General features: G+C 73.2%; 47 protein-coding genes (2 of these 47 only partly in view). 21 read left to right on the top strand and 26 right to left on the bottom strand.

Translation table 11 applies throughout. From position 1 onward, the window contains the following. Nucleotides 1-968, bottom strand: the 5' portion of a protein-coding gene (locus AB0K12_RS38040) for an acetate/propionate family kinase (protein ID WP_364572214.1). The gene continues 301 nt to the left of window position 1, outside the view; 968 of the gene's 1269 nt are visible here — the first part of the coding sequence; it begins with the start codon at nucleotides 966-968; the stop codon falls past the left edge of the window. 116 nt (nucleotides 969-1084) lie between these two features. On the opposite strand from AB0K12_RS38040, the gene AB0K12_RS38045 reads away from it, so the two are divergent. The 4 genes from AB0K12_RS38045 to AB0K12_RS38060 are packed head-to-tail and all read left to right on the top strand — an operon-like array spanning nucleotide 1085 to nucleotide 5144. Then, a complete protein-coding gene (locus tag AB0K12_RS38045; protein WP_364572216.1) occupies nucleotides 1085-1573 on the top strand; it encodes a 2Fe-2S iron-sulfur cluster-binding protein in 489 nt (162 codons plus the stop codon). After that, the gene (locus AB0K12_RS38050; RefSeq protein ID WP_364572218.1) at nucleotides 1570-2538 is read left to right on the top strand and encodes a xanthine dehydrogenase family protein subunit M; all 969 of its coding nucleotides are present in this window, start codon (nucleotides 1570-1572) and stop codon (nucleotides 2536-2538) included. The genes AB0K12_RS38045 and AB0K12_RS38050 overlap by 4 nt, the downstream gene beginning before the upstream one ends. Next, nucleotides 2535-4568, top strand: coding sequence for a xanthine dehydrogenase family protein molybdopterin-binding subunit (locus AB0K12_RS38055; RefSeq protein ID WP_364572220.1), 2034 nt, complete (start codon nucleotides 2535-2537; stop codon nucleotides 4566-4568). The genes AB0K12_RS38050 and AB0K12_RS38055 overlap by 4 nt, the downstream gene beginning before the upstream one ends. Nucleotides 4569-4619: 51 nt before the next feature. Further along, a complete protein-coding gene (locus AB0K12_RS38060) occupies nucleotides 4620-5144 on the top strand; it encodes a DUF6328 family protein (protein ID WP_364572222.1) in 525 nt (174 codons plus the stop codon). On the opposite strand, the gene AB0K12_RS38065 is transcribed toward AB0K12_RS38060, so the two are convergent. The 7 genes from AB0K12_RS38065 to AB0K12_RS38095 all read right to left on the bottom strand — a co-directional run bounded on the left by AB0K12_RS38065 (nucleotide 5102) and on the right by AB0K12_RS38095 (nucleotide 12798). Then, entirely contained in the window at nucleotides 5102-5419 is a 318-nt protein-coding gene (locus tag AB0K12_RS38065) for a monovalent cation/H(+) antiporter subunit G (protein WP_345402712.1), read from the bottom strand. The two genes, AB0K12_RS38060 and AB0K12_RS38065, sit on opposite strands and share 43 nt — an antisense overlap. Next, a complete protein-coding gene (locus AB0K12_RS38070) occupies nucleotides 5416-5688 on the bottom strand; it encodes a monovalent cation/H+ antiporter complex subunit F (RefSeq protein WP_364572225.1) in 273 nt (90 codons plus the stop codon). Before AB0K12_RS38070 ends, AB0K12_RS38065 begins: the two co-directional genes overlap by 4 nt. Next, nucleotides 5685-6218: a Na+/H+ antiporter subunit E gene (locus tag AB0K12_RS38075; protein ID WP_364572227.1), complete on the bottom strand. Its 534-nt coding sequence runs from the start codon at nucleotides 6216-6218 to the stop codon at nucleotides 5685-5687. The genes AB0K12_RS38070 and AB0K12_RS38075 overlap by 4 nt, the downstream gene beginning before the upstream one ends. Nucleotides 6219-6240: 22 nt before the next feature. After that, nucleotides 6241-7809, bottom strand: a complete 1569-nt coding sequence (locus tag AB0K12_RS38080) for a Na+/H+ antiporter subunit D (protein WP_364572229.1) — start codon at nucleotides 7807-7809, stop codon at nucleotides 6241-6243. A 17-nt stretch (nucleotides 7810-7826) separates the two neighbouring features. After that, nucleotides 7827-8639, bottom strand: a complete 813-nt coding sequence (locus tag AB0K12_RS38085) for a Na(+)/H(+) antiporter subunit C (RefSeq protein ID WP_364572231.1) — start codon at nucleotides 8637-8639, stop codon at nucleotides 7827-7829. Beyond that, nucleotides 8636-11404, bottom strand: coding sequence for a Na+/H+ antiporter subunit A (locus tag AB0K12_RS38090; RefSeq protein WP_364572233.1), 2769 nt, complete (start codon nucleotides 11402-11404; stop codon nucleotides 8636-8638). Before AB0K12_RS38090 ends, AB0K12_RS38085 begins: the two co-directional genes overlap by 4 nt. 125 nt (nucleotides 11405-11529) lie before the next feature. Beyond that, complete coding sequence (locus tag AB0K12_RS38095) at nucleotides 11530-12798, bottom strand: alpha/beta hydrolase (protein WP_364572235.1); 1269 nt, start codon at nucleotides 12796-12798, stop codon at nucleotides 11530-11532. 12 nt (nucleotides 12799-12810) lie between these two features. On the opposite strand from AB0K12_RS38095, the gene AB0K12_RS38100 reads away from it, so the two are divergent. Beyond that, nucleotides 12811-12951: a hypothetical protein gene (locus tag AB0K12_RS38100; protein WP_364572237.1), complete on the top strand. Its 141-nt coding sequence runs from the start codon at nucleotides 12811-12813 to the stop codon at nucleotides 12949-12951. Nucleotides 12952-13129: 178 nt separating this feature from the next. Here AB0K12_RS38100 and AB0K12_RS38105 read toward each other — a convergent pair whose 3' ends face one another. Next, on the bottom strand, nucleotides 13130-13549 hold the full coding sequence (locus tag AB0K12_RS38105) for an SRPBCC family protein (protein WP_364572239.1): 420 nt from the start codon (nucleotides 13547-13549) through the stop codon (nucleotides 13130-13132). Between the two features lie 132 nt (nucleotides 13550-13681). Here AB0K12_RS38105 and AB0K12_RS38110 point away from each other — a divergent pair, with 132 nt between their 5' ends. The 7 genes from AB0K12_RS38110 (at nucleotide 13682) to rhaS (ending at nucleotide 25823) form a co-directional block, all read left to right on the top strand. After that, nucleotides 13682-15370 carry a TIGR02677 family protein gene (locus tag AB0K12_RS38110; RefSeq protein WP_364572241.1) on the top strand — a complete coding sequence of 563 codons (1689 nt, stop codon included), beginning with the start codon at nucleotides 13682-13684 and terminating at the stop codon, nucleotides 15368-15370. Between the two features lie 67 nt (nucleotides 15371-15437). Next, nucleotides 15438-16784 (top strand): TIGR02678 family protein, encoded by a 1347-nt coding sequence (locus AB0K12_RS38115; protein ID WP_364572243.1) that lies wholly within the window; start codon nucleotides 15438-15440, stop codon nucleotides 16782-16784. Next, nucleotides 16784-20953 carry a TIGR02680 family protein gene (locus AB0K12_RS38120; protein ID WP_364572245.1) on the top strand — a complete coding sequence of 1390 codons (4170 nt, stop codon included), beginning with the start codon at nucleotides 16784-16786 and terminating at the stop codon, nucleotides 20951-20953. The genes AB0K12_RS38115 and AB0K12_RS38120 overlap by 1 nt, the downstream gene beginning before the upstream one ends. A gap of 203 nt (nucleotides 20954-21156) precedes the next feature. Next, entirely contained in the window at nucleotides 21157-22662 is a 1506-nt protein-coding gene (locus AB0K12_RS38125) for a sugar ABC transporter ATP-binding protein (RefSeq protein WP_364572247.1), read from the top strand. After that, nucleotides 22659-23666, top strand: coding sequence for an ABC transporter permease (locus tag AB0K12_RS38130; RefSeq protein WP_364572249.1), 1008 nt, complete (start codon nucleotides 22659-22661; stop codon nucleotides 23664-23666). Before AB0K12_RS38125 ends, AB0K12_RS38130 begins: the two co-directional genes overlap by 4 nt. After that, nucleotides 23659-24720, top strand: coding sequence for an ABC transporter permease (locus AB0K12_RS38135; RefSeq protein ID WP_364572251.1), 1062 nt, complete (start codon nucleotides 23659-23661; stop codon nucleotides 24718-24720). Before AB0K12_RS38130 ends, AB0K12_RS38135 begins: the two co-directional genes overlap by 8 nt. A 32-nt stretch (nucleotides 24721-24752) precedes the next feature. Further along, entirely contained in the window at nucleotides 24753-25823 is a 1071-nt protein-coding gene (gene rhaS / locus AB0K12_RS38140; RefSeq protein WP_364572253.1) for a rhamnose ABC transporter substrate-binding protein, read from the top strand. Nucleotides 25824-25835: 12 nt separating this feature from the next. Here the strand turns inward: rhaS and AB0K12_RS38145 are convergent, their stop codons facing one another. Continuing rightward, nucleotides 25836-26759, bottom strand: a complete 924-nt coding sequence (locus tag AB0K12_RS38145) for a carbohydrate kinase (RefSeq protein ID WP_364572255.1) — start codon at nucleotides 26757-26759, stop codon at nucleotides 25836-25838. Nucleotides 26760-26957: 198 nt separating this feature from the next. After that, on the bottom strand, nucleotides 26958-30389 hold the full coding sequence (locus tag AB0K12_RS38150; RefSeq protein WP_364572257.1) for a S8 family serine peptidase: 3432 nt from the start codon (nucleotides 30387-30389) through the stop codon (nucleotides 26958-26960). A gap of 131 nt (nucleotides 30390-30520) precedes the next feature. On the opposite strand from AB0K12_RS38150, the gene AB0K12_RS38155 reads away from it, so the two are divergent. Beyond that, nucleotides 30521-31495 (top strand): helix-turn-helix domain-containing protein, encoded by a 975-nt coding sequence (locus tag AB0K12_RS38155; protein ID WP_364572259.1) that lies wholly within the window; start codon nucleotides 30521-30523, stop codon nucleotides 31493-31495. Nucleotides 31496-31548: 53 nt separating this feature from the next. Here AB0K12_RS38155 and AB0K12_RS38160 read toward each other — a convergent pair whose 3' ends face one another. The 6 genes from AB0K12_RS38160 to AB0K12_RS38185 form a co-directional block, all read right to left on the bottom strand. Next, nucleotides 31549-32925 (bottom strand): PQQ-dependent sugar dehydrogenase, encoded by a 1377-nt coding sequence (locus tag AB0K12_RS38160; protein ID WP_364572261.1) that lies wholly within the window; start codon nucleotides 32923-32925, stop codon nucleotides 31549-31551. A gap of 157 nt (nucleotides 32926-33082) precedes the next feature. Next, complete coding sequence (locus AB0K12_RS38165; RefSeq protein WP_355427582.1) at nucleotides 33083-33907, bottom strand: PIG-L family deacetylase; 825 nt, start codon at nucleotides 33905-33907, stop codon at nucleotides 33083-33085. Between the two features lie 10 nt (nucleotides 33908-33917). Continuing rightward, nucleotides 33918-35339, bottom strand: coding sequence for a tetratricopeptide repeat protein (locus AB0K12_RS38170; protein WP_364572264.1), 1422 nt, complete (start codon nucleotides 35337-35339; stop codon nucleotides 33918-33920). Between the two features lie 104 nt (nucleotides 35340-35443). Beyond that, nucleotides 35444-37030 carry a GMC oxidoreductase gene (locus AB0K12_RS38175; RefSeq protein WP_364572266.1) on the bottom strand — a complete coding sequence of 529 codons (1587 nt, stop codon included), beginning with the start codon at nucleotides 37028-37030 and terminating at the stop codon, nucleotides 35444-35446. Continuing rightward, entirely contained in the window at nucleotides 37027-37545 is a 519-nt protein-coding gene (locus AB0K12_RS38180) for a carboxymuconolactone decarboxylase family protein (RefSeq protein WP_364377026.1), read from the bottom strand. The genes AB0K12_RS38175 and AB0K12_RS38180 overlap by 4 nt, the downstream gene beginning before the upstream one ends. Next, nucleotides 37542-38618, bottom strand: coding sequence for a dihydrodipicolinate reductase (locus tag AB0K12_RS38185; RefSeq protein ID WP_364572269.1), 1077 nt, complete (start codon nucleotides 38616-38618; stop codon nucleotides 37542-37544). Before AB0K12_RS38185 ends, AB0K12_RS38180 begins: the two co-directional genes overlap by 4 nt. A gap of 325 nt (nucleotides 38619-38943) precedes the next feature. Here AB0K12_RS38185 and AB0K12_RS38190 point away from each other — a divergent pair, with 325 nt between their 5' ends. Beyond that, complete coding sequence (locus AB0K12_RS38190) at nucleotides 38944-41040, top strand: ATPase (protein WP_364572271.1); 2097 nt, start codon at nucleotides 38944-38946, stop codon at nucleotides 41038-41040. An 11-nt stretch (nucleotides 41041-41051) separates the two neighbouring features. On the opposite strand, the gene AB0K12_RS38195 is transcribed toward AB0K12_RS38190, so the two are convergent. The 7 genes from AB0K12_RS38195 to AB0K12_RS38225 all read right to left on the bottom strand — a co-directional run bounded on the left by AB0K12_RS38195 (nucleotide 41052) and on the right by AB0K12_RS38225 (nucleotide 47177). After that, nucleotides 41052-42368 carry an amidase gene (locus tag AB0K12_RS38195; protein WP_364572273.1) on the bottom strand — a complete coding sequence of 439 codons (1317 nt, stop codon included), beginning with the start codon at nucleotides 42366-42368 and terminating at the stop codon, nucleotides 41052-41054. A 139-nt stretch (nucleotides 42369-42507) separates the two neighbouring features. Beyond that, entirely contained in the window at nucleotides 42508-43317 is an 810-nt protein-coding gene (locus AB0K12_RS38200) for an amino acid ABC transporter permease (protein ID WP_364572275.1), read from the bottom strand. Then, nucleotides 43314-43982 (bottom strand): amino acid ABC transporter permease, encoded by a 669-nt coding sequence (locus AB0K12_RS38205; RefSeq protein WP_364572277.1) that lies wholly within the window; start codon nucleotides 43980-43982, stop codon nucleotides 43314-43316. The genes AB0K12_RS38200 and AB0K12_RS38205 overlap by 4 nt, the downstream gene beginning before the upstream one ends. A 6-nt stretch (nucleotides 43983-43988) precedes the next feature. Beyond that, nucleotides 43989-44828, bottom strand: a complete 840-nt coding sequence (locus AB0K12_RS38210) for a glutamate ABC transporter substrate-binding protein (protein ID WP_355427552.1) — start codon at nucleotides 44826-44828, stop codon at nucleotides 43989-43991. A 9-nt stretch (nucleotides 44829-44837) separates the two neighbouring features. Further along, nucleotides 44838-45581 (bottom strand): amino acid ABC transporter ATP-binding protein, encoded by a 744-nt coding sequence (locus AB0K12_RS38215; RefSeq protein ID WP_355427549.1) that lies wholly within the window; start codon nucleotides 45579-45581, stop codon nucleotides 44838-44840. An 82-nt stretch (nucleotides 45582-45663) separates the two neighbouring features. Beyond that, a complete protein-coding gene (locus AB0K12_RS38220; RefSeq protein ID WP_364572280.1) occupies nucleotides 45664-46494 on the bottom strand; it encodes a glutamate ABC transporter substrate-binding protein in 831 nt (276 codons plus the stop codon). Further along, nucleotides 46491-47177, bottom strand: a complete 687-nt coding sequence (locus AB0K12_RS38225) for a response regulator (RefSeq protein WP_345402842.1) — start codon at nucleotides 47175-47177, stop codon at nucleotides 46491-46493. The genes AB0K12_RS38220 and AB0K12_RS38225 overlap by 4 nt, the downstream gene beginning before the upstream one ends. A 155-nt stretch (nucleotides 47178-47332) precedes the next feature. Here AB0K12_RS38225 and AB0K12_RS38230 point away from each other — a divergent pair, with 155 nt between their 5' ends. The 6 genes from AB0K12_RS38230 to AB0K12_RS38255 all read left to right on the top strand — a co-directional run bounded on the left by AB0K12_RS38230 (nucleotide 47333) and on the right by AB0K12_RS38255 (nucleotide 54726). After that, nucleotides 47333-50215: a response regulator gene (locus tag AB0K12_RS38230; protein WP_364572283.1), complete on the top strand. Its 2883-nt coding sequence runs from the start codon at nucleotides 47333-47335 to the stop codon at nucleotides 50213-50215. 82 nt (nucleotides 50216-50297) lie between these two features. Further along, nucleotides 50298-51203: an ATP-binding cassette domain-containing protein gene (locus AB0K12_RS38235; RefSeq protein ID WP_364572285.1), complete on the top strand. Its 906-nt coding sequence runs from the start codon at nucleotides 50298-50300 to the stop codon at nucleotides 51201-51203. Beyond that, nucleotides 51200-52051 carry an ABC transporter permease gene (locus AB0K12_RS38240; protein WP_364572288.1) on the top strand — a complete coding sequence of 284 codons (852 nt, stop codon included), beginning with the start codon at nucleotides 51200-51202 and terminating at the stop codon, nucleotides 52049-52051. The genes AB0K12_RS38235 and AB0K12_RS38240 overlap by 4 nt, the downstream gene beginning before the upstream one ends. Nucleotides 52052-52086: 35 nt before the next feature. Beyond that, nucleotides 52087-53238, top strand: coding sequence for a histidine kinase (locus tag AB0K12_RS38245; protein ID WP_364572290.1), 1152 nt, complete (start codon nucleotides 52087-52089; stop codon nucleotides 53236-53238). Further along, the gene (locus tag AB0K12_RS38250; RefSeq protein WP_364572292.1) at nucleotides 53229-53873 is read left to right on the top strand and encodes a response regulator transcription factor; all 645 of its coding nucleotides are present in this window, start codon (nucleotides 53229-53231) and stop codon (nucleotides 53871-53873) included. The genes AB0K12_RS38245 and AB0K12_RS38250 overlap by 10 nt, the downstream gene beginning before the upstream one ends. 64 nt (nucleotides 53874-53937) lie before the next feature. After that, nucleotides 53938-54726 carry an aldo/keto reductase gene (locus AB0K12_RS38255; RefSeq protein WP_364572294.1) on the top strand — a complete coding sequence of 263 codons (789 nt, stop codon included), beginning with the start codon at nucleotides 53938-53940 and terminating at the stop codon, nucleotides 54724-54726. A 6-nt stretch (nucleotides 54727-54732) separates the two neighbouring features. Here AB0K12_RS38255 and AB0K12_RS38260 read toward each other — a convergent pair whose 3' ends face one another. Next, nucleotides 54733-55482 carry a maleylpyruvate isomerase family mycothiol-dependent enzyme gene (locus AB0K12_RS38260; protein ID WP_364572296.1) on the bottom strand — a complete coding sequence of 250 codons (750 nt, stop codon included), beginning with the start codon at nucleotides 55480-55482 and terminating at the stop codon, nucleotides 54733-54735. A 71-nt stretch (nucleotides 55483-55553) separates the two neighbouring features. Here AB0K12_RS38260 and AB0K12_RS38265 point away from each other — a divergent pair, with 71 nt between their 5' ends. Beyond that, entirely contained in the window at nucleotides 55554-56468 is a 915-nt protein-coding gene (locus AB0K12_RS38265; RefSeq protein WP_364572298.1) for a MerR family transcriptional regulator, read from the top strand. Nucleotides 56469-56531: 63 nt separating this feature from the next. Here AB0K12_RS38265 and AB0K12_RS38270 read toward each other — a convergent pair whose 3' ends face one another. Continuing rightward, a protein-coding gene (locus AB0K12_RS38270) for an MFS transporter (protein ID WP_364572301.1) crosses the window boundary here: on the bottom strand, nucleotides 56532-57671 show its 3' portion. Its footprint extends 3 nt past the window's final position; 1140 of the gene's 1143 nt are visible here — the last part of the coding sequence; its start codon lies beyond the right edge, outside the window; it ends in the stop codon at nucleotides 56532-56534.

Raw genomic sequence — 57671 nt, forward strand, 5'->3', positions numbered from 1 at the left:
AACACGCGCAGCGCCAGACCGGCCGCCGCGTCGCCGTCGCGCTCGGCCGCCACCAGCTCCCGCGTGTCGCCGGACCGGCCGCCCGACAGGCCCAGCAGGCCCGAGCGGCGCTGCAGGCCGTCGCCCAGCTCCGCGACCGACAGGTGGCCCTGCGACAGCAGCCACACCAGCATCCCCGGGTCCACGCCGCCCGACCGCTTGCTCATGGGCAGGCCGTCCAGCGGCGTGAACCCCATGGACGTGTGCCGGCTGCGCCCGCCGGAGACCGCGCACACCGACGCGCCGCCGCCCAGGTGGGCCAGCACCAGCTCCAGCTCGGTCACCGGGCGTCCCAGCAGGTCGGCCACCCGGTCGACGGCCCAGGCGTAGGACAGGCCGTGGAAGCCGTAGCGGCGCAGGCCGTGCTTCTCGCGCCACTCGGGCGGCAGGGCGTAGACGGCGGCCTCGTCCGGCAGGTCGGCGTGGAAGGCCGTGTCGGGGCAGAGCACGTGCGGCACGGCCGGGAACTGCTCGCGGGCGGCGTCCAGGAGGTCGAGCGCGGGCGGCAGGTGCAGCGGGGCGAGGGCGGTCAGGCCGCGCAGCGCGGCCACGGTCTCGTCGTCGGCGACGGCGGGCGCGCGGACGACGTCGCCGCCGTGCACCAGCCGGTGCGCCACGGCCCTGATGTCCCGGTCGAAATGCCCACCCAGGAAGCCCTCCAGCGCCGCTGCCCCCGACCCGCCGTCCGCGTCCTCCCCGCCGGACGGGCGGGGGTGAACGCGGGAGGAGGGGGAGCCCGAGCCGGAGCCGGAGCCCGAGCCGGAGTCCGAGCCGGAGTCCGAGCCTCGGCCTGAGCCGGAGCCGCGTGCGGCGAGGTCGGTGTGGGCGCTGTCGATGACGCAGCCGCCCTGGACGAGGTCCAGGCGCAGGCTCGATGAGCCGGCGTTCACCGTGAGGATCGCCGCCTCCTCTTCCATGGCCCGCCTCATGCCGCCACGGCTACCCGCCACCACCCCGGCAAAACCGGACGTCCAAGGACGAAAGGGCGACGCCGCTTTACCGCCGGCAGGGGTTGTCGCTCACAACGCTCGGGTAGTCGTGCGAAATGGACATCACCCTGCAGGTGAACGGAGTGCCGCGCACGATGCACGTGGACCCGCGCACGTCGCTGCTCGACCTGCTCCGCGAACGCCTCGGCCTCATCGGCGCCAAGAAGGGCTGCGACCACGGCCAGTGCGGCGCGTGCACGGTGCTGATCGACGGCCGGCGCGCCAACGCCTGCCTGGCGCTCGCCGTCGCGGTGGAGGGCAGGGAGATCACCACCGTCGAGGGCCTGGCGAACGGTGACGAGCTGCACCCGCTGCAGGCGGCCTTCATCGAGCACGACGCCTTCCAGTGCGGCTACTGCACGCCAGGCCAGCTCTGCTCGGCGGCCGGGATGCTGGGCGAGCCGGGCCCGAGCGCCGTGACCGAGGACCTCGCCACCGACCCGGGCCTGACCCCCGAGGAGATCAGGGAACGGATGAGCGGCAACCTGTGCCGGTGCGGCGCGTACGTCAACATCGTCAGCGCCATCCGCGAGGTGACGTCGTGAAACCCTTCGAGTACGCCCGAGCCGCCACCCCGGCGGAGGCCGTGCGCGGCTTCGCCCCCGGCACCATGTACCTGGGCGGCGGCACCAACCTGGTAGACCTCATGCGCCTGGGCGTGGCCGAGCCGGACCGCCTGGTGGACGTCAGCCGGCTGCCGCTCGACGAGATCGAGCAGGTACGCGACCGCGTCCGCATCGGCGCCACCGTCCGCAACACCGACCTCGCCGTGCACCCGCTGATCCGCACCCGCTACCCCATGCTGGCCAGGGCGCTGCTGGCGGGCGCGTCGGGGCAGGTGCGCAACATCGCCACCGTGGCGGGCAACCTGCTGCAGCGCACCCGCTGCCCGTACTTCCAGGACGTCACCAGGCCGTGCAACAAGCGCAGGCCGGGCTCGGGCTGCCCGGCCATCGCCGGCGACCACTCGGGCCTCGCCGTGCTCGGCGCGTCCGGCGCGTGCGTGGCCACCCACCCCTCGGACATGGCGGTCGCGCTGGCCGCGCTGGAGGCCGAGGTGCACGTCACGGGGCCGGGAGGCGACCGCATCGTGCCCATGCCCGGCCTGCACCGGCTGCCCGGCGACGAGCCGGAGCGGGACACCGTGCTGGAGCCCGGCGACCTGATCACGGCCGTCGAGCTGCCGCCGCCGCCCACGGGCGTCCAGACCTACCGCAAGGTGCGCGAGCGGTCGTCGTTCGCGTTCGCGCTGGTGTCCATCGCCGCCGCGCTCGACGTGCGCGACGGCAGGGTGGCCGGGTGCCGCATCGCGCTCGGCTCGGTGGCCCACGTGCCGTGGCGGGCGGAGCGGGCCGAGGCGGCGCTGATCGGCGGGCCCGCGACGGGGGAGGCGTTCCTCCAGGCCGCCGAGGAAGAGCTGGAGCAGGCCAGGCCGCTGCCGCGCAACGCGTACAAGGTGCCGCTGGCCCGCAACCTGATCGTCGCCACGCTGGAGGAGCTCGCGCCGTGAACCGCATCGAGGGCCGCGTCAAGGTCACGGGACTGGCCACGTACGCGGCGGAGTACCCGGTCGAGGGCGTCACCTACGCCTACCCCGTGCAGTCCCGCATCGCCAGGGGCCGCGTCAAGCACGTGGACGCCGCGCCCGCGCTGGAGCTGCCCGGCGTGCTCGCCGTGCTGTCCTGCGAGGACCCGCCGAGCCTCGCCGAGGACGCAGACCCCGAGCTGGCCCTGTTCAGGAGCAGGGACATCGCCTACCGCGGCCAGATCATCGCCGCCGTCGTCGCCGACACCTACGACAACGCCCGCGCCGCCGCCGACGCCGTCCGGGTGGACTACGACCCCGACGACCACGACGTCACCCTGCGCATGGACCACCCCGGCCTCTACAAGCCCGACGTGGTCAACCCGGACTACCCGACCGACACCGAGCTGGGCGACGTCGAGGCCGGGCTGGCCGAGGCCGCGACCACCGTGGACGTCGTCTACGAGACGCCCGTCATGCACAACAACCCGATGGAGCCGCACGCGGCGCTGGCCTACTGGGACGAGGACGGCCGGCTCATGCTGTACGACACCGCGCAGGGCAGCTCCACCAGCCGCGACATGGTCGCGCACACGCTGGGCCTGCCGAAGGACCAGGTCAGGGTGGTGGCCAGGCACGTCGGCGGCGGGTTCGGCTCGAAGGGCACGACCAGGCCGCAGGCGGTGCTGGCCGCGCTGGCCGCCAAGGCGGTGGGCCGCCCGGTCAAGATCGCGCTGACCCGGCAGCAGATGTTCGACGTCACCGGCTACCGCACGCCCACCATCCAGCGGCTGCGCCTCGGCGCGGACGGGGAGGGCAGGCTGACGGCGCTGGAGCACGTGGCGTACGAGCAGACCTCGACGATCGCCGAGTTCGCCGAGCAGACCGCCACCGTGGCCAGGGTCATGTACGCCACCCCCGCCCTGCGCACCAGGCACCGCCTGGTCCGGCTCGACGTCGGCACCCCCTCGTGGATGCGCGCGCCCGGCGAGTGCCCCGGCATGTACGCGCTGGAGTCCGCCATGGACGAGCTGGCCTACGCCGCCGGCATCGACCCCGTCGAGCTGCGGCTGCGCAACGAGCCCGGGACCGAGCCGTACAGCGGGCTGCCGTTCAGCTCCCGCGACCTCGTGGGCTGCCTGCGCGAGGGCGCCCGCCGCTTCGGCTGGGAGCAGCGCGACCCGGCGCCCGGCGTCAGGCGCGAGGGGGAGTGGCTGATCGGCACCGGCGTGGCGTCCTCCACCTACCCGGCCAGGCGGCGGCCGTCGAAGGCGCTGGCCAAGGTGCTGGACGGCGGCGACGTGCTCGTCCAGGTGGGCGCCGCCGACATCGGCACGGGCGCGCGTACCGCGCTGACCAGGATCGCCGCCGCGACGCTGAACGTCGCGCCCGAGCGGGTGCACGTGGAGCTGGGCGACAGCGACCTGCCGGACGGGCCGGTCGCGGGCGGCTCCATGGGCACCGCGTCCTGGGGCTCCGCCGTCGTCCGCGCCTGCGAGGAGCTGGCGAAGGACGGCAAGGAGGGCCGCGCCGACACCACCGACGAGGTCGCGAAGGAGGCCGAGCTGGCCAGGCACGCGTTCGGCGCCCAGTTCGCCGAGGTGCGGGTGAGCACGGTGACCGGCGAGGTGCGGGTCTCGCGGCTGCTCGGCGTCTTCGCCGCCGGGCACATCCTGGACGCCACGCTCGCGAGGTCGCAGTTCATCGGCGGCATGACGATGGGGCTCGGCATGGCGCTGATGGAGGAGACGCTGACCGACGAGGAGTTCGGCGGGTTCCTGCACCGCGACCTCGCGCAGTACCACGTGCCGGTCTGCGCCGACATCCGCGACGTCGAGGCCGTCTGGCTGGACGAGCAGGACGACGCGCTCAACCCGATGGGCAGCAAGGGCATCGGCGAGATCGGCATCGTGGGCACCGCGGCCGCCGTCGGCAACGCCGTCTTCCACGCGACCGGCCACCGCGTGCGGGAGCTGCCGATCACTCCCGCGAAGGTGCTGGGGCACACGTTTTAACGGCGCTTCACGGAGCAGAGTAAGGCTCTCGTCCAGCGGCGGGAGGCCCCCTTGAAGAACGAGTCGCACCAGGAACGTGCGGACCGCAATTTCGTCGAACTGCTCCAGGGCGCGCGCGTGGCGGTGACCGGCGTGCAGGTGCTGTTCGCGTTCCTGCTCACCGTGCCCTTCTCCACGGGCTTCTCCCGGCTGGACCAGGCCGACCGGTGGCTCTACTTCGCGGCGCTGCTCAGCGCCGCCTTCGCGTCGATCTGCTACATCGCGCCGCCCGCGCAGCACCGCGTGCTGTTCCGCCAGGGCCGCAAGGAGACGCTGGTACGCCGCTCCAACGTCTACGGCATCCTGGGCGCGCTCGCGCTGGCGGTGTCGATGACCACGTCCACCATGTTCGTCATCGACTACCTGTTCGACGCGACGCTGGCGTGGATCGCGGCCGGCCTGCTGGCGCTGCTCGCGCTGTGGACCTGGTTCGGGCAGCCGGCGCTCGACCGCCCGGGCACGGGTTCGGACGGGGACGAGGGCTCCCCGCGTGCTCAGTCGTCGGAGGGCAGCCCGGTGTCGTCGTCGGAGGAGTGACGGGCGTTGGCCGCCCGCGCCACCATGTAGGCGGCGACCGACACCGTGATCACCTGCGAGAGCGCCACCAGCAGCAGCGGCCCCGCGTACGTCAGCGACGGCCGGTGCAGCCACATCGCCAGCAGCACCAGCAGCACGCCGAGCACCTGCGGCTTGGTGCCGGCGTGCATGCGCTGCAGCGTGGTGCGGAAGCGCACCAGCCCGATCCCGGCCGACAGCGCCAGCACCGCGCCCAGCAGCAGGCAGGCGGACGCGATCATGTCGAGCACGCTCATCGGTTCCTCCTCTCCTCCTTGCCGGAGAAGAACCGGGCCAGCGACACCGACCCGACGAACCCCAGCAGCGACAGCACCAGCAGGATCGGCAGGTCGGAGTAGTCGTCCCTGACCACCGCGTACGCCCCGGCCCCGCACATCGACAGCGAGGTGAACACGTCGAGCGCCACCGCGCGGTCCAGCATCGACGGGCCCCTGCCCACCCGGTAGAGCGTCGCCGCCGCCCCGCAGCCGAGCAGGGCCAGCGTCACCAGGTACACCGTGTTCACGCCAGCTCCTCCTGGTCCGTGGGCGTGCCGAGGGCCGCCACGATGCGCGACTCCAGTCCCGCCACGTCCCGGCGTACGGGCTCGGTGACGTCGCCGGGCCGGCCCAGCACGTGCACCAGCAGCTCGCCGGGGTAGCGCTCGACGACCAGGCTGCCCGGCACGGTGGAGATCGCCACCATGACCAGCACGGTGATCGGCTCGGACGTCGTGCGCAGCGGGACCCGGACGAACTGCGTCGGCGGGTCGCCGGGCCGCAGCACGTAATAGACCACCCGCACGGTCGAGACCACGAGGTCGAACGAGAAGTACAGCAGGAAGCGGACCAGCGGCACGGGATGCGGCCTGAGGCCCCGGCTGATGGGCGGCATCGGCAGCAGCCACGTCACCACCAGCCCGGTCGCCAGCCCGCCCAGCACGGTGCCCACGCTGAGGTCGCCCCACAACGCCACCCACACCAGCGTCAGCCAGGCCACCAGCGGCAGCGGCACCCGCCGGCCCAGCAGCCGCGGCGCCAGCGACTCCCGCCTCATCGCCACCTCCCATGGGCGCGCCTCACCGGGGACGCTCCAGCACCGCCGACACGTACGGCTCGCGCGCCAGCAGCTCGCCCGCCGCCCGCTCGGCCAGCGCCGTCAGCGGCCCCGCCAGCACCGTGAACGACAGCCCCAGCACGATCAGCGCCGCCACCGACAGCGGCAGCGGCGCGGGCAGGCTGGCCGTGGTCACGGTCGGGTCCTCGCCGGTGGCCTCCTCGCTCTCCAGCACCCGGCCCACCTGCTCGGAGCGCGGCGTCCGCCAGAACGCCTTGCCCCACGTCTTGGCCACCGCGTACAGGGTGAGCAGGCTCGTCGCCAGCCCGGCCACCACCAGCGTCACCGGCAACCAGCCGCCGGTCGCGAGCCCGGCCTGCACCAGCATCAGCTTGCCCAGGAACCCCGACATGGGCGGAATTCCCGACAGGTTCATGGCGGGCACGAAGAACAGCACCGCGATCAGCGGCGTGGCCCGCATGAGGCCGCCCAGCCGGGTCACCGACGTCGTGCCGGTGCGCCGCTCCACCATGCCCGCCACCAGGAACAGGCTGGTCTGCACGGTGATGTGGTGCACCACGTAGAACACCGCGCCGGCCAGGCCCGCCACCGTCGACAGCGCCACCCCGAACACCATGTAGCCGATGTGGCTGACCAGCGTGAAGGACAGCATCCGCTTCATGTCGGTCTGCGCCACCGCCCCCAGCACCCCGGCCACCATCGTGGCCAGCGCCACCCACATCAGCAGCGTCGAGACCGGCCCGACGGGGAACAGCAGCGCCTCCAGCCGGATGATCGAGTACACGCCGACCTTGGTCAGCAGGCCGGCGAAGACCGCCGTGGCCGGGGCGGGCGCCGTCGGGTAGGAGTCGGGCAGCCACGCCGACATCGGGAAGATCGCCGCCTTGATCGCGAAGGCCAGCAGCAGCGTCAGCTCCACCAGCAGCTGCACCTGCTCCGGCAGGGTCGCGAAGCGCTCGGCGAGCTGGGCGAGCGACAGCGTGCCGGTGGCGCCGTAGGTGACGGCCAGCGCGATCAGGAACAACATCGACGAGGCCAGCGCCATCAGCGTGTACGTCGCCCCCGCCCGGATCCTGAACTCGGTGCCGCCGAAGGTCAGCAGCACGTACGAGCCGCTCAGCAGCAGCTCGAACGCCACGAACAGGTTGAACAGGTCACCGCTCAGGAACGCGTCGGCCACCCCCGCCACCATCACCAGGAACGCCGGATGGAAGATCGCCATCGGCGCGTCGTGCTCCTGCTCGTCGTAGGCGTTGGCGACCGAGTACACCATCACGCACAGCGTCACCGCCGACGACACCACCAGCACCAGCGTGGACAGCCGGTCGGCGACCAGGGTGATGCCGATCGGCGCCGGCCAGCCGCCCAGCTCCGTCACCAGCGGCCCGTGCGTGTCGGCCGCGACCATCAGCACCACCGACACGGCCAGCGACACGCCCAGCGTGACCACGCTGATCAGCGACTGCAGCCCGCGCAGCCGCCCGCCGATCGCCAGCTTCACCCCGGCGGCGAGCAGCGGCAGCAGCACGGGCACGCAGACCAGGCTCTCCAGCCCGCTCGCGCCGATCACCGCTCACCGTCCATGGCTCAGTCGTCGCCCTCGAGCTCGGAGTCCTCCGCCAGGGCCTGCCTGGCGCGTTCCCTCCTGATGGCCGCCCGCATCTGCTTGCGCGCCTCCCGCTGGCGGGCCTTGAGCTTCTTGCGCAGCTCCCGTTCCCTCGGCTCCTGCGTCCGCCTGCGGCGCTCGTGCTCCTCGCGCAGCTGCTCGATGCGCTCGGCGTTGCTGATCGCGCCGGTGTCCTCGCGCAGGCCGACGTCCTCGAAGCGGCGCTGCAGCTCCTCCTCCGACAGGCCCTGTGCGCGCAGCAGCCGCATCCACTGCTCCAGCTCGGTGTGCACGCGGGAGATGCGCCGCTCCAGGTCGTCCTCCTCCAGCCGCTCCCGCTCGGCCCGCTCGGCCTCCAGGTTCGCGAGCTCGGCCCGCTGCTCGACGATCAGTCTCCGGTACGCGTCCCGCCTGGCCCGTACGGCGTCGCCCAGCTCGCCGCGCCGCGCGCGCAGCCGCACCCGCCGGTCCTCCGTGTCGTCCTGCACCTCGTCGGTGCCGGTGAGCTGCCACGAGCGGTGCACCATGGCCAGCAGGAACCCGGTCACGCCCAGCGTGATGACGATCGCGGTGAGCACCATGGCCTGCGGCAGCGGATCCGCCATGCCGGTCGTGCCGGTGAACGGCGGCCCTCCCGCGTCCCCGCCGGAGGTGACGATCAGCAGGTTCACGCCGTTGCCGAGGACGATGACGCCGGCCAGCACCCGCACCAGGCTCCGCTCCAGCAGCAGCGTCACGCCGGTGGTGATCAGCAGGCAGCAGGCGGCGAACGGCACCAGCGAGATGCTGTTCACGCGTTCTCCCCGGCGTCGATCTGGCGGTCCAGCTCGGCGCCCAGCGCGCGCAGCACGTCCTGCACCATGCCGATGACGGAGACGTACACGCCGAGGTCGAACACCAGGCCCGTGGTCAGATGCAGGTGGCCCACCAGCGGCAGGCTCACCTCCGTGTCCAGCATGTTCAGCGCCGCCTGCCCGAACAGCAGCCCGATCAGCGCCGTGCCGGCCGACAGCGTCAGCCCGGCGCCCATCAGCACGCCCGCGTGCACCGGAACGGCGGCGGCCAGCTCGTTCCTGCCGCCCGCCAGGTAGCGCACGGTGATCGCGAGGCCCGCCACGATGCCGCCCGCGAACCCGCCGCCGACCCCGCTGTGCCCGACGAACAGCAGGAACACCGACAGCACCAGCACCGTGTGGAAGGTCAGCCTGGCCGCCACCTCGAACGCCAGCGCCCGCTGACCGCGCGGCAGCGTCGAGGCCAGCCAGTGCGTCGGCTCCTCGGGCCGGTGCCCGTGCTCCACCCGCTCGATCGCGTACGACCTGCGCCGCAGGAACACCAGGCTGGTCACGCCCAGCGTCAGCACGATGAGCACCGCGCTCTCGCCGAGCGTGTCCCAGGCGCGGACGTCGAGGATGATGGCGCTGACCACGTTGCGCGCCCCCGCCTCCACCGCAGCCTCCGGCATCGACGCGCCCACCGGCTCGGTGCCGCGCGCCGCCATCGCCAGCATGCCGGAGCCCGTCGCCACCACGCCCACCGCGAGGCCCACCCCCAGCCGGAACGGCATCGGCAGCCGCCCCCCTGCCGGCTCCACCGGCAGCCGCCGCAACACCAGCGCGAACATCACCAGGCTCAGCGTCTCGGCGAGGAACTGGGTCAGCGCCAGGTCGGGGGAGCCGTGCACCAGGAACAGCAGCGCCGTGCCGTAACCGGTCAGGCCGATCACCAGGGCCAGCAGGATGTACGCGCGGGCGAACAGGGCCAGCGCGCCCGCCGCCGCCAGCAGCACCACGATCACCGGCTGCTCGGGCCGCTGCCAGCCGACGACCGGGACGTCCAGGTGCGGCGGGCCGCCGTACACGATCGAGAACAGGCCCACGCCGACCGTCGCGAGCAGCGTGAGCAGCAGGTAGTCGGGGACCGAGCCGCGCTGGATGAAGCCGGTGACCTGGATCGAGAACCGGTCGAGGCGGCGGATCGCCGTCCAGTAGACCTGGCCGGAGTCCATCACGTGCAGCGCCGTGCCCGCCCTGGCCATCGGGCCGCGCGCCAGGAACAGCACCAGCCCGGCCGCCAGCGCCGACGCCGACAGCAGCAGCGGCAGCGAAGGGCCGCTCCAGGGAGCCAGGTGGGCGTGCAAGCCGGGATCGGCGTACGTGCCGGTGTAGCCGGACATCGCGCCCTCGTACCAGGGGGCGAGCGGCCCGAACACCAGCCCCAGCACGGCCAGCAGCCCCGCCGGGGCGGCCATCGCCACCGGCGTCGCGTGTGCGGGGGTCGGCTCGATGCCCGGCTTGCCGGCGAACGCCCCCCACAGGAAGCGCAGCGTGTATGCCGCCGTCAGCGCCGACCCCGCCACCACCCCCGCCAGCACGGGCGGCGTGTCCAGCAGCGACTCCAGCGCCGCCTCCTTGCCCGCGAACCCCGCCAGCGGCGGCAGCCCCGCCATCGAGGCGCCCGCCAGCACCGCCGCCCCGCACGTCCACGGCATCGCCCGGCCGAGCCCGCTCAGCGCGCGCAGGTCCCGCGTGCCCGTCGCGTGGTCCACGATGCCCACCACGAGGAACAAGGCGGCCTTGAACAGCGCGTGCGCCAGCACCATCCCGGCGCCGGCCACCGCCGTGCCCTCCGTGCCCGCGCCGAACAGCAGCACCATCAGGCCGAGCTGGCTGACCGTCCCGTACGCCAGCAGCCGCTTCAGGTCCGTCTCCCGCAGCGCCCGCCAGCCGCCCAGCAGCATCGTCACCACGCCCAGCGGCACCGCCACCGACCGCCACAACGCCACGTCGCCGAACGCCGGGCCCAGCCGGGCCAGCAGGTACACCCCCGCCTTCACCATCGCCGCCGCGTGCAGGTACGCCGAGACCGGCGTCGGCGCCGCCATCGCGGCCGGCAGCCACGTGCTGAACGGGAAGATCGCCGACTTCGACAGCGCCCCTGCCAGCACCAGCACCAGCGCCACCGGCGCGACGTCAGGAGGGCGGGCGACGATCTCCGAGATCTGGTAGGTGCCCGCCGCCTGCCCCAGCAGCACGAACCCGGCCAGCATCGTCAGGCCGCCGAACGTCGTCACCGACAGCGCCTTCATCGCCGCCTGCCTGCTCGGGCGGCTGGCCGGGTCGTGGCCGATGAGCAGGTAGGAGAAGACCGTCGTCAGCTCCCAGAACACGTACAGCAGGAGCAGGTCGTCGGTCGCGACCAGGCCCAGCATCGAGCCGGCGAAGGCCACCATCACCCCGCCGTAGCGGCCGAGCCCCTCGTCGGCCGCCGAGAAGTAGCGGGCGCTGTACCCCAGCACCAGCACGCCGACCCCGGTGACCAGCGCCATCATCAGCACCGCCAGCGGGTCGGCGCGGAACGACAGCTCCAGCCCCAGCACCGGCGCCCACGGCCTGCTCTCCCGCGCCGGCAGCCCGCGCAGCGCCAGCCATCCCGTGTACGCCAGCCCGGCCGCCGGCGGCACCGCCAGCACGGCGAAGTAGGAGGCCCGGCCCAGGCGGGTCACCAGCCAGGGAGCGCAGGCCGCCGCGACCGCGTGCAGGATCAGCAGCGACTCCATGGGCTCCTCGGGCGGGAATTTCCGGCTACGTCCGCCAATCTCTCCCACGGTGGCCGCGCCATCGCGCAGGCACGGCCAGGGTTGACCCGAACGTCACCACTCCCACACCGAGGTGTGGTGTCACCTCAGGCGCCGGCTCTGGCCTGGCCCTTCGCGTCGGGGCGGCAGGTGCCGGGGCGCGGGGCCTTCGCCGTGAGCAGGTAGTCGTCCACCTTGCGGTCAAGGCAGGAGGAGCCCCTGCGGTAGCCCGTGTGGCCGTCGGCGTCGTTGGTCAGCAGCACGCCGTGCTCCAGCTGCCCGGCCAGCGCCTGCGCCTCCTTGTACGGCGTCGCCGGGTCACGCGTGGTGCCCACCACCACGATCGGCGGCGCCCCCTTGGCGCTCACCTTCTTCGGCAGGCGCGAGCCCTTGACCGGCCAGAACGGGCACGGGCTCTCCGGATGGTCGACGCAGTTGATGGCCATCAGGGCCTCGAAGCTGTTGTCGTAGCGGCCGTTGGGCCGCCGCCCGTTGCTCTCGTCGGCGAGCTGCAGCAGCTTCGTGCCGTCACCCTTGTACGCCTGCGCCAGCGCCTGCCGCAGCCGCGGCCAGGTCGCCGTCTGGTACATCGAGTACTCCACCGCGCTGCGCACGACGGCCTCGCTGACCTGGCGGGCGTCGTACTCGTTGCGCAGCGGCGACTGGTCGGCGCGGTCGTAGAGCCGGTCGAGCTTCTTCACCGCCGCCTTCACCGACAGCCCCTTGAACGGGCAGTCCTTGGCCTTGAAGCAGTCGCGCAGGAACGACTCCGTGGCCACCTCGAACCCGCGGTCCTGGTCCTCGATGAAGTCCTCGGTGTCCTGCGACGGGTCCTCGGCGCCGTCGAGCACCATCGCCCGCACCCGCGCCGGGTACATGTCGGCGTACAGCGAGCCGAGGTAGGTGCCGTACGAGAAACCGAGGTACGTCAGCCGCTCGTCACCCAGAGCGGCGCGCATCACGTCCATGTCGCGGGCGACCTCGACCGTGCCCACATGGGCGAGCAGTTTCTTTCCCGACCGCTTGGCGCACGATTTTGCAAAGGCTTTGTCCCACTTTTCCTGACGCTTTACTTCGGCGGCGGTGTCAGGAGTGGGATCGAGGGTGAAGTAAGAATCGAGGTCGAGGGATTTCATGCAGTGGATGGGCGCCGAACCGCCGACGCCGCGAGGGTCGAAGCTGACGACGTCGAAATGCTCCCTGATCGCGGGGGAGACGACGTCCTTGCTCTGCAGCAGCGTGTCGACACCGGACGCGCCGGGGCCGCCGAAGTTGAGCACGATCGACCCGATCTTGCGTCCCGTCGCAGGCAGGCGGGCCATGCTGAGGCCGATCCGGTCGCCTTCGGGGTGCTCGTAGTCGAGCGGGACCGACAACTTCCCGCATTCATGGCCGTCGCCGCAGCGAGACCAGGCAAGGCGCTGTCCGTAGAATTCGCCAAGCCGATCAGGCGCGGCGGCTCGGGCGTGGCCCGCGACACCGGTGAGGGTCAGCAGGCCGGCCAGGGCGGGCGTAATGAAACGGAATAGTCGTCGCATGTCTCAGGGGATGTAGGCAACGGATTTCCCGTTATTTATAGACGGTGCCCCAGATCGAGAGCAAGTGGGCAAAACACTCGAATTCCCGATCCGGAAAAAGATCTACTATCCGCCCGAGACCTCAAAAGCCCGTTCCCCGCCCCGGAATCCGCCCGCACGTGGCGACGGCTCAGCCGCCCCCGGAGACGCGGCGCTGCACCTCGTCGGCGAGGCTGTCGAGCGACCGGTCGAGCAGCCCGCGCACCTCGTCCGCCCGCGCCCCGGACTCAGGCTCGTCGAGCAGGCTGATGTGCACCGTCACCTCACTGGTGCCCGCCGCGGAGTCGGACACCTGCAGCCAGCCCGAATAGCCGGGGTGGTCGCGACCGCCCCACTCCACCCTCAGTTGCTCCTGGGAGACGCGGAACAACCCCTCGTGCTTGCCGGAACCGGGCACCAGGGAGCCGTCCGCCTCGAGCGTGCCGGGCCCCGCGTCGTGGACCGACAATCCCTGCGGCAGCCACCGGTCCATGAGCCGCACATCGGACGCCACCCCGAACACCACCATGCTCTCCGCCGGCATCCCCCGCGTCGCCTCGAACTCCGCCATACCGTTACCCCCGGACCCCTGGCTTCCAATGCCAGCGCCGTACCCCCGTGATGTACGGGCAAACAGCGACCCCCGCGACGGTGTGTCCCGCTACGGTTGCGTCGGGTAATCGAGCGGCGAGGGGAGCGGGTGATGGCGGGCGCGCCACAGGTGCCGCCGGAGTTGTTCCGGTTCACCACGACGGAGCGGGCTGACCTGCACACGGCGGTCCTCTTCGCGTTCGGCGAGGCCGACGAGCGGCTGGAGACGGCGCTCACCGCCGACGAGGTGCGGGAGCGGCTGCGCGCGACCGGCTGCTACGCGCCGGTCGGCGAGCAGGACCTCGCCGGCACGCTCAAGCAACTGGCCGGGTGGGGGCTGCTCGACGTGGTCTTCGACCACGCGGGCGGCTTCGCCACGGCCGAGGAGTACGAGCGCAGGAACCTCCAATACTCGCTCACCGGCCGCGGCGCGGCGGCCCTCGCCGGGATCCGGCACGCGATGGCCGCGCTCGACTCGGCGGGTGCCCTGCAGGCGGCGGTGCTGGACGCCATCGCCGCCCGCCTGGCCGAGCTGAACGAACTGCTGCACGACCCCGACCCCGGCCGCAACCGCCGCATCTTCGCCTGCCTCATGGAACTGGAGGCCCACCTCGGCGCCCTGCGCACCAACACCCGCCGCTTCAACGCCGACCTGCAGCGCCTGCTACGCGCCGAGGGCACCGACCTGGCAACGTTCCACGAGGTGAAGACCGCCACGGTCGCCTACCTCCAGCAGTTCGTCACAGACCTGGAACAACGCGCCGACACCATCACCACCCTCCTCCACCCCCTCACGCAAAGAGCCGCCGACCCCGCCCAGGGCGGCCAGCCCCGAAACGGCGGTCCCGTTGGGGATGGAGGGCGGGGTGATCTGGCCGCGTACGGCGGGCAGGGCGGGCAGGGCGGGCGAGGTGGCCTGGCTGGGCACACCGGGCGGAGCGTCGCGGTGCTGCACGCGCGGGCCCTTGATGGGGCCGATCTGCCGAGGGTGCCGGGGGCTGATCATGCGACGCCGTGGCTGGCGGCGCGGGTGGCGCAGTGGGAGGGGCTGCTGGCGTGGTTCGCGCCTGAGGACGGGAGCGTGCCGCGGGTGCGGCGGCTGCACGACGTGGCGCGGCGGGCCATCGTCGTGCTGCTGCAGGTGCTCGACCGCATCACCGACGCCCGCCGCCGCTCGTCCAGCGCCGCCGCCGACTTCCGTACGCTGGCCCGCTGGTTCGCCGCCGCGCCGGGCGAGGACGACGCGCACCGGCTGTGGGACGCCGCGTTCGGGCTCGGCTCGGCCCGCCACGCCCACCTCGGCCACGCCGACGCCGAGCTGATCCCGGCCGGGGTGCCGTGGGCGGAGGCCGAGCCGGTCGAGGTGTCGGCGCTGCTGCGCTCGCGCGGACGTACCGAACGGATGGGCCGCACCGGCAGGGTCCGCGACGTCGCCGGACTGCGCGCCGAACGGCGAGCCATGGCCGAGCGCGAGCGCGCCGAGCTGGAGGCCGCCTGGGCGGCGCTGGCCACGACGGGCCCGATCCGGCTGTCGCAGCTCGGCGAGCTCGACCACGACACCTTCGGCCGCCTGCTCGACCTGGTGGGCAGGGCGCTGGCCGAGCGCCCCGACCCGACCGGGTTCCGCCGGGCCGTCACCTCCGACGGCCGGGTGGAGATCGTCCTGCGAGCCCCCGACGACGCGCCCACCGAACGGGAGGTGGCGGTCCTGCGGACGTCCGAGGGCTGGTTCCGCAGCCCCGACTACCTCATCGACGTCCGCGCACCCGGCGCCCTGCGCGAGCGGGTGGTGGGGGCGTGAGCACGGCGGTGACTTCCATGACGGCGGCGTGGCGGTGCGGTGGTTCGCGTGAGCGGGGGGTGGGGGCGTGAGCACCCTTGCCAACCAGCTCGTACGCGCCGAGAAAGAGGAGCTGGCCCGGGCCATCAGGACCCTGCTCGGACGTCCCCTGGTCTCGGCCCACGACGACCCGGCCGCCTTCGATCTGGTCAGGAAGCGGCGCGGGCCGCTCATCCAGTGGTTCGACTACTTCTGCGGCTGGCGGCTGGTCGTGGAGCCGCGTCAGGGGTACGCCCGGCTGGTCAAGGTCAGGTCAGAGCCCGGCGCCACCCGCCCGGCCAGACGCCGCCGCACCACCAGGGCCCCGTTCGACCGCCGCCGCTACACGCTGCTGTGCCTGTGCGCGGCCGAGCTGCTCACCTCCCCCGTCACCACGATCGGCATGCTGGCCGGGCGGGTGGCGCAGGCGGCCGCGGTGGAGCCGGGCGTGCCCGCGTTCGAGCCGGTGCGGGGTGAGGAGCGCGCGGCGTTCGTGGACGCGGTCAAGCTGCTGGAGCACTATGGCGCGCTCACCGCGATGGACGGCGCCACGGACGCCTACCTCGACGACGAGGACGCCAAGGTGCTCTACCGGGTGGACACGACCCGCGTCATCCGCCTCCTCGCCGCCCCGGTCGCCCCGTCCCGGTTGGCGGACACCTGGCGGGGCGGGACGGAAGAAGAGGCGCCCGAGGCGAGCCCGGGACGTGACCCGGAGAAGGCGCCCTGGGGGCTGCGCGGGGCGGCTGAGGTGGGCTCGGGGCTGCGCGGGGCGGCCGGGGACGGCTGGGAGTGGGGCGGCGCGGTGGTGGGGGAGCGGGGCGGGCCGCCGGATGCGCTGGTCGCCGAGGCGCGGTACGGCGCCGGCGAGCCCAGCGAGACCCAGCGCGCCCTGCACGCCCGCCACACCCTCATCCGCCGCCTGCTCGACGACCCCGTCGTCTACCGCGACGAGCTGACCCCCGCCCAGGCCGCGTACGCCGCCTCGCTGACCGGCCGCAGGCTGCTGCGCCGCGCGGCGGAGGAGGCCGGGTTCGTGCTGGAGGAGCGGGCCGAGGGGTTCCTGCTGGTCGATCCCGACGGGATCGCGACCGACAGCAGGTTCCCCGACGACGGCGGGCACGCCAAGGTGGCCGCCCTGCTCATGCTCGACCTGCTCGTCACCTCGGGCCCCGTCAGCGCGGCCCGGCTCGACGAGGAGGCCGCCGAGCTGCTGCGCCGCTTCCCGCAGTGGGCCAAGGCGTACCAGTCGGACGGCGGCGGGCCGCGGCTGGCCGCCGACGCGCTTGAGGTGCTCGTCCGGTTCGGGCTGGCCCGCCGTACGGGTGACCGGGTCGCGGCCCTGCCCGCCGCGGCCCGCTACCGGGTCGATCGCGCGGCCGTACAGGAGGATTGATGACCGTTACCGAGCTCGCCCCGCAGCGCGCCGCGCAGGGGATGGACGCCCGCTGGGTTCCGGTGCGCGCCGGGATACTCAACGTCTGGCGCTACTACGACGAGGTGTTCGAGTTCCACCGGGGGCGGCTGCTGCTGCGCGGGCCCAACGGCAGCGGCAAGTCGAAGGTGCTGGAGCTGCTGCTGCCGTACCTGCTGGACGCCAGCCTGAAGCCGAGCAGGCTGTCCACGTTCGGCGGCGGCGAGCGCACCATGCACTGGAACCTCATGGGCGACGGCGCCGGCGGCGCCACCCGGGTCGGGTACGTGTGGCTGGAGTTCCGGCACGCCGACGGCCGCTGGTTCACCTGCGGGGCGCGGCTGCAGGCCACCGTCCACACCAAGAACGTCACCGCCGCCTACTTCACCACCGACGCCCGCGTGGACGCCCCCGACGGCATCAGGCTCGTCGGCGAGGGCGGCCAGCCGCTCACCAAGGCGCAGCTCATCGACGAGCTGGGCCCGTCGGGCACCGTGCACGAGAGCGCCGAGTCGTACCGCGACGTCGTGCGCAGGACCCTTTATCGCGAGCTGAACGAGCAGCGCTACGACTCCCTGCTCACCGCGCTGCGCCAGCTCCGCACCCCCAAGCTGTCCGAACGCCTCGACCCCGGGCTGCTGTCCGACCTGCTGTCCAGCGCCCTGCCGCCGCTCGGCGAGGGCGAGATCCACGAGATCGCCGAGGGGTTCGAGCGGCTCGACCGGCAGCGCGAGGAGCTGCGGCGGCTCGACCGCGACGTGGAGGAGGCCGACCGGCTGGCCGAGCGGCAGCGCGGCTACGCCCAGCGCGTGCTGCGGGCCGCCGCCGCTGCCGTCACGTCGGCGTGGGAGCGGGTGGAGTCGCTGGCCGCCGAGGTCAAGGATCGGCGCGAGGCGCTCAAGGAGGCCGAACGCGAGCTCGCGGCCACGACCGTGCGGCTGGGGGAGGAGGAGGCCCAGGAGCTGGCCCTGGCCGCCCGGATCGACGGCTTGAAGGAGAGCGAGGCGTACCGGGAGGCCGGCGACCTCCACCGCCTCCGTACCGAGGCCCAGGCAGCCCACGAGACGGCGGCCCGCCTCCGCGACCAGGCCGGCCAGGCGGCCAGGGAAGTCTCGGCGAGACAGGCCCACGCCGACCGCGCCGCCGCCGCGGCCCGCACAGCCGCCGCTTTGGCCGACCGCGCCCGCACGGAGGCCCACCACGCCGCCGCCCGCGCCGGCCTGCTGTCCGTCCACGAGGAAGCAGCCGGCCGCACGGCCCTCCTGCCCGACCAGCCCCTTGCTCGCCCCGGTCTCCCGCCGGTCCACGAAGAGGCGGCGGACAACACCGGGAGCCGTGCGGGGCTGCCGTCCGCACCCGAAGAGGATGATCGGGCCGCGGGGCGCGTTGCCCCCTTCTCCGCCGATGAGCAGGGCGACGCGGAGGCGCTTGTGCGGAGGGGGAGGGAGCTGCTGCGGGCGGCCGTCAGCAGCAGGGCCGGGCAGATCAGGGAGGTCAGGGCGGGGGCGATCGCCCACGAGGAGGCTGTGGGGCGGCGGACCACGGCTGAGCGGGATCGTGACGATGCGCGTGACGATCTGGCCGCTGCTCAGGAGGGTCGTGAGCGGGCTGAGCGGGTGCGGGACGAGCGGGCTCGGGACCTGGCCGCCGCGCTGGGCGACTGGGCCGGCGGGTGTGCGCAGCTTCAGCTTGATCCTGCCACGCTGGCCGGCCTGGCCGAGGACTTCGAGCGGGCCGATGACCTCGTGAGCACGGCGCGGACGATGGCCGCCGTCGAGCTGGCGGCTCGGGAGCAGCAGCTGACCGGTCTGCGTGACCGGCTGGCCGGTGAGCGGGCCGAGCTGGCGCAGGAGCGGGAGCGGCTCAGCGATCAGACGGCGATCGAGCCGCCCGTCTCGCCCGCCCGTACCGCCGCCGGGCGGCTGGCCCGGCCTGGGCTGCCGTTGTGGCGGGCGGTGGCGTTCAGGTCAGGGCTCGATCCGGTCGCGCAGGCGGGGGTGGAGGCGGCGCTGGAGGCGTCCGGGCTGCTCGGCCTGTGGCTGCGTCCGGACGGCGGGTTCGACGCGGGCGAGCACGACGCGTTCGCGGTCGCCGCGCTGGCCCGCCCTGCGCCCGGCTACAGCCTGGCCCACGTGCTGCTCACCGAGGCGGACTCGCCGGTCTCGGCGGACGCCGTGCTGGGCGGCATCGCGTTCGCGCCCACCGCGATCGGCGTCGACCACCCGGCCGTGATCGGCGCCGACGGCACCTGGCGGCTCGGTCCTGCGGCGGGCCGCTGGGTCAAGCCGGAGCCCGCCTACATCGGCGCGACCGCCCGGGAGCGGGCCAGGCGGCGCCGCGTCGCCGAGCTGGACGACCGGCTGGGCGAGCTGGCCGGGCGGGTCGCCGAGTGCGACCACCTGCTGGCCGTGGTGGACGCCGACCGCGACACGCTGGCCGCCGAGCTGCGGCGCAGGCCCGACAGGCGGCCGTACGCGGAGTCGGTCCAGGCGCTCGACGACGCGGAGCGCAAGGTGGCGCTGCTGGAGGACCGGCTGCGCGCGTACGAGGAGCGGCTGCACGAGCGTGAGCAGGACGTGGCGCGGTCGCTGCGCCGCCTGACCGAGCTGGCCGACCGCCACGCGCTGCCCGCGGCGCCGTCCGCGCTGGACAACCTGGAGCAGGCGCTGCGCACCGCCGAGACGACCGGCGCCGTCTGGCACGACCGCCGCGCCGACGCCCGCGCCGCCGCCGAGCACGCCAGGCTGGCCGCCGAGACCGCCGCCCAGTACGAGCGGCTCGCCCTCGACGCCGTCGAACGCGCCGAACGGGCCGCCTCCGCCGCGGTCGTGCTGGCCGAGCGGCTGGCCGCGATCGAGGGCACGGCCGGCGCCGAGCAGCACGAGGTCCTCGCCAGGCTCCAGGAGTCCCAGGCCGCCTACCAGGACTGCCGCCGCGCCATCAAGCAGATCAACGACGGCCTGGCCCGGCTCAACGCCCGCCTGGGCCGCCTCAGCGGCGAGCTGTCCACCGCCGAGGACCGGCACGCCGAGGCCGCGCAGGCGCGCGATGAGGCATCGGGCCGCTTCCGCCGCCTGGCCTCCGGTCACCTGCCGGCCGACGCGGGCGTGACACTGGAGCCGGACTCGGAGGCCGGGCCGGTGCTGGAGGCGGCGAGGGTGGTGGCGGAGCGGCTGGGGGCGGTGCCGTTCGAGGGCAAGCAGGTCAGGGAGGCTGAGGCGCGGTTGCGGGATGCGGTGCATCGTGCCAGGGAGGCGCTGGGCGGGCGGGCGGAGCTGGAGCTGACGCCCGACGACGACGTGCAGGTGCTGACCGCGACCGTCAACGGGGTGCGGGCCGGGGCGGCGGCGCTCGGGAGAGTCCTGCACCAGGAGCGGGACGCGCGGCGGCGGGACATCACCGAGGCCGAGCGGGACCTGTTCGACCGCACGCTGGCCGGCGACACGCGCCGGCATCTCGCCGACCGCATCAGGCAGGCGACGGCGCTGGTGGAGGCGATGAACCAGCGGCTCGAACGGGTCCGCACCGCGTCCAAGGTGGCGGTGCGGCTGGTGTGGCAGGTCGACCCCACGCAGTCGCCCGGCACCCGCGCCGCCCGCGACCTGCTGCTGCGCGACCCGGCCGGCCTGAGCGAGGCCGACAGGGAGGCCCTGTACGTCTTCTTCAGGGACCGCGTCGAGGAGGCCAGGGCCGACGACTCGTCGGCGAGCTGGGAGGACCAGCTCATGAAGGTGCTCGACTACACCGCCTGGCACCGCTTCGTGGTCAAGCTGGACAGGGGCGACGGCCAGGGCTGGCAGGACCTGACGCGCAAGCTGCACGGCGCCCTGTCGGGCGGGGAGAAGGCGATCGTGCTGCACCTGCCGCTGTTCGCCGCCGTGGCCGCGCACTACCTGACCGACCCGGGCTGCCCGCGCTTCATCCTGCTGGACGAGGTGTTCGTGGGGGTGGACAGGGCGAACCGCGGCCAGGTGTTCGACCTGCTGGTGAACCTGGGCCTGGACCTGGTGCTGACGTCCGACCACGAGTGGTGTGAGTACCGCGAGCTGGACGGCATCGCCATCCACCAGCTCATCACGGGGGACGGCGACGACGCGGTGACGACGGCCAGGTTCGTGTGGAACGGCTACCGGACGATCCCAGCCGAGTGACCGAGCCGAGTGAGCGCGTACGTCCCGGATGAGCGCTGGATGTCCGGAAGCGCGGGCCCCGCGCGACCGGTTGGTGTCTAAATCGTTTTAGAAATTTTATGACCGGATCCACGTCGGGTACCGGCAGTATTGACACGTAACTCCCCGCCGTTTTACGTTCTGGACACATTAAAACGTTTCGCCTGAACGGCGCCGGAGGGCGTATGAGTGAATCTCCTCCCATCCTGTCGCTCCGCGATGTCAGCAAGTCCTTCGGCGCGGTCCGTGCCCTGTCGGGCGTGCGGCTCGACCTGTACGCCGGCGAGGCGCACGGCCTGGTGGGAGAGAACGGGGCGGGAAAGTCCACGCTGGTGAAGGTCCTCGCCGGCGCCCACTCGGCCGACGCCGGCGCGCTGACCGTGGACGGGAAGGAGCTGAGGCTCTCGGGCCCCGCCGACGCCCAGGCTGCCGGAATAGCCGTGATCTATCAGGAACCGACGCTTTTCCCGGATTTGTCGGTTTCCGAGAACATCTTCATGAGCCGCCAGCCATTACGCGGCCTGCGCCGCATCGACGCCAAAGCCATGCGCGCGGCCACGTCCGAGCTGTTCGCCAGGCTCGGCGTCGGGCTCGACCCCGACCGGCCCGCTCGCGGCCTGTCCATCGCCGACCAGCAGCTCGTCGAGATCGCCAAGGCGCTCGCGTTCGACGCCCGCGTCCTCGTCATGGACGAGCCCACCGCCGCACTGTCCGGCGTCGAGGTCGAGCGGCTGTTCTCGGTCGTCGGGTCGCTGCGCGAGGCGGGCGCGGCCGTGCTGTTCATCTCCCACCGCTTCGACGAGATCTTCACCCTCTGCAAGCGGATCACGGTGATGCGCGACGGCCGCTGGGTCTCGACCGGCCCGGCATCCGGCCTCACCGTCGAGGAGCTGGTCCGCAGGATGGTCGGCCGCGAGGTGTCCGCGCTCTATCCGAAGACGGCGGCGGACGTCGGCGACCCCCGCCTGGAGGTACGCGGCCTGACCAGGCACGGCGTCTTCGAGGACGTCTCGTTCACCGTGCGCGGCGGCGAGATCGTGGCGCTGGCCGGGCTCGTCGGAGCCGGGCGCAGCGAGGTCGCGCGGGCCGTGTTCGGCGTGGACAGGCCCGACGCCGGCGAGGTGACCGTCGAGGGCAAGACGCTGCCGCCCGGCGACACCGCCGCCGCCATCGCCGCGGGGCTGGCCCTCGTCCCCGAGGACCGCCGCCAGCAGGGCCTGGTCATGGAGCTGTCGGTGGCACGCAACGCCACCCTCACCAGGCGCTGGTCGCTGAGCAGGCTCGGGCTGCTGTTCGGCGGCGCCGAGCGGGCCGCGGCCCGCATCTGGAGCGAGCGCCTCCAGGTCAAGACCGCCCGCCTCACCGACCCCGTCTCCACCCTGTCGGGCGGCAACCAGCAGAAGGTGGTGCTGGCCAAGTGGCTGTCGACCGAGCCGCGCGTGCTCATCGTGGACGAACCCACCCGCGGCATCGACGTCGGCACCAAGGCCGAGGTGCACCGGCTGCTGTCGGAGCTGGCCGGGCAGGGCGTCGCGGTGCTGATGATCTCCAGTGAGCTGCCCGAGGTGCTGGGCATGGCCGACCGCGTGCTCGTCATGCACGAGGGCAGGCTGGTGGCCGACATCCCCCGTACGCGGGCCGACGAGGAGTCGGTGATGCTGGCCGCGACAGGACAGGGCGGCACCGCATGACCGCCGTCACCGAGGGCACCCGGCTCGTGCACCGGGTGTTCGTGATCAGAGAGCTCGGCATCGCCGCCGCGCTGGTGCTGCTCGTGGCCGTGACCGTGCTGGTCAACCCGCGCTTCCTGACCGCGCAGGGCATCAAGGACCTGCTGCTCGGCTCGACCATCCTCGCCGTGCTCGCCGTCGGGCAGAGCATCGTCGTCATCACCCGCAACGTGGACCTGTCGGTCGGGTCGGTGCTGGGGCTGTCGGCGTTCGCGACGGGCAGCCTGTTCGTGGCGAACCCCGGCCTGCCCATCCCGGTCGCGCTGGCGGCCGGCGTGCTGCTCGGCGCTGCCTGCGGAGCCGTGAACGGCGCGCTCATCGCCGCCGCCCGCGTCCCCGCGCTCGTGGTGACGCTCGGCACCCTGTACGTCTTCCGCGGCGTCGACTACACCTGGGCCACCGGCCGGCAGATCAACGCCGCCGACATGCCGCCCGGCTTCCTGCGCATGGGCAGCGCGACCCTGCTGGGGGTGCCGGTGCTGGCGCTGTTCGCCGTGGTGGTGCTGGTGGCCGCCGGCTACTACCTGCGGACGTACCGCAGCGGCAGGGAGCTGTACGCCATCGGCTCCAGCCCGCCCGCCGCCCGCCTCGCGGGCATCCCGGTGGGCCGGCGGGTGTTCACCGCGTTCGTCGTCTCCGGCGCGCTCGCGGGCCTGGCCGGCGTCCTGTACGCGGCCCGCTTCGGCACTCTCGACGCCAACGCGGGCAACGGCTTCGAGCTCAACGTGGTGGCCGCCGTCGTGGTCGGCGGCGTGGCCATCTTCGGCGGCAGCGGCTCGGTCTACGGCGCCGCGCTCGGCGCGGTGCTGCTCACCACGATCAGCAGCGCGCTGCCGGTGCTCGGGGTGAGCCCGTTCTGGCAGCGGGCCGCCGTCGGCGCGCTCATCCTGGCCGCGATCGGCCTGGACCGCGCGCTGGCCGTCCGCATGGCCAGGACGTTGCGAGGAAGGAGCGGCCGTGGCTGAGGCGGTAGGAGACGGCGCGGGGAGCAGCATGGAGACGGGCACAGGGACGGGCGCGGGGAGCGGCGGCGCGATCAGGCGGGTGCGGGCGGTGGCCGGGTCCTGGGACGCCGTGCTCGTTGTGGCCCTGATCCTGGTCGTCGCGATCGGCGCGCTCAGCATCGAAGGCGTGGCCAGCCCGCGTTTCTGGCGGTTCGTCACGCTGGAGGTCATCCCGATCGCGCTCATCGCGCTCCCCATGACCCTGGTGATCATCACCGGCGAGATCGACCTGTCGGTGGCCAGCATCCTCGGCCTGACCTGCACCGTCATGGGCCAGCTCTGGCTGTGGGGCATCACCTCGCTGCCCGTGGTGATCGTGCTCTGCCTGCTGCTGGGCGCGCTGCTCGGCGCGGTCAACGGGCTGTTCGTGACCGGCTTCGGGCTGCCGTCGCTGGCGGTGACGATCGGCACGCTCGCGTTGTACCGGGGCCTGGCGTACGTCGTGCTCGGCGACCAGGCGGTGGCCGACTACCCGCCCGAATGGACGACGGGCGCGATCGCCGCCATCCCCGGGCTCACCATCCCGTGGATGATCATCGTGGTCGCCGCCCTGGCGATCGTCTTCGCGCTCGTGCTGCACGCCACCCCGATCGGCCGCGGCCTGTACGCCATCGGCAACAACGCCGAGGCCGCCCGCTTCACCGGCATCGGCGTGGCCCGCACGAAGTTCTGGCTGTTCGTCGCCACCGGCGCCATGTCGTCGCTGGCCGGCGTCTTCTGGACGCTGCGCTTCGCCAGCGCCCGCGCCGACAACGGCATGGGCCTCGAACTCGCCGTGGTGGCCGCGGTGCTGCTCGGCGGCGTGTCCATCTTCGGCGGGCGCGGCGGGCTGCTCGGCGTCATCGCCGCCGTCGTCCTGCTCGGCACGCTGCGCAACGCGCTGCAGCTCGCGTACGTGCCGGCCAACACCCTGACCATCATCACCGGATCCCTGCTCATCGTCTCCGTAGTGGGACCCAACGTCGCCGGCATGGCGCGCGAGCGGTTGCGCCGGCGACGATCCGTCACCCCCTGACCGCGATCGCGGGCCGCGAAAGGAACTCCATCATGGCAGCGAGAACTCGAGGAGGCAGGGCCGTCGCCCTGGCGGTGCTCACCGCGTTCAGCCTCGCCGTCACCGGTTGTGCGAGCCAGGAAGAGCCGGCCGGCCGGCCGGCTCCCGGCGCGTCCTCCGCCGGCACGGGGACGATCAAGGAGGGACTGAAGGTCGCCTTCCTCCCGAAGCAGGTGAACAACCCGTACTTCGACGCCTCCGACAACAAGGGCGGCAAGGTCGCGGTCGAGGAGTTCAAGGGCGTCTACAGCCAGACCGGCCCCTCGGAGGCCAGCCCGTCGGCGCAGGTCAGCTACATCAACACGCTGTCGCAGCAGGGCACCGACGTGATCGTGGTGTCCGCCAACGACAAGGACGCCATCTGCGGCGCCCTCCAGGAGGCCCGCACCGCCGGGGCGAAGGTGGTCACGTACGACTCCGACACCAACCCCTCCTGCCGGGACGTCTTCATCAACCAGGCCAGCGCGGAGGGCATCGCCGCCTCGCAGATCAAGCTCATCGGCGAGGCGGTCGGGGAGGAGGGCGGCGAGATCGCGATCCTGTCGGCGACCGCGAACGCCACCAACCAGAACGCCTGGATCGAGATGATGAAGACCGAGCTGGCCAAGCCCGAGTACGCCAAGCTCAAGCTGGTCGACACCGTCTACGGCGACGACGACGACCAGAAGTCGTTCCAGGAGACGCAGGGCCTGCTGGCCAAGCACCCGAACCTCAAGGGCATCATCTCGCCGACCACGGTCGGCGTCGCGGCGGCGGCCCGCTACCTGTCCGGCTCGGAGTACAAGGGCAAGGTGCAGCTGACCGGACTGGGCACGCCCAACCAGATGCGGGCGTACGTCAAGGACGGCACCGTCACCTCGTTCGCCCTGTGGAACCCGTCCGACCTCGGCTACCTGGCCGCCTACACCGGCGGCGCGCTGGCCTCCGGGCTGATCACCGGCAAGGAGGGCGAGACGTTCAAGGCGGGCAAGCTCGGCGACTACACCGTCGGCAAGGACGGCACGGTCCTGCTGGGCGACCCGTTCGTCTTCACCAAGGACAACATCGACGACTTCGACTTCTGAGCCGCCCGGACATCAGAGCTGGCGGGACCAGGGTGGGTCGGCGCCGGGGACCGTGCAGGTCAGCGCCGCCACCCGGGTCCCGAAGGTCGCCGCCGCGACGGCGGTGTCCAGGTCGAGCGCGTCCAGCCGCCCGCCGAGCAGCCCCTGCGCCTCCAGGTGGTGCAGCAGCCCGGCGGTGAACGCGTCGCCGGCCCCGACCGTGTCGGCCACCTCGACGCGGATCGCGGGCACGGTGGCGCGCTCGCCGTCCAGCGACACCAGCGCGCCCTCGGCGCCGAGCGTGACCACGATCAGCCGGGCGCCCGCCTCGTGCCACCGGTCGCAGGCCGCCTCCGCCGGGGTGCCCGGCAGCAGCACCGCGAGATCGTCATCGCTCAGCCGCAGCACGTCGGCGTACGCGCACCACCGCTCCACCCGGTAGTCCTCAGGCGCGGCCAGGCTGCGGCGCACGTTGGGGTCGATCGAGACCGTGACCCGCTCATGGGCGGCCCGCGCGAACTCCTCCACGGCCGCCGCGCCGGGCGGCTTGACCAGCGCGAGCGAGCCGGTGTGCAGGCAGGTCGCGTCTCCGAGCCGCTCCGGGCCCAGCTCGTGGGGCGTCCACTGCCAGTCGGCGGTGCCCTGGGCGTAGAAGGTGTACGCGGCCCGCCCGCCCGCGTCCAGCGCGGCCACCGCGAGCGTGCTCGGCTCACCGGCCGCGATCGCCGCCGACAGGTCCACGCCCGAGGCGGCCAGCCGGGTACGGAACACCTGCCCGAAGACGTCACCCGACAGCCGTCCCAGGAACCTGGCCCGCGTGCCGAGCCGCGCGAGCCCCACCGCCGTGTTCGCGGGCCCGCCTCCAGGGAACACCCGCAACCCCATGCCCGTCCCGCCCGCGGACGGTGCGGAATCGGTGAAGGCGTCGGCGACGCACTCGCCGAGCACAGCGATCATCGGGCCCGCCTCTCTCCCCGGGGACGCTGCCGTTTCCGCACGGCCGGGAGCATGGACGCTCCCCGGGACGGAGTTCATCATCGCAGCCCGTACGCCGTCATGATGAGCGCCGGGTGGCCACGCCGCCCGGATCGCGTCCCCTGGGCACGCACAAGGGGGCCGCCCCTTCCGGGACGGCCCCCCTCATGCGGTCGATCGTCAGCGCTTGACCGTGAAGTGGCCGGTCAGGGGACCGAGCGTGACGGTGTAGCCGCCCGCCTCGGAGCGGCGCAGGTCGAAGGTGACCCGGGCGTCCTTGCCGGGCTTCAGGGAAACCTCCCGCCGCTGCTCCTCGGCCCCGTTCACCCGGACCACCGCCTGGTACGAGCCGGCCTGCTCGCCCACGTTCTTCACCAGCGCCCGCACCTTCACGCGCCCTGACCTGGACGACTCGGGCGTCACCGACAGGTCACTCAGGGCGAACAGCGCCTCGGGCCCGGCCACCAGGTCGTGCACGAAGACGTCCGAGCGCTTGTTGGTGTCGCCCTCGACCAGGTTGGCCGAGGTGCTCTCGAAGGCCACGTACCGGCCGTCCGCGCTGATCGACGGCAGCGCGGCCCGGCCGTCGCCACCCGTCCCGCCGGGCGCGCCGGACAGCAGCGTGGTGGTGCCGGCCGTCACGTCCCGCAGGAAGACGTCGCTGAGGTTGTTGTCGTCGCCCTCGGCGAGCCGCCCCGAGTCGCTGTAGAAGGCGACCTTGGTGCCGTCGGCCGACAGCGAGGGGGCGAAGGTCAGGCCGCCGGCGCCGGTGCCGTCCAGGGTGACCGACACCAGCTGGGCCTTGCCGGTGGCCAGGTCGTGCACGTAGATCTCGCCGAGGCCGACGCCGTTGGAGTACGCCACGGCGGTGCCGTTCGGGCTGATCACCGGCCCGACGGTCTCGGTGGCCGGATCGGGCCCGGTCACGCGGGTGAGCGTCTTGGCCTGCCGGTCCAGCACGAAGGTGTCGATCACGCCGTTGTCGTCGCCGGGCACCAGGTCGGACGCGTCGCTCTGGAAGGCCACGTACCGGCCGTCCGCGCTGATCGTGGCCTCGCGGGCGTTGCCGTTGACCTCGGTCCCGTCCTGCGTCACCGAGATCCGCTCGGTGGTGCCGGTCTGCCGGTCGCGCAGGAACACGTCGTTGCGCCCGTTGGTGTCGCCGGGGACGAGGTTCGAGGCCATGCTGTCGAAGACCGCGTACCGGCCGTCCGCGCTGAACCTCGGCGCGCCCGACAGGTCGTTGCCCGGCTCGCCCTTCGAGGACACCGAGATCATCTCGGTCGTCCCCGTCTGCCGGTCGTGCAGGAACGCGTCCGTCTGGCCGTTGGCGTCGCCGGGGACGAGGTTGGTGGAGAAGCTGCTGAACCCGACGTACCGGCCGTCGTGGCTGACCGTCGGCGACAGCGAGAACGAGTCGCCGAGCCCGCCGCCGGTCGGCACCGAGACCCGCTCGGTCACCCGGGTCCGCCGGTCGGTGGCGAAGATGTCCAGCTCGCCGTTCGTGTCGGCGTCGTCGGTGAGGTTGGAGGCGAAGGTGGCGTACACCACCACGTTCCCGTCACCGCTCAGCTCCGGCCACCAGGCCTCGTGGTTGCCCTGGCGGCCGTCCGTGCCGAGCGACAGCCGCTCGGTGGGGGAGCGGCGGGGCAGCGTGAGGTCAGCCTCCGCCCGATGCTTTCCGACGGTGACCTCCACGTCGGGCGACCTGGACACCCCGGGGGCGTGCGCGGCGATCCGGTACGCGCCGACCGGCACGTCCTTGATCGTGTAGCGGCCCTTCGCGTCGGTCACGGCGGTCAGCTCGTCGGGCACGCCGAGCACCTCGACCGTCGCGCCGGGCACGGTCGTGCCGGTCGGCCCGTACGACACCCGGCCCGAGATCGTGCTCCACCTGGTCCGCTCCAGCTGCACCCGCTCGTCGGAGAGCCGGTCGGCGCGGACCGTGACCGTCGTCCTCGTGTCCTCGTAGCCGAACCTGGACAGCGTCAGCTCGTGCCGCCCGGCGGGCAGCCGCAGCTCGAAGCGGCCGTCCGCGTCCGTCTCCGTGCTGCGCCCGCCGACGCCCACCCGCACGCCGGCCAGCGGCTTGCGGGAGCGCCGGTCGGTGACGGTGCCGCGCACGCCGCTGGTGAGCGCCGCCTCGGCGACCGCCGCGTAGGCGTCGATGCGGCCCTGGCCATAGCGGGGGTTCGGGAGCGGGCCGTAGCGGTCGTCGGAGACCGACGTGCCGGCCAGGATCTCCTCGGCCGCGTCCACGGTCAGGCCGGGACGGGCCTCCAGCATGAGGGCGACCGTGCCCGACACGTGCGGGGTGGCCATCGAGGTGCCGTTCAGCGCGGCGTACCCGCCGCCCGGCATCGCCGACACCACGTCCACGCCGGGGGCGGAGATGTCCGGCACCACGTACGAGTCGGGCCACTCGGGCGGGGCGTGGAACCAGTCGGTCGACCGGACCACGCCGCCGCAGGAGAAGTCGGGCACGTCGTCGTTGACGTCGGTCGCGCCCACGGCCACCGACTCGTACACGTTGCCCGGGCTGCCGGACTGGCCCTCCGCGCAGTCGTTGCCGATCGCGAAGGACGGGAACGCGCCCGCGCGGTAGATGTTCCTGGCCGGCTCGACCAGCTCGTCGGCGTAGCCCTCGGCGCCCAGCGACATGCTGACCACGTCGGCCGGCTCGCCCGCCGGGGTGCCGTCCGCCGCGTACGGCGCCAGCGCCCACTGCATGCCCGCGACCACCTGCGCGAGCGTGCCCTGGCCGCCCGGGATGACCAGCCCGGCCATCAGCTCGGCCCCTGGCGCGACGCCGATCTTCGTGCCGGACGCGTCGCCGCCCGCGATCGTGCCCGCCACGTGCGTGCCGTGGAAGGAGCTGTCGTGCGGCTCGCTCGGCACGGGCTTGCCGTCCGGGCCGAACTCGATCCAGCCGCCCGCGTGCTCCTTGCCCGTCCCGGCCAGCTTGCCCTGCAGGTCGGGGTGGGTGATGTCGACGCCGGTGTCGAGCACGGCCACCCGGACGCCCTTGCCGGTCAGCCCGCGCTCCTGCTGGACGCGGTCGGCGCCGATCTTGGTGAGACCCCACGTGGCGGGCTCGGCCGCCATGGTCTTCGGCGCGGGCGCGCGGTCGGGCTCGGGGGCGGTGAGGGTGAAGTTCGGGATGATCCGGTCGACCAGCTCCAGCTCGGCCAGGGCGGCCAGGGTGGCGGGCGTGACGCGTACCAGGATCATGTTCTTCAGCCAGAACGTGTTGACCACCTGGTCGCCGCGCGAGCGCACGAACGCGGCCACCGGGTCCTGCACCGGCTCCGCGCTCGCCTTCAGCGCGGCGCGGGCCTGCACGGGGGTGCCGGTCGCGGGCGGCTGCCGCAGGGTGCGCAGCACGACGAGCGCCTCGATGCGGTCACCGGCGGTCCTCATCCGCTCGGTCAGCTTGGCGTCGATCTTCTGGTCCGGCTTCTGGCCCGGGGCGGGGGCGCCGGACGGGGCGGTCTGCGCCTCGGCCGGGCTCGCGGGGACGAGCGTCCCGTACGTCGCGGTCGTCAGCAGAACCGCTGGTAAGACGGCGGCGAGCAGACGGCGACCGGGCGAGCGGCGAGGGGACAGCGGCATGATGCTCCTTCATTCCTGTGGCCACTGGGGCCGATGGTGCTCAAGAACGCTGACATCTTCCGCCTTTTCCTGACAAGCTTGGTTAGTGACGAGTTTCCGTCATGTGTCGCTATTCAGACAGGAGGAGCGGGGTGCTGGAGGCGATCGGGCTCAGCCCTCAGGACGAAGAGGTGTACGACGCGCTCGTCCGCCGCACGCAGGCCACGGTCGCCGAGATCGTCGCCGACTGCCACCTGCCGGCCACCGCCGCCCGCCGTATCCTGCAGTCGCTGCTCGACCTCGGCCTGGCCACCCGCTCCACCGGCCGGCCCACCCGCTACGTCGCCGTCTCGCCGGACAGCAGCCTCGAGGCCATCCTGCGCGAGCGGGAACGGGAGCTGGACGGCGTACGCGCCCACATCCGCGCCCTCATGGACGTCTACCGCGCCGGCACCCGCTTCGCCCACCCCGGCGAGCTGATCGAGGTCGTCTCAGGGCGGGACGAGGTCAACCACCGGTGGGTGCAGATGCAGCAGGACACGCGGGCCCAGATGCGCGGCTTCGACCGCCCGCCGTACGCGGCCCCCGCCCAGCACCGCGAGCCCAACCCCGTCGAGCTGGACCTGCTGCGGCGCGGCGTGCGCTACCGCGTCATCTACGAGAGCAGCGTGCTGGAGATGCCCGGCTGGCTGGAGGACGTCACGGTCGGCGTGCAGCACGGCGAGCAGGCCAGGATCCATCCCGGCCTGCCGATGAAGCTCGGCATCTCCGACGACCGGCTCGCCATCATCCCGCTGATGCGGGCCGGGGACGACGTGCTCTCCGCGTCGTACCTGATCCACCCGTCGCCGCTGCTCGACGCGCTGATCGCGCTGTTCGAGGCGTTGTGGGAGCGCAGCGTCCCCGTGCGGCTCAACGGCGAGCTCGCCTCCGAGCAGGAGCTGTCGCCGGACGAGGAACGGCTGCTCACCCTGCTCGCCGCCGGCGCCGCGGACCGCTCGGCGGCGCGGGCGCTGGGCTGGAGCGAACGCACGGTCCAGCGCCACCTCACCAAGCTGATGCGCCGCCTCGGCGCCCAGACCCGCTTCCAGGTGGCCATGGAGGCCACCCGCCGCGGCTGGATCTGACCACCCCCACCCCGCCGGGCCCCGAGCCTCAGGTCATGGCCGCGTCAGGTGGGTTACGAGCACTGGTAGGCGGTGGGGAGGCCGGTGTCGCCGGCCGGTCGGGTGGCCTGGAAGCCGAACGTGGTGCTCTGGCCCGCCGCCAGGGTGCCGTTGTGGGCGGTGTTCCTGGCCGTGACGGTCCGGCCGGAGACGGTCAGGGCCGCGTTCCAAGAGCCGGTCACCGTGTGGCCGGGCGGCAGGGTGAAGGTCACGGTCCAGGCGGTCTGGGGTGACGTGCCGTCGTTGGTGACGGTCACCGGCTGGATGACGTAGCCGGTGCTCCACTGGGTCTGGGTGGTGGCCGTGGCCGTGCAGGCGCCGGAGGGGCCGCCGCCCTCGTCCGTCGCCTGCGGGACGCGGACGATGCGGTCGTCCTGGGCCACCGGGGTGCCGCGGCCGTCGCGGTTGCTGGTCGACACCCAGAGGTGACCGTCCGGGCCCGCCGCCACCGCGCGCAGCCGGCCGTAGGAGCGGAGCTGCGCCACCGGGGTGCCCGGCGTGCCGTCGGTCAGCGGGATCACCCAGAGCCGCTGGCCGCGCAGCGCCGCCGCGTACAGGGCGCCGTCGGCGTACGCCAGTCCGCTGGGCGACGACTCGGCGGTGGACCACGTGACGATCGGGTCGCGGTAGGAGCCGTTGCCGCAGGTGCCCTCGCACACCGGCCAGCCGTAGTTGCCGCCCGCGACGATCCTGTTGATCTCGTCCCAGGTGTTCTGTCCGAACTCGGAGGCGTACATCCGGCCCGCCTCGTCCCACGCCAGGCCCTGCACGTTGCGGTGGCCGTAGCTCCACACCCGCGAGCCGGGGAACGGGTTGCCCGACGGCACCCCGCCCTCCGGCGTCATGCGCAGGATCTTGCCGGCCGGGCTGTTCAGGTTTTGGGCGTTGGAGGTGGTGCCGGCGTCGCCGGTGGCGACGTACAGCATGCCGTCGGGGCCGAACGCGATGCGGCCGCCGTCGTGGATCGTCGCGCTCGGCACCCCCGAGAAGAGCACCTCCTGCGTCTGCGGGGCCGTCAGCCGCAGCCTGACCAGGCGGTTGTCGCCGGCGGTGCTGGTGAAGTACGCGTAGACCCAGCCGTCCTGCGCGTACGACGGCGAGACCGCGATGCCCAGCAGGCCGCTCTCACCCGACGCGCGCACCCCGCTGATCGTCGCCACCGGCGACGGCGCCTGCCCCGGGCGTACCTGCATGATGCGGCCCGTGTTGCGCTCCGACACCAGCGCGCCGCCGTCGGGCAGGAACGCGATCGCCCACGGCACCTGCAGCCCCGTGACCGACACCTCCGCCCGCGAGAAGTCGAACCCCGCCTGCGCACCTGAGGCGGCCGGCGCACCCAGGCCGAGGGCGAGCAGGGTGAGAACCAGGACCGGGATGAGGCGGGTACGCATGACGGGCTCCTTGACCGGATGTCCGGGTGGATCTGTCAGCACTCGTCAGCACTGTAGGCGGCCCAGAGCCCGATCACCATCACCACACCCGCCCCCGCCCGGCGAACTGCGACGACCCCCGAGGATCGGTGAAACTTTCACCACCCGCCAGGAACCGTCAGGGGCGGAGGCCGGCGAACAGGTCGTCTTCGTGGGCCGGAGCGTCGACCTTGGACAGGACGCGTTCGAACGCCTCGTGGGAGAACGCCTGCTGCTGGGCCTCCTCCGGCATGCGCAGGAAGAAGATGTTCTCCCCCTGGCTCTCGTGCGCCCGCAGCGCCTTCAGCTTGCGCTCGGCGTAGGCGGTGACGTCGACGACGGTGGTCACCTTCTCGTCGGGGGTGCCGAAGTCGTCGGACGGCAGCTCGTCGCCGAAGTCGACGCCGTTGGCGCGCATCAGCTCGAACATGCGCTTGATCGCGGCCCGGGGGATGGCCGTGTGGTAGAGCTTGTCGGGAATGCCGGTGCGCTCGGTGGCCGCCACCGTGATCTGGTGGGCGCGCACGTGGTCGGGATGGCCGTAGCCACCGCCGCCCGTCTCGTCGTACGTCACCACGACCTGCGGCCGGTAGCGCTCCATCAGCTCGGCCAGCCGCCCGGCGGACGTCTCCAGCGGCACGTTGGCGAACGCCTCGGGATGGGCGTTGGCCTCCCACCCCTCCATGCCGGAGTCGCGGTAACCCAGCAGCTCAAGGTGCTCGACGCCGAGGTGGGCGACCGACTCGCGCAGCTCGCCGAGCCGCTGCACGGCCACCGCCGCGTCGTCGTGGCCGGGGTCGCCCGGCTTGACACCGCCCGCGCCGTCGCCCTGCTCGCCGTTGGTGCAGGTGACGAGGACCGTGCGGATGCCCTCCTCCGAGTAGCGGGCGAGGATGCCGCCGGTGCTGAGACACTCGTCGTCGGGGTGGGCGTGCACGACCATCAGGGTGAGTTGGCGTTCCATGCCTTGCAACCTACTCGACGGGACCGACAGTTCCGGCGGCTCCGCCGGTGCGGGCCAGGTCGGCCGCGCGCACCCGCGCCACGGCCGCCGCCGCGCCGTCGCCGACCGCGTCGGCCAGCGCCGCCTGCTTGAGCCAGTTGTACGGGCTGCACGGCCGCAGGCTGATCCGCTCGCTCACCAGCACCCTGGCCAGGTCGCGCCGCCCCGCGCGCAGGGCCGACTCCAGCAGCGTGCGCTGCACGGCGTCGCGCTGCGCGTGGCTGCCGCCGAACTCGGCGATCCGGTGCCTGATCGGCCACAGCAGGTCCACGACCGCGTCATGATCACCGCGCCCGAACGCCACGATTGCCCGGCACACCGGCAGCCCCACCCGCAGCGTCATGCCGTGGTTGGTGACCCCGGGCCGGGGCCTGGTCACGTACGCCTCACGCTCGGCCACCAGCTTGTCCGCCTCGCCGATCCGCCCCGCGCCGACGTACGACATGACCGCGTGCATGTCGTTGAACGCGTAGAACGGCTCGGCCACCCGCGCCGGCCACCGGCCGGCCAGCGCCTGCCAGCGTGCGTGCTGGTCGGAGCCCTCCAGGTGGAGCCGCCACAGCAGCGCGGCGGCGTCCAGCAGCTCAAGGCACGACTGCCCGTCGGCGAGCACCGCGTCGTAGATCGACAGCACGCGCGGCAGGTCGCCGCTCTCCAGCGCGTACAGGCAGTAGTGCCACCAGGTGTGCACGTTGAAGAACGTCCCCCTGGACCAGTCGGGCAGCCGCGCGTCGAGGTAGCGCAGGCCCGCGCCGAACCTGCCCTGCTCCTCGTACGTGTGCACCACCGCGTGGATGCCCCACACGTCGCGCGGGTTCAGCTCGACCGCCCGCAGCCCTGCCTCCTCCGACCTGTCGTGGTGCCCGCACTCCTCCAGCCCGAAGGCGTACATGCCGAGCAGGTGACCGAAGTGCGGGTCGTCCTGCGGCCAGGCGTTGAGCGCGCCGCCGACGCGGTCGCGCAGCATGCGGGCGTCGCCGGTGAAGAAGTCGATCTGGTGGCCGACCGCGAGGGCCAGCGCGTCACGCGGATGCTCGGCCGTCAGCTCGGCGAGCAGCGAGCCGCAGGCCAGGAGGTCGCCGTCGAGCAGCGCCAGCACCGCCGCCACGTGCGCGCGCTCCCTGGGCAGCAGGTCGGCGCCCTCGGTCCTGCGCAGGAACGCCCCGAACCTGGCCCGCGCCGTCCGCGCGTCCTCCACCTCGGTGGTCAGCAGCCCGAGGTAGGCCACCAGGACGTTCCCCATCGGGAACCCGGGTGACTCGGCCAGGGCGGCGCCGGCCTCGGCGTCGACCTCGGCCCTGAAGTGCAACAGCTCGTCGATCGCGCGGTCGTAGTGGCGTGCCGCCGCCGCGCTGGCGCCCGTCATGGCCAGGCCGTGCCGATCGTGGCTCACCGCCTCACTGTAACCAGCGAACTCCGTACGGGCACGGACCTGTGGCGGGGTATCACGGATGGAGTGAGGGCCGCTCGCCGCCGCCGGGCTGACCGGCCGGTGGATCACAGGTCGGTGGCGATGATGTGCTCGATGTTGCGTTCGGCCAGGGCCGTGATCGTGACGAACGGGTTGACCGTCGCGTTGCCGGGGATCAGCGCGCCGTCGATGACGTACAGGCCGGGGTAGGCGGTCAGCCGGCCGTAGTTGTCGGTGGCGCGGCCGAGCACGGCGCCGCCCAGCGGGTGGTACGTGAGGTGGTCGCCCCAGATCTTGTAGACGCCGAACAGGTCCGTCCGGTAGATCGTGCCCTCCTTGGCGTTGATCCTGTCGAAGATCGTCTTCGCCATGTCGATGGACGGCTGCTTCCAGGCGGCCTGCCAGCTCAGCTCGACCTTCCCGGCCGCCGCGTTCCAGGTGAACTGCGCCCGGTGCGGGTTGTTCGTGATCGACAGGTAGAAGGAGGCCCACGTCTCGATGCCCGTCGGCAGCGGCGCGACCTCGGCGAACGCGCCACCGGCCGACCAGTTGTCGATGCCGCAGCACGGGATCGCCGACTGCAGGCTGCCGGTCGGGTCCCACAAGTGGTTGGCCCGGCCGCACATCACGTTGCCGTTGTCGCCCCAGCCCTTGCCGACCTCGCCGTTCAGGGCCGGCAGCGCGCCGGTCGCCTTCAGCCTGACCAGCAGCTTGCTCGTTCCGACGCTGCCGGCCGCGAAGAACACCCGGGTGGCGGTCACGGTCTTGGCCGCCACCACGTTCCCGCTCGTGTCGAGCTGGTCGATGAGCACCGTGTAGCCGCCGCCGGGCGCCGGGGCGACCGAGGTGACCTGGTGCAGCGGCGACACCGTGACCCGTCCCGTGGCCTTGGCCCGCGCCAGGTACGTGCGCTGCAGCGACTTCTTGCCGTGGTTGTTGCCGTAGAGGATCTCGCCGGCCAGCGCCGACTTCGGCACCGTGCCCGCCTCCTCCTGCTTCATGTAGTCCCAGTCGTAGACGTCGGGCACGAACACGAACGGGAAGCCGGAGCGCTGGGCGTGCTTGCGGCCCACCCGGCCGTACTGGTAGGCGGGCGTCGTCTCGAACCAGGCCGGGTCGATCGTGCCCACGCCGAGCGTGGCGTTGGCGCGCGGGTAGTAGACGGAGTACATCTCGTCGGCGTTCACCGTGGGCAGCACCGACGCGAAGTTCTCGCGCTTGGGGGTGACCGCCATGCCGCCGTTCACCAGCGAGCCGCCGCCGACGCCGCGGCCCTGGTAGACGGTGATGCCGGCGAACTCCTCGGCGTCCAGCACGCCGGTGTGCTTCGGGATGTCGCGGTCGAGCGGGAAGCCGAGGAAGTAGTTGAGCGGGGCCTTGGTGCGCGTACGCAGCCAGTACGAGCGGTAGTCCGGCTCCCGCGTGTTGCAGAAGATCTTGCCGTCGGCGCCCGGCGTGTCCCAGGCCATGCCCATCTCCACCATGTGGACGTCCACGCCCGCCTGGGCCAGGCGCAGCGCGGCCACCGAGCCGCCATAGCCGGTGCCGATGACCAGGACCTGGACCCGCGCGCCGGAGGGGATCGCGCGGGCCGGCGAGGCGTGGACGCCGAGTGCGGCGGCTCCGACCAGGGAGCCGGTGCCGGCGATGAAGCCGCGACGGGTGATGCTCATGGTGCCTGCCTCGCTTCCGGCCGGTGGGCGGGCGACGCGCCGCCGGGAAGCCGGCAGACGGTGTCCAGGCCCAGAACGTGGTTGAGCCGGCCGAACGCCAGCCAGGAGCCGAGGCACATGCTCAGCTCGACGATCTCCGCCTGGCCGTAGCTCGCCGTCATCCTGGCCCAGAACTCCTCGTCCAGGCCGTGGGGGTCGAGGGTGTAGCGCTCGGCGTACTCGGCGGCCAGGCGGGTGCGCTCGTCGAAGGCCGTGGTGGTGCGCCAGTTCGTCACCGCGTCGGCGAAGCCGTCCTCGACCTTCTCGCCGTCCCGCTCGGTCCGCCAGTCCAGGCAGAACGCGCAGCCGTTGATCTGGGCGACCCGCAGCCTGGCCGCCTCGAACTCGCGCAGGCCGAGCGTCGTGTGGGCGTAGACGGCCAGCGAGAAGCGGGCGGCGGCGGGGCCGATGCCGGGGATCATCTCGCCCCAGACGTACTCGATGGCGTCCTTGCCCTCCGGGATGTCAATCCTCATCGCGTACCTCCGAGCTTGCCGGGGACCGGGCGGAGCGGGACGTCGAGCGCGTCGTACAGGCCGGGGGCGGCGGCCACGAGCCAGTCGATGGCGCCCACCAGGCGGCCCACGGCTGTCGCGTTGCCGCCCGCCGACTGGTTGCCGTCCTCGTCGGTGGCCTCCAGCGTGACCTCGATGCGCGGGCGGCCCTCGACGATCACGCGGTGCGCGCCCACGCCGCCCGGCGGGACCGGCCAGTCGGGGGCGCAGGCCGGGTGGATGCGGGTGACGTGCTCGATCACGATGCGGGGCGCGCCGCCGATCACGCCCTGGACCTCGAACCTGGCCGCGCCCTGCGTGCCCTTCTCGAACGTGCCCATCGTGGCCGTCGTGATCGTCTCGTCGAGCGGGCGGCGTTCGACGTGCTCGCGGATCTCGTCGAGCTCGGCGCCCAGCGCGCGGGCCATCAGCCTGATCTGGCCGCCCCACACCATCGATGGGACGTCCCGCGCCAGCATCGGGGGCTCGTAGTCCATCGGCTGGCCCATGCCGACCAGGTAGCGGACCGAGTCCGGCTGGTCGTAGGTGGAGTAGTCGAAGATCTCCTGGCAGCGTACGGAGTCCACGGTCGCGCCCAGGCCGCTGACCAGCAGCGGCAGCACGTCATTGGCCCAGCCGGGGTCCACGCCCGAGGCGAACAGCGACCCGCCGCCCTCGGCCACCGCCTTCAGCAGCGGCTCGCGGACCTCGGGCGGGGCGTTGCGGTGGTCGTAGAGGGCGTACAGGGACGGGGTCACGACCACGGCGCCCGCCCTGACCGCCTTGACCACGTCCTCCAGGGCCTCATTCGGGCGCAGGTCGCCGGAGGCGGCGTACACGACGGCCCGGGGGGCGGCGCCGAGCACCGCGTCGGCGTCGGTGGTGGCCGCGACGCCGAGGCGGCGGCCGAGCCCGGCCAGCTCGCCCGCGTCCCGCCCGGCCTTGGCCGGATCGTGAACGAGGACGGCGGCCAGTGTGAGCGCGGGATGAGCGGCGACGGCGCGGATGGCGGCGCGCCCGATGTTGCCGGTACCCCAGACGATCGTGGACACCATGAGCGGAGCGTAGCAAGCGCTTGGTTGTGTGTATAGCTCTCGCCCACAGACCCCTGACCGAAACTCACCGCTGACCAGCCCCCGTTGTGAGGAGAAGCTGAGCGGTGCAGGCGCAGGACGGGGTGCGCGCTCGACAGGTGGGCTGGCTGTCCAACTTGTTCCGGGGGTCGGATTGAAGGTGGTGGTGGATGGGGGAGTGTTGGGGGTTTGAGGGGGTGGTGGAGCTGGTGGGTAGTCACTTTCTTACTTTTCGTGGCGGATGCACTGCGGGTCCGGCAAGCTGCTGTCACCGAATGCGGCGGAGCGAGCCGGACGGGTGGGGTTGATGACGATGGGTGGGCGGCCGGCCGGCAATCTGCCGCCGGAGATGACCAGCCTGGTGGGCCGGCGTGGCGAGCTGGCCAGGATCCGCCGGCTGTGCCGCGAGTTCCGCATGGTGACGCTGACCGGCGCCGGGGGCGTCGGCAAGACCAGGCTGGCGCTCAGGGCCGCGGCCCGCATGCGGCCGGGGTACGCGGACGGCGCCTGGTACATCCCGCTGTCGGCGCTCGACCAGGGCGCGCTGCTGCCGTACACGATCGCGGAGGCGCTGCCCCTCGCGGACCGGACGACGCGGCCGATGCTGGAGGTGCTCAGCGAGTATCTCGCCGACCGCCACCTGCTCCTGGTCCTCGACACCTGCGAGCACCTCATCGACGACTGCGCGCGGACCGTACGCGCGCTGCTGGCCGCCGCGCCCCGGCTGACGATCCTCGCCACCAGCCGCCGCCCGCTGGACGTCCCCGACGAGCAGGCGCTCATCATCGAGCCGCTGCCCGTGCCCGACACGCGCGGCGAGGGCCCGCAGGAGGCGGTGAAGCTGCTCGCCGAGCGGGCCGCCGCCGTCGTCCCCGGCTTCGAGGTGACGGACGGCAACCGCCACCAGCTCGTACGCATCTGCCGCCACCTGGAGGGCCTGCCCCTGGCGATCGAGCTGGCCGCGGCCCGGCTGCCCAAGCTGGGCGTCGCCGAGCTGTGCGAGCGGCTCGACGACCGCTTCGCCCTGCTGGGCGACGCCGACGACGACATGCCGGGAGCCGACCCGCCCTGGCATCGGGCGCTGCGCACCGCGATCGGGTGGAGCCACCAGCTGTGCGACCCGGGGGAGCGGCTGCTGTGGGCGCGGGCCTCGGTGTTCGCGGGCAGCTTCGACGACCGGGCCGTGATCGAGGTGTGCGCGGACCGGCTGCTGCCCGCCGACGCGATCCCCGGCCTGCTCGCGGGCCTGGTGGACAAGTCGATCCTCATCTGGGCCCCCACGGGCGGCGGCGAGCGCTACCGGATGCTGGACACGATCCGCGAGTACGGCGCCGGCTGGCTGCGCGCCCTCGGCGAGCAGGACGAGCTGCGCCGCCGCCACCGCGACCACTACCTGGCGATGGCCCGCCAGGGCGACGCCGCCTGGTTCGGCCCCGGCCAGGTCTCCTGGAACGACCGCACCACCGCCGAGCACGAGAACCTGCGCATCGCCCTCGACTTCAGCCTGTCCACCCCCGGCGACCACGGCGCGCTGGAGCTGGCCGCCGCCCTGTGGTTCTTCTGGTACCCGTGCGGCTTCCTCCGCGAGGGCCAGCACTACCTGGAGCGCGCCCTGGAGCTCGACACAGAGCCGAGCGCCGTACGCAGCCGCGCCCTGTGGGTGTGCGCCCTGACCCTCATCGTGCAGGGCGACGCCGACGCCGGCATGGCGTGGGCCACCGAGTGCGCCGGGCTCGCCGAGGAGCTCGGCGACGTCCCGGCCGCGCTCGCCGCGCAGGCCATGGTGATGGCCGCGGCCACCATCAGGGGCGACCTCCCGCTCGCCCTCGCGCTGGCCGACAGCCTGGTGGCGGTGCACAGGCCCGAGCAGGGGCTGGACCTGCCGACAATGCTGGCCAGGCTGGGGCAGTGCCACGTGCACACCGCGCAGGGCCGCATCGAGGACGCGATCAGGGCGCTGGAGGAGCTGTGCGCCGAGTGCGACGAGCACGGCGAACGCTGGATGCGCGCCTACGCCGACCTCTTCCGCGCCCAGGCCGAGCTGACCCTCGGCCGCTACGAGCCGGCCCAGCGGTACGCCCGCGCGTCCCTGGAGCTGAAGCACCGGCTGCACGACAGCATCGGCATCGCGCTCGCGCTCGACGTGCTGGCCTGCGCCGCGGCCGCATCAGGGCAGGGTGAGCCGGCCGCCCGCCTGCTGGGTCTCGCCCAGCAGGTGTGGGACACGATCGGGCGGGCCCAGATCGGCATCCACGAGTGGGTGGAGGCCCGTACGCGCTGCGAGCGGCAGGCCCGCGCGGCGATCGGCGACCAGGCGTACGGGACGGCGTTCCGCACCGGCTACGACACCGGCCTCGACACCGGCATCGTCCAGGCCATCGACTCAGGCTCCGCCCACCGCTGACCCCCTCGCTGTCAGGCCCGCAGGCGGCTCGCCGTCGCGAACAGCAGGGGCTCGTCGCCGGGGCGGCAGAGGAGCTGGAGGCCGACCGGGAGGCCGGCGACCGTGCCGGCGGGCACGGTCAGGGCGGGCAGGCCCAGCACGTTCCACGGGCAGGTCAGGGAGAGCAGCGCGACCCCGACGGGCACGGGCCGCCCCGCCGGCGTCACCTCGCGCTCGTCGATGAGCGGGGCGGTGACCGCCGCCGTGGGCAGCGCGAGCACGTCGTGCCGCGCGAACAGCCCGCCCGCGACCGCCGCCAGCCGCTCCCTCGACTCCAGGGCCCGCACGTAGCTCCATCCGGGCACCTGCGCGGCACCGCGCAGCCGTTCCAGCACCTCCTCGCCGAACAGCTCGGGCGCCGTCTCCATGCGGTCCGCGTGCACGGCGACCGCCTCGCACGACTGGATCGCCCGGTACGTCCGCAGCACCTCCTCGGCGAACCCGCCAGGAAGCCGCACCTCAGGCAATTCACCCGCCGCCGCGCGGACCGCCGCCACCACCTCGGGGTCGCCCTCGAACAGGTCGCTCGCGTCCAGCCACGCCACCCGGGCCGGCTCCACCAGGGCGGGCGCGTCGGCGCCGGTCAGGGCGCGGTAGGCGATCAGGCAGCTCTCCGGGTCGCCGGCCAGCACGCCCACGTGGTCGAGCGAGCGCGACAGCGGGAAGACCCCGTCCGCCGGGATGGCGTCGTACGCGGGCTTGAACCCGGCGACCCCGCACAGAGCGGCCGGGATGCGGACGGACCCGCCCGTGTCGGTGCCCAGGGCCAGGGGCACGAGGCCCGCGCCGACGGCGGCGCCGCTGCCGCCGCTGGAGCCGCCCGACATGCGCGAGGGGTCGTGCGGGTTGCGCGAGGCCCCGTTGGCGGAGCGGTCGCCGGTCGGCCCGTACGCGAACTCGTGGGTGGTGGTCTTGCCCACGAGCACCGCCCCGGCCTCTCGCAGCCGCGTCACGCAGGCGGCGTCCCGGGAGGGGACGTACCCGGCGAAGTGCCGCGAGCCCATGGTCGCGGGCAGCCCGGCCACCTCGATGAGGTCCTTGACCCCCACCGGTACGCCGTGCAGCGGCCCCCGGTCGAGCCCCGCCGCCAGCTCGGCGTCCGCCGCCTTGGCCGCCTCCAGGGCGCCTGTCCCGTCCACGGTGACGAACGCGTTCAGACCAGGATCGAGCGCGGCGGCGGCGCCGAGCGCCTGCTCGGTGAGGTCGGCCGAGGTGGTACGGCGCTCGCGCAGGTCCTGGGCGAGCTGGGCGAGGGTGCGGCCGGTGAACGGGCCGGGGGGAATAGGCATGGCATCTTTCTACACATTTCATGCCATCCCCATCGACCCTCCCCTGGCGCCGCCCCGGGTGCGCACAGCGCGACGGTCGCGTGGTGGTGGCTGCCGCCCCTCCCGGCGCGCACCGGCCCGGTGCCCTGGCCGGCCGCGGTCAGGCGGTCCTGGCGCGCGCGCCGAGCCGCTGCGCCAGCCGGTCCAGCGCCATGTTGATGACGATGAAGATGGCCGCGATGAGGATGGCCGCCGGGATCACGTTGGAGAAGTTCGCCGCGATGCCGTTCAGGCCCCGGTCCACCAGCTCGTCGTAGCCGACGATCAACCCCAGCGCCGAGTCCTTCAGCAGCACCACGAACTGGCTGACCAGCGCGGGCATCATGGCCTTGAGCGCCTGGGGCAGCAGCACGAGCCGCATCACCTGCCCCTTGCGCATGCCCACCGCGTACGCCGCCTCCCGCTGCCCCTTGGGCAGGCTCAGCACCCCGGCGCGGACGATCTCGGCGATCACCGAGCCGTTGTAGAGGGTGAGGCCGAACACGACGGCGGCGAAGGCCGAGATGTTCACGCCGATGAGCACGTACGAGCCGAAGAACGCGAAGAAGATCAGCAGCAGCAGCGGCACGGACCTGAAGAACTCCACCACCACCGCCGCCGGCACCCGCACCCACGTGTGCTCCGACAGCCGCGCGGTGGCGAAGACCAGTCCGAACAGCCCGGCCAGCACCACGCCGACGACCGCCGCCGACAGCGTGCCGGCCAGCCCCGGCAGGATGAACGTGGCCCAGACGTCGGCGCGCAGCAGCGGCGTCCACTTCTCGGCGGCCCACTGGTCCTTGGCGTCGAAACGGACGTACACGAAGGCCGCCACGGCGAGCAGCGCCAGCGCGACGACGCCGGTCAGCACCCGGTTGCGCCGCACACCGCGCGGGCCGGGCGTCTCGTAGAGAGTGGTGTACGCGCTCATCGGGCCACCGCCAGCCGCCGCGACAACCAGCCGAACAACAACCCCATCGGCAGGCAGAGCAGCACGAACCCGGCCGCGAAGCCGAGGAAGATCTCGATCACCTGGTCCCCGTACGTCTCGATCAGCTCGCGCATCCGCACCGACGCCTCGGCGACGCCCACCACCAGCGCGATCGTGGTGTTCTTGGTGAGCGCGATGAGGATGCTGCCGAGCGGCGCCACCACCGCGCGGAACGCCTGCGGCAGCGTGATCAGCGCCAGCGTCCTGACGAAGCCGAGCCCCAGCGAGCGGGCCGCCTCCGCCTGGCCGACCGGCACCGTGTTGAGCCCCGAGCGCAGCGCCTCGCAGACGAACGCCGAGGTGTAGGCGGTCAGCCCGATGACGGCGAGCCAGAAGTTGTTGGTGGCGATGTCGTCGGACAGCTCAAGACCCAGGTTCGCGCCCACCCCGAGGCCGGTGAAGAGCAGCACGAGGGTGAGCGGGGTGTTGCGGGCCACGGTCACGTACGCGGTGGCGGCGGCGCGCAGCGAGCCGAGCGGCGCCACCCGCATGGCGGCCAGCAGCGTGCCCAGCACCAGCGAGCCGAGCGCGCTGACCGCCGTCAGCCGCACCGTCATCCAGAAGGCGGCGACGATCGTGCCGCCCTCGGTCAGCAACGCGTCCATCGGGCCTCAGTACCGCTCGAGCTGCGGGGCCTGCGGCACGGCGAACCCGGAGGCGCCCACGCTGGCCTGCAGCGCCTGGGTCCAGCTGCCGTCGGAGAACATCTTCTCCAGCGCGTCGTTGACCGCCTTGCGGCCCGCGGTGTCGTCCTTCTTCAGGCCGATGCCGTACTTCTCGGTGCTGAACGGCTTGCCGACGACCTTGAGCTTGCCGGTGTGCTGCGCGGCGTAGCCGGCCAGGATGACGTTGTCGGTGGTGATCGCGTCGAGCTGGCCGCCGAGCACGCGGTCCACGCACGCCGAGTACGTGCGCTCCTCCTGCAGCTGCACCTCCTTGGCGTACTCCTCCTTGACCTTCTGGGCCGGGGTCGAGCCGGCGACCGAGCAGAGCTTCTTGCCGTTGAGCGTCTCAGGCCCGGTCAGCGCGCCCTCGTCGGACCTGACCAGCAGGTCCTGCCCGGCCACGAAGTACGGACCGGCGAAGGAGACCTTCTGCTTGCGGGCGTCGGTGATCGAGTACGTGGCCACGACCATGTCGACCTGGCCCTGCTCCAGGAAGGCCTCCCGGTTGGCCGAGACGGTCTCCTTGAACGTGATGTCCTTCTCCTCGACGCCGAGCTGCCTGGCGACGTACTTGGCGACCTCGATGTCGAAGCCGGTGAAGGCGCCGTCGGGGGTGCGCAGCCCGAGCCCGGGCTGGTCCGCCTTCACGCCGATGACCAGCTTCTTGTCGTTCTTGGCCTTGTCCACGATCGAGGCGTAGGTCTCGGAGCCGCCACCGCACCCGGAGGCGGCGGCGACGACGGCGACCACCGGGACGAACACCGTGAGAAGGGATCTGCCGAACATGACGACTCCTTAGTGGGTGAGGATCTTGGCGAGGAAGGACTGGGCGCGGTCGCTGCTGGGCGCGCCGAAGAAGGCGGCGGGGGAGTCCTGCTCGACGATCTGGCCGTCCGCCATGAACACGACCCGGTCGGCGGCGCGGCGGGCGAAGCCCATCTCGTGGGTGACGACGACCATGGTCATGCCCTCGCGGGCCAGCGCCGTCATGACCTCCAGCACCTCGTTGACCATCTCCGGGTCGAGCGCCGAGGTGGGCTCGTCGAACAGGATCGCCTTCGGGTCCATGGCCAGCGCCCGGGCGATTGCGACCCGCTGCTGCTGCCCGCCGGACAGCTGCGCCGGGTACTTGTCCGCCTGGGAGCCGATGCCGACCCGGTCGAGCAGTTCGCGGGCCTTGCGCACGGCCTCCGCCTTCGGCCGCTTCAGCACGTGCACCTGCCCGAGGACGACGTTGTCCAGGACGGTCTTGTGCGCGAAGAGGTTGAACGACTGGAACACCATGCCGACCTCGGCCCGCAGCCTGGCCAGCGCCTTGCCCTCGGCGGGCAGCGGGGTGCCGTCGAGGGTGATCGTGCCGGAGTCGATGGTCTCCAGCCGGTTGATCGCCCGGCACAGGGTCGACTTGCCCGCCCCTGACGGGCCGATGACCACCACGACCTCGCCCTGCTTGACGGTCAGGTCGACGTCCCTGAGCACGTGGTGGTCGCCGAAGCGTTTGTTGACCCGGTCCAACACGATCAGGTCCGCGTGGCTCATGCGTCACGCTCCTTGTCTCGGTCAGCGTTGGCGTAACCGTAAGGAGCGGGACGTGCCGCGAAGCGGCTTATGATCGTTTAGTTCAGCGGTTCGCCGGTCGCGACGACGCGGAGGTCGTGCCGGTGACCCCGATCGTGGCCATGAAGGCGCGGTCCCACTGCCCGTCGCGCAGCCAGCGCGCGATCAGCCCGTTCAGGTAGTCGCGGAAGACCGCGTCCTGCTTGCGGATGCCGATCCCGTACGGCTCGCGCCCGAACGGCTTGCCGACCATCCGCAGCGTGTCGGGATGCTGGGCCAGCAGCCCGAGCAGGATCGTGTCGTCGGTGCTGATCGCGTCCACCCGCCCCGACACCAGCGCGGGCACGCAGATGCTGTACGCGTCCACGATCTCCAGGTCCGCCTCGGGCACGGTGGAGCGCAGCCGCTCGACCGACGTCGAGCCCTTGGCCGTGCAGACGGTCTTGCCCTTCAGGTCGGAGACCTGGTTGATCGTCATGTCGCCGGCCCTGACCAGGAGGTCCTGCCCGGCGTAGTAGTACGGGTCGGTGAACGACACCAGCTTCGCCCGCGCCGGCGTGATCGAGTATGTCGCCACCACCAGGTCCACCAGGCCCTGGGTGATGAAGTTCTCCCGCTCCCGCGAGACGGTCTCCACGAAGCGGATGTTGCGCTCGCTGCCCGTCAGGTCCTTGGCGATGAGCCGGGCGATCTCCGCGTCGAACCCGGTGATGCGCCCGCTGACCGGGTCCTTGTAGCCGAACATCGGCTGGTCAAACTTGGTGCCCACGGTGAGCACGCCGCGCTCCCTGATGCGCGCCATCGTCGAGTCCTCGGGGAACGGGCCGGGGTCGCCGCAACCCGCCGTGGCCAGGCAGATGAGCATCGCCGCGACCAAGGCGCGCAGTCCCCTCATCGGACGCGGTACCGGTGCTGCGGCCGTCCCGTCGGGCCGTAGCGCGGCCGGCCCTCGACCAGCCCGCGGTCGGCCAGGTGTTCCAGGTAGCGGCGGGCGGTGGCCCTGCTGACCCCGATCATGCCGGCCAGCTCGTGCGCGGAGGCGTCCTCCTCGACCTCCGACAGCGCGTCCAGCACCGCCTGCTCGGTCGCCGCCGAGATGCTCTTCGGGCGGGAGGCCGGGTCGAGGTGCATCGATCGGAAGATGCGGTCGATCTCCTGCTGCTCGGCGAAGCGGCCGCCCGACTCCAGTTGCTCGACGGTGGCGGCGTACCGCAGCAGGGTCTGCTCCAGGGTGCCCGCCCTGGTGGGTTTGACCAGGTAGTAGAGGGCGCCGCGCTGGATCGCCGCGCGTACGGTGGCCGACTCCTTGCGGCCCGAGACGACGATGACGTCGGCGGGCGGCTGCTCGGGCCGGCGCAGGCGATGCGCCACCTCTAAGCCGGGCATATCCGGAAGGTGCAGATCGAGCAGGACGAGCCGCGGCGCGAAGCGGGCGGCGGCGGCCAGGGCGGCGTGACCGGTGTGGGCGATGCCCACGACCCTGAACCCGAGCACCCTGTTCACCTGGGCGTGCAGCGCGGCGGTGACGACGGGATCGTCGTCCACGATGAGAACGGTGATGTCCCTGAGCTCAGGCATCGCCACGCTCCTCGTCAATCTGGTCGATCACTGCAGCTTAGGCGGGTTTTATCAGAAAAGATCGACTTTTGCTCGTTCTGCTCAGCTGGAACCGGCGCGAACGCCGGATCCCTCCTAGTCTGTACCCCAAAGAGTGGGGGGAGGGACGGACGCCCGTGCGATGGCTGCTCGCGGTGACCGCCTTGTGGACGCTGCTCGGTCTGCTGCCCCTGGCGCTGCTCACCTCCTCCAGCATCTCCCTGTCGGAGCAGGCCGTCAGAGGCGAGGTCAGCGACCGCGTCAAGACCACCGCCTCGGTCAGCCGGGTCGTGGTCGAGCAGCAGATGGACTCGCTCAAGCAGCTCGTCACCGCCTTCGCCCAGCGGCCCCAGGTCCGCGAGGCCGTCAAGAAGACCGCCCCCGGCACGCTCGGCGGCTGGCTCACCGAGCTGCAGGGCATGCGCGACGGCGTCAGCGGCCTCGTCATGATCTCGCCCGAGGGCAAGATGCTCGGCGTCGAACCGCCCGTCGTGCTGCCCCAGGACATCACCAGCACCGACTGGTACCGCGCCGTACGCGACCAGCGCGTCGCCTACGTCTCGCAGGCGTACACGCCGACCATGCGCGACGTGTCCAGAGCGGTCGCCGTGGCCGCGCCCATCCCCTCGGCCGACGGCGTCGGCATGGTCGGCATGCTCGCCGTCGTCTACAGCCTCGACGCCATCCAGCAGTTCGCCGAGAAGGCCGCCGACGCCCAGGACATCCGGCTGCTCATCACCGACAAGGCCGGCGTGCTCGTCGCCGACGACCCCAGCAAGAAGCTGAACGCCCTGACCTCCCTGCGCGAGGACCCCCGCGTGGACGACGCGCTCAACGGGCAGGCGTGGAGCGGCGAGTACCGCGGCATCGACGGCGTCGTGCTGTCGGCCTCCGAGCCCATCCCCGGCATCGGCTGGACCGTCACCGCCGAGGTGCTCGCCGCCGAGGCGCTGGCCTCCGCCGAGCGGCTGCGCACGAACGTGCTCACCGTCGCCGCCCTGCTCGCCCTGCTCATCCTCATCGGGCTCGGCCTGCAGATCCACAGCACCAGGGGCCGCCGCCGCGCCCAGGCCACCCTCGCCAGGTACGCCGCCGAGCTGGCCGGCGCCCGCGACGAGGCGCTCAGCGCCTCCAGCGCCAAGTCCGAGTTCGTCGCCAAGATCAGCCACGAGATCCGCACCCCGATCAACGGCGTGCTCGGCATGAACTCCCTGCTCATGAACACCCGCCTGGACGACGAGCAGCGCTACTACGCCACCACCGCCCAGGAGGCCGCCCAGAACGTGCTGCGCCTGCTGGACGACTTCCTCGACCTGTCCAGGATCGAGGCCGGCCACCTCCAGGTCGAGGCCGCGCCGTTCGACCTGCCGCGCCTGTGCGACGAGGTCGTCGCGCCGTTCGCGCCGCACGCCTACGAGCAGGGGCTCTGGCTCACGCTCAGGATCGACGAGAACGTGCCCAGGCAGGTGTGCGGCGACCCCGCCAGGCTGCGCCAGGTGCTGACCAACCTCGTCGGCAACGCGCTCAAGTTCACCGTCCAGGGCGGCGTGGACCTGCACGTCACGATCTCCGAGGGCGAGCCTGGCCAGGACCGGGTGGTGCTCAGGTTCGCCGTGGCCGACACCGGCATCGGCGTCGGGCCGCAGGACCGCGAGAAGGTGTTCGGCGTCTTCCGCCAGGTGGACACCCCGATCACGCGCAGGACCGGCGGCAGCGGGCTCGGCCTGGCCATCAGCAGGCAGCTCGTCGAGCTGATGGGCGGCAGCATCGGCCTGGACAGCGTGGAAGGCGTCGGCAGCCGGTTCTGGGCCACCCTGCCGGTCGACGTCCTCGACTGGTCGGAGCCCGGCGCAGCGGCGCTCGAAGGGCTGCGCGCGCTCATCGCCGACCAGCGGCCCGAGGACCGCGCGCTCGCTGCGCGCCTCCTCGCCCAGGCGGGGGCCGACGTGGAGGAGAGCAGGGACGTCGAATCCGCCCTGGGGCTGCTGCGGGCCGCGGCGCAGGGCGGGGAGCCGTACGAGCTGGCCGTCGTCGCCCTCGACCTGAGCGCGGGCCGGCGCCACGCCGACCCCGCCGATCCCGGCACGCCGCGCTCGCTCGCCCACGCCATCCTCGTCGACCCGCTGCTCCAGGCCACCAGCGTCATCGTGGTCGTCACGCCAGGCCGCTCCGGCGTCGCCTGGCCCGCCCCGGCCGGGGAACGCGCCGTCCAGTCGATCACCCGCCCGCTCAGCCGCCGCCGCCTGCTCGCCGCCGTGGAGAACGCGCTCGGGAACGCGCTCGATGCCGTCGAGAGCCCCGGTGGCGCTCCAGCCGTCGCAGCCGGTGGGCCCGCCGGGGGCGCGCGGATCCTGGTGGCCGAGGACGACGAGGTCAGCCGGCAGGTGGCGATGCTCGTCCTCAGCCAGGCCGGGCACGCGGTCGAGACGGTGGACGACGGCGAGCAGGCCGTACGCGCCGTCCTCGCCGGCGGCTACGACCTGGTCTTCATGGACTGCCAGCTGCCCGTGCTCGACGGGCTCGCCGCCACCGAGGAGATCAGGAGCCGCGAGGAGGCCCACACCCCGATCATCGCCATGACCGCCGCCGCCATGCCGGACGACCGCATCCGCTGCCTGGAGGCCGGCATGGACGACCACCTCGCCAAGCCGGTGGACTGGGCGCGCGTGCTGGCCAGGATCCCCGAGTGGGCCGCCTCCGCCGGGCTGCCTCCCGAGCTGGCCGGGCTGTCCGCCGAGGCGCTCGCCGACGTGGCGCGGGCGTACCTGGCGACCGCGTCCCGCACGTTCGAGGAGCTCCGCCAGGCCGTCCGCGACGGCGACCGCCCCCAGGCGGCCGCCCTCGCTCACCGCCTGAAGGGCGCCTGCGCCACGGTCGGCGCCGCCAGGGAGGCCGAGCTGTGCCGCCGCGCCGAGGAGATCTCCAGAGCCGGCGGTGCGGTGGGCGAGGCGCTACTGGAAGAGCTGGAGACCCTCCTCAGCCGGGCCCCCGACTGGATGGACACCGTCCGCTCCACCTGAGCGCCGTTACGGTTTTCCGCCATTGAGGTCGGCGGGGCACCCCCATGGCCGGCGGGGTGCCGTGCTCCTAGCGTGGCGGGTTGTGATCAGTCTCAAGGGTTTGACCAAGCGCTACGGTGATCGGCTCGCCGTGGACGATCTGACGCTGGAGTTGCGGCCGGGCAAGGTGACCGGGTTCCTCGGGCCGAACGGGGCGGGCAAGTCCACCACCATGCGGCTGGTGCTGGGCCTCGACCGGCCCACCGCGGGCAGCGCGCTCGTCGGCGGCGTGCCGTACCACCGCATCGAGAACCCCCTGCGCACGGTCGGAGCGCTGCTCGACGCGCGGGCCGTGCACCCGGGCCGCAGCGGGCACGCCCACCTGACGGCGCTGGCCCGCAGCAACGGCATCCCCGTGCGGCGGGTGGGCGAGGTGCTGGAGGCCGTCGGCATGACCGGCGCCGCCCGCAGGCGGGCCGGCGCGCTGTCGCTCGGCATGAGCCAGCGCCTCGGCATCGCGGCCGCGCTGCTCGGGGACCCGGAGGTGCTGATGTTCGACGAGCCGGTGAACGGCCTCGACCCCGACGGCGTGCGCTGGGTACGCGGCCTCATGCGCTCCCTGGCCGCCGAGGGGCGCACCGTGTTCGTCTCCAGCCACCTGATGAGCGAGATGCAGCTCACCGCCGACCACCTCGTGGTGATCGGCAAGGGCCGGCTGCTCGTGGACGCCCCGCTCGCCGACGTCATCGCGAGCAGCTCCATGACCGCCGTGGTCGTCCGCACCCCGCACGCCGCCGACCTCTCCGACCGCCTCCGCGCCGCCGGCCTCACCGTGGACCGGCTCGCCGAGAACGAGCTGGAGGTCACCGGCGCCACCATCGAACAGGTCGGCGACCTGGCCTACGAGGCGGGCGCCCGCCTGCACGAACTCCGCACCAGGCAGGCGTCCCTGGAGCAGGTCTACCAGGAGCTCACCTCCGGCAGCGTCGAATACGGAGCCGCCGCATGACCCCCGCTCCCCGGACCGCGCTGAAGAGCCGGCCGCCGCGGGTCCTGCCCCGGGTCCTGCCCCGGGCCCTGTGGCAGAGCGTGGCGGCCGAGTGGGTGAGGGTGTGGTCGGTCAGGAGCACGTGGTGGTGCTTGGCTTGCGCGTTCGTGCTGACCGTGCTCGCCGCCGCCACGCTGGGCGCGGCGAACGCGACCGAGGCCGTTCGCGAGGGCGTGGACACGCGCGTCACGGCCAGCGAGGCCGTGGTCTCGGCCACGTCGTTCGCGCAGTTCGCGCTGGTCGCGCTGGCCATGCTGACCGTCACCTCCGAGTACGCCTCCGGCGGCATCCGCGTCACCCTCCAGGCCACCCCCGTGCGGGGCATGGTGCTGGCCGCCAAGGCGCTGGTGGTGGCGCCGGTGATGGTCCTCGCGGGCGTCCTGACGGGAGCGGTCGCCACGGCGGCCGTCTACGCCCTGCTGTCGATCGACGTGTTCGGCGGGCTCGTCGTGCTGCCGCCCGGCGAGGTCGCCTGGGACCTGCTGGCCACGGGCGGCTACTACGCGCTCATCGGCGTGATGACGGTCGGCGCCGGCGCCGCGATGCGCAGCGCCGCGGGCACGCTCTCAGCGGTGTTCATGCTGCTCATGGGCCTGCCGCTGCTGCTCATCATGACCGGGAGCCAGGTCGCGGTGGACGTCTCGCTGCGGATGCCGATGTTCGCCGGGCTGGCGTTCATGGACAGCACCGACAACCTGACCGGCGCCCCGATCCCGTACTCGGCGGGGGAGGGCCTGGCCTGGCTGCTGGCCTGGACGGCGGCGGCCCTCGCGACCGGCTGGGCCGTGCTGCGCCACCGCGACGCATGACCGATTCCACGGGCGGTGGCATAGACTTCACGGCCGTGTCAGGCAGCCGGATCGCGCGGGCGTTCGCCGGGGTTCTCATGGGGGTCCCGCTCGGGGCGGCCGAGCTGGCCGTCCTCGCGCTCGCCGTCCCGGCCCGGCTCGTGCCCGCGCTGCGGCCCGCCGCGGCGCGCGGGGTGGCGCGGCTGGTCGCGGTCGAACGCGGACGCCTGTCCCGGTGGCTCGGGCACGAGACCGCGCCGCCGCGCGCGGGCGGGGCGGCGTTCCTGACCGCTCGCGCCGTCCTTGGCCTGGTCGGCGGGTACGCCGCCGCGTCCGCGCTGTTCCTGACCGGCCTGCTGCTGGGCGGCGGCGCCTGGACCCTGATCAGGGGCGAGTCCGACCCGGTGCCGCTGGAGCTGCCCGGCGTCCGCCTGGTCACCGACAGCGGGATGCTCGGCGTGAGCAGCGGGGTGGTGCTGCTGGCGGTGTCCGCCCTGCTGATCCTGGGCGTGGCCGCGCTCGAACGGCGGCTGGCCACGTACTTCCTGGGCCCGAGCGCCCAGGAGCGGATGCGGGCCCGCATCGCCGAGCTGACCGCCACCCGCTCCGGCATCGTCGAGGCGGTGGACGACGAGCGCCGCAGGATCGAGCGCGACCTGCACGACGGCGTCCAGCAGCGCGGCGTCTCCCTCGCCATGCTGCTCGGCCGCGCCCGGCACGCCCCCGGCCACGAGCGCACGGCCGAGCTGGTCGAACAGGCCTACGCCGAGTCGCGCCGCCTCCTCGACGAGCTGCGCAGCGTCGCCTGGCGCGTCTACCCGACCGCACTGGACGAGCTGGGCCTGCGCGCCGCGCTCGAAGGCGCCGCCGAGCGGGCCGGCGTGCCGGTCACCGTCCACTACGGGCTGTCCGGCCGCCCCGCCACCCGCATCGAGACCGCCCTGTACTTCGTGGCCCGCGAGGCGATCACCAACGCCGTCAAGCACGCCGCCGCCCGTGACATCCTGGTGGTCCTGGACGAGGACGAGCAGGCGGTGAGCGTGGCGATCTCCGACGACGGCGGGGGCGGCGCCGACCCCTCGGGCGGCGGGCTGTCCGGGCTGGCCCGGCGGATCCTGGCCCTTGACGGCACGTTCACCGTCGACAGCCCGCCCGGCGGCCCCACCCGCGTCACCGCCACCCTGCCCAAGGCGCCGCCGTGCGGCTGATACTCGCCGACGACTCCGTGCTGCTGCGCGAGGGCCTGACCCGGCTGCTCGCCGAGGCGGGCCACGAGGTGGTGGCCGCCGTCGGCGACGCGCCCGCGCTGCTCGACGCGGCCGAGCGCCACCGGCCCGACGTGGCGGTCATCGACGTCCGCATGCCGCCGGGGCACAAGGACGACGGCCTGCGCGCGGCCCTGGAGATCCGCGAACGCCTCCCGGACGTCGGCGTGCTCGTCCTGTCCCAGTACGTCGAGCAGCACTACGCCGCCCGCCTCCTGGCCGGCGCCACAGAAGGGCTCGGCTACCTGCTGAAGGACCGGGTGTCGGAGGTGGCCGAGTTCCTCGGCTCACTCGAACGCGTCCGCGCCGGCGGCACCGTGCTCGACCCCGAGGTGGTGCGCCGCCTGATGGCCCGCGCCACCCGTACCGACCCGCTGAGCACGCTCAGCCCGCGCGAGACCGAGGTGCTGCGGCTGCTCGCCCAGGGCTTCGTCAACGCCGCCGTCGCCGAACGCCTGCACGTCTCGCTCAGCACGGTGGAGAAGCACGTCAACGCCATCACCGACAAGCTCGACCTGCCCCGCGACCCGGGCTACAGCCGCCGCGTGCTGGCGATCCTGCGCTATCTGGAGGGCTGATTGGCCGGCCCGGCCCTGGGGAAGGGACACCGCCATGACTGTCATGCTCGCTGACGGACGTCCCATGCCGCGACTCGGCCTCGGCACCTGGCCCATGGACGACGAGGAGGCCCGCCAGGCCGTGACGCACGCGCTCTCGCTGGGCTACCGGCTGGTCGACACCGCCGCCGCCTACGGCAACGAGCGCGGCGTCGGCGCCGCCGTGAACGAGGCGGCCGTGCCCCGCGAGGACGTGTTCGTCACCACCAAGCTGCGCGGCGCCGACCACGGCTACGACGCGGCGCTGCGCGGCTGCGAGGCCAGCCTGGACCGGCTCGGCCTCGACTACGTCGACCTCTACCTGATCCACTGGCCGCTGCCCGACCGCGACCTGTACGCCGACACCTGGCGCGCCTTCGTCCGCCTGCGCGAGGAGGGCCTGGCCCGCTCGATCGGCGTGTCCAACTTCACGCCCGCGCAGATCGAGCGGATCGCCGGCGAGACCGGCGCCTGGCCGGTGCTCAACCAGATCGAGCTGCACCCCGGCTTCACCCAGACCGGGCTGCGCGCCTGGCACGCCGACCACGGCATCGTCACCGAGTCGTGGAGCCCGCTCGGCCTCGGGCACAAGCTGCTCGAGGACCCGGTGGTCACCGAGCTGGCCACCGCGCACGGCCGTACGCCCGCCCAGGTGGTGCTGCGCTGGCACCTCCAGCTCGGCGCCGTGCCCATCCCCAAGTCGGCCGACACCGACCGCATGCGGCAGAACTTCGAGGTCTTCGACTTCAGCCTGACCCCTGACGAGATGGCCAGGCTCGACGCCCTGCCGGGCGGCCGCATCGGCGGCGACCCCGACACCCACGTCGAGCTCTGACCGCACTCAGAACACGGTGTGATCCAGCCAGTGCCGCAGCAGCGCCCGGTCGCCGTGCACCCGGGCGGGCGGCACGCGCCTGGCCAGCACCAGCATGCACTCGGCCACGGGGCCCGACAGCACGACGTCGGCGTCGGCGTCGGAGCGCTCCCATATGGGCCCCTCCGGCGTTCTGGTGATGAGCCAGCCGGTCATGCCGTCAGGGCGCACGGCCAGCCGCTCGCCCAGCCCGCGCAGCGCGACCAGCTCGGGCTTGAACGCCTGTGACTGCGGTGCGGTGATGAGCTGAATCCCCTCGGTGATCACGTCGGCCGCCAGGTCGGCGGCGATCGTGTAGGGCGCGCCGGTGGTGGCCGCCGCGTCGTAGTGGTGGACGGCGGTATCGCACAGCATCCGGCGCAGCCAGAACGCCGGCGGCACCGGCCCGTTGAAGGACCAGACGGGGGTGTCAGGGACCGCCGTCCGTACGGCGGTGATCAGGTCCTCGGCGCCGTCACGCAGCCATGACGCCCAGTCCTCCGGGGCGCCCGGCAGGGCGTCGAGCGGGTCGGGCACGGGCAGCGGCGTGCCCGCCGCGCGGACCAGCCCCGCCGCCCACCGGGTGACCTGGCCGGCGTGCCCGGTCAGGACGCGCAGCTGCCACTCCGGGCAGGTCGGCACCTTCGCCTCAGGATCGCCGTGTGCCACGGCCCGGCCGAACGCCGCGCTCTGCTCCCGCAGCCCCTCCGCCAGCCGGTCCTGGTCCAGCGTCGTCATCACCCTCACTCCTCGCGTTCGTCCGTCGATGGCGCAGGTAGCGTAAGAACTCCAGTCAGGTGGAGGTTCAAGTGCCTTTAGCGGACGAGACGCTCGGCATCGGCGATCTCGCCAGGCTCACCGGCGTGCCCGTGCGGACCATCCGCTTCTACTGCGATGAGGGCGTCATCGCGTCCGTGCGCAGCACGGGCGGCCACCGCAGGTTCGACCGGGCGGCCGTCGAGCGGCTCGTCCTGGTCAGACGGCTGCGCGGGCTGGGGCTCGGGCTGAACGCCATCGCCTCGGTGCTCGAAGGCGAGACCTCCGTGGCGCGGGCGGTGGCGGCGGAACGCGCCGCGCTCGACGTCCAGCTGCGGGAGCTGGCCTGGCGGCGGGCCCGGCTGCGGGCGGTCGAGGAGGCGGGGGCCGCCGAGCGGGCCGGGCGGCTCGCGCTGCTCGCCGCCGTCGAGGACGCGCAGGCCGCCCGCGAGCGGCTGGTCGCGTTCTGGCGGCTGCAGATGGTGCTGCCGGTCTCCGACGAGCTGTTCGGCTCGTTCCTGTCCATGGCCGCGCCTCCGCCGCCGCCCGACCCGACGCCGCCGCAGGTCGTCGCGTACGCCGAGCTGGTCGCCCTGACCGGCGACCGGTCACTGACCCGCGGCCTGCGCGCCAAGGCGAAGGAGAACGCCCGCGCCATCACCGACGAGAACGAGCTGATGCGGGGAGTCGGTGCGGCCGTCGCCCTGGCCGAGCCGCTCGTGGCCGCCGGCGAGCCCCCCGCTCCCGGCCCCGAGCTGGACCGCTTCGTGACCGCCCATGCCGCCGTGCGGCGCCGCTCCGACACCCCGGGCTTCCGCCGCGAGCTTCTGGACATCGTGGCCGGCGACCACGACCCCCGCGTACGCCGCTACTGGCGCCTGGTCGGCGAGGTCGCCGGCGAGCGCGCCCCCATCGGCACCACCCTCACCTGGCTCGGCGACGCCCTCGCCCGCTCACTCGCGAGGTGAGGCCCGTGCCGCGACCGCCGGGGACGGCCGCCCGGCGTCAGGCGGCGGCCGGGCGGCCGCCGCTCACCGGAGGCGAAGCGTGGCGAGGACGGCCGACGCGGCCAGGAGGAGCCAGGCCGACGTCAGGGCGATCAGCCAGGGCCAGCCCGCGTGGCCGTACACGACGGCGCCCGTCGTGCCGCCCGCGCCGCTGCCCAGGTAGTAGCAGAGCGTGTAGACCCCGGCGGCGCGCCCGCGGGCGTGCGGGGGCGCCTCGGAGGTGACCCAGGCGTTCGCGATGGCGTGGGCGGCGAAGAAGCCGCCGGTCAGGACGGCGAAGCCGAGGGCGATCACGATCAGGGACGAGTGAGCGGTCAGCGCCGATCCCGCGATCGTCACGGCCAGCGCCGTCACCAGCGCGGGTGTGCGGCCCAGCCGGGACGCGAGCCGCCCGGCGGCGGCCGAGGACATCGTGCCCATCGCGTACGACAGGAACACCAGCGACGCGGCGGCCGGGCTGAGCGACAGCGGCGGGGCGGAGAGCCGGAAGCCCGCCGCGTTGTAGACGGCCACGAACGCCCCCATCCCCAGCGCACCCACCGCCACCGGCACCCCCAGCACCACCCAGGTACGCCCCGGCACCCGGCCGGGAGGAGCGGCGGCGGGGGAGGGACGGGCGGCGGCGGGCAGGGTGACGGCGGCGAAGAGCGCGCACACCAGGGCCACGGCCGCGACGGCGAACTGGGACCCCTGCCAGCCCAGCGGCCCGGCCGCGAACCCGGCGCCGAGCCGGCCCAGCATGCCGCCCACCGAGTTGCCCGCGATCATCGCGCCCACGGCCCCGGCGAGCCGTCCCGTGCCGAGCTGGTCGGCCAGGTACGCCGCCGCGACCCCGGCGAACCCGGCGATCGCCACCCCCTGAGCGGCCCGCAGCACCAGCAGCACGGGGAACGACGGCGCCAGCGGCAGCAGCAGGCCGAGCAGCGCGGGCACCAGCACCGACCACAGGATCACCCGGCGCCGCCCGACCTTCCCCGCCAGCCAGGCCAGCGGCAGCACCGCGACCGCGAGCGACCCGGTGGCCACCCCGATCGCCAGCGACGCGCTGCCGGGATCCAGCCCGTACGCCGCCGCCAGCTGCGGCAGCACCGGCTGCGGCGAGTAGAGCAGGGCGAAGGAGGACAGGCCGGCCGCGGCGACGGCCGTACTGACCCGACGGGTGTT

Origin of the sequence: Nonomuraea sp. NPDC049419 (assembly GCF_040676995.1) — a bacterium.
GTDB classification, from domain to species: domain Bacteria; phylum Actinomycetota; class Actinomycetes; order Streptosporangiales; family Streptosporangiaceae; genus Nonomuraea; species Nonomuraea salmonea.

Coding starts and splice junctions, on each gene's coding strand:
- AB0K12_RS38045 (WP_364572216.1), top strand. CDS start 1,085: ATGGACATCACCCTGCAGGTGAACGGAGTGCCGCGCACGATGCACGTG.
- AB0K12_RS38065 (WP_345402712.1), bottom strand. CDS start 5,419: ATGAGCGTGCTCGACATGATCGCGTCCGCCTGCCTGCTGCTGGGCGCG.
- AB0K12_RS38075 (WP_364572227.1), bottom strand. CDS start 6,218: ATGAGGCGGGAGTCGCTGGCGCCGCGGCTGCTGGGCCGGCGGGTGCCG.
- AB0K12_RS38090 (WP_364572233.1), bottom strand. CDS start 11,404: ATGGAGTCGCTGCTGATCCTGCACGCGGTCGCGGCGGCCTGCGCTCCC.
- AB0K12_RS38100 (WP_364572237.1), top strand. CDS start 12,811: ATGGCCGTCGCCGCAGCGAGACCAGGCAAGGCGCTGTCCGTAGAATTC.
- AB0K12_RS38105 (WP_364572239.1), bottom strand. CDS start 13,549: ATGGCGGAGTTCGAGGCGACGCGGGGGATGCCGGCGGAGAGCATGGTG.
- AB0K12_RS38110 (WP_364572241.1), top strand. CDS start 13,682: ATGGCGGGCGCGCCACAGGTGCCGCCGGAGTTGTTCCGGTTCACCACG.
- AB0K12_RS38120 (WP_364572245.1), top strand. CDS start 16,784: ATGACCGTTACCGAGCTCGCCCCGCAGCGCGCCGCGCAGGGGATGGAC.
- AB0K12_RS38125 (WP_364572247.1), top strand. CDS start 21,157: ATGAGTGAATCTCCTCCCATCCTGTCGCTCCGCGATGTCAGCAAGTCC.
- AB0K12_RS38130 (WP_364572249.1), top strand. CDS start 22,659: ATGACCGCCGTCACCGAGGGCACCCGGCTCGTGCACCGGGTGTTCGTG.
- rhaS (WP_364572253.1), top strand. CDS start 24,753: ATGGCAGCGAGAACTCGAGGAGGCAGGGCCGTCGCCCTGGCGGTGCTC.
- AB0K12_RS38145 (WP_364572255.1), bottom strand. CDS start 26,759: ATGATCGCTGTGCTCGGCGAGTGCGTCGCCGACGCCTTCACCGATTCC.
- AB0K12_RS38150 (WP_364572257.1), bottom strand. CDS start 30,389: ATGCCGCTGTCCCCTCGCCGCTCGCCCGGTCGCCGTCTGCTCGCCGCC.
- AB0K12_RS38160 (WP_364572261.1), bottom strand. CDS start 32,925: ATGCGTACCCGCCTCATCCCGGTCCTGGTTCTCACCCTGCTCGCCCTC.
- AB0K12_RS38165 (WP_355427582.1), bottom strand. CDS start 33,907: ATGGAACGCCAACTCACCCTGATGGTCGTGCACGCCCACCCCGACGAC.
- AB0K12_RS38175 (WP_364572266.1), bottom strand. CDS start 37,030: ATGAGCATCACCCGTCGCGGCTTCATCGCCGGCACCGGCTCCCTGGTC.
- AB0K12_RS38180 (WP_364377026.1), bottom strand. CDS start 37,545: ATGAGGATTGACATCCCGGAGGGCAAGGACGCCATCGAGTACGTCTGG.
- AB0K12_RS38185 (WP_364572269.1), bottom strand. CDS start 38,618: ATGGTGTCCACGATCGTCTGGGGTACCGGCAACATCGGGCGCGCCGCC.
- AB0K12_RS38190 (WP_364572271.1), top strand. CDS start 38,944: ATGACGATGGGTGGGCGGCCGGCCGGCAATCTGCCGCCGGAGATGACC.
- AB0K12_RS38195 (WP_364572273.1), bottom strand. CDS start 42,368: ATGCCTATTCCCCCCGGCCCGTTCACCGGCCGCACCCTCGCCCAGCTC.
- AB0K12_RS38200 (WP_364572275.1), bottom strand. CDS start 43,317: ATGAGCGCGTACACCACTCTCTACGAGACGCCCGGCCCGCGCGGTGTG.
- AB0K12_RS38205 (WP_364572277.1), bottom strand. CDS start 43,982: ATGGACGCGTTGCTGACCGAGGGCGGCACGATCGTCGCCGCCTTCTGG.
- AB0K12_RS38210 (WP_355427552.1), bottom strand. CDS start 44,828: ATGTTCGGCAGATCCCTTCTCACGGTGTTCGTCCCGGTGGTCGCCGTC.
- AB0K12_RS38215 (WP_355427549.1), bottom strand. CDS start 45,581: ATGAGCCACGCGGACCTGATCGTGTTGGACCGGGTCAACAAACGCTTC.
- AB0K12_RS38220 (WP_364572280.1), bottom strand. CDS start 46,494: ATGAGGGGACTGCGCGCCTTGGTCGCGGCGATGCTCATCTGCCTGGCC.
- AB0K12_RS38225 (WP_345402842.1), bottom strand. CDS start 47,177: ATGCCTGAGCTCAGGGACATCACCGTTCTCATCGTGGACGACGATCCC.
- AB0K12_RS38240 (WP_364572288.1), top strand. CDS start 51,200: ATGACCCCCGCTCCCCGGACCGCGCTGAAGAGCCGGCCGCCGCGGGTC.
- AB0K12_RS38255 (WP_364572294.1), top strand. CDS start 53,938: ATGCCGCGACTCGGCCTCGGCACCTGGCCCATGGACGACGAGGAGGCC.
- AB0K12_RS38260 (WP_364572296.1), bottom strand. CDS start 55,482: ATGACGACGCTGGACCAGGACCGGCTGGCGGAGGGGCTGCGGGAGCAG.